54 protein-coding genes and 1 riboswitch (2 of these 55 cut by a window edge) are annotated in these 57,671 nt (G+C 39.8%); of the genes, 11 read left to right on the top strand and 43 right to left on the bottom strand.

The features are described from left to right. A protein-coding gene (locus PQ460_RS16820; RefSeq protein WP_274170522.1) for a LysR family transcriptional regulator crosses the window boundary here: on the bottom strand, positions 1-802 show its 5' portion. Its footprint begins 74 nt before the window's first position; the window shows 802 of its 876 coding nt (coding positions 1-802); it begins with the start codon at positions 800-802; its stop codon lies off the left edge, out of view. 217 nt (positions 803-1,019) lie between these two features. On the opposite strand from PQ460_RS16820, the gene PQ460_RS16825 reads away from it, so the two are divergent. The 4 genes from PQ460_RS16825 (at position 1,020) to PQ460_RS16840 (ending at position 6,134) form a co-directional block, all read left to right on the top strand. Then, the gene (locus tag PQ460_RS16825) at positions 1,020-2,003 is read left to right on the top strand and encodes an ABC transporter ATP-binding protein (protein ID WP_274170523.1); all 984 of its coding nucleotides are present in this window, start codon (positions 1,020-1,022) and stop codon (positions 2,001-2,003) included. Positions 2,004-2,080: 77 nt separating this feature from the next. Next, entirely contained in the window at positions 2,081-3,115 is a 1,035-nt protein-coding gene (locus tag PQ460_RS16830) for an ABC transporter substrate-binding protein (protein ID WP_273615471.1), read from the top strand. A gap of 14 nt (positions 3,116-3,129) precedes the next feature. Beyond that, entirely contained in the window at positions 3,130-4,815 is a 1,686-nt protein-coding gene (locus PQ460_RS16835) for an ABC transporter permease (protein ID WP_274170524.1), read from the top strand. Beyond that, on the top strand, positions 4,815-6,134 hold the full coding sequence (locus PQ460_RS16840) for an MBL fold metallo-hydrolase (protein WP_274170525.1): 1,320 nt from the start codon (positions 4,815-4,817) through the stop codon (positions 6,132-6,134). Before PQ460_RS16835 ends, PQ460_RS16840 begins: the two co-directional genes overlap by 1 nt. Before the next feature lie 178 nt (positions 6,135-6,312). On the opposite strand, the gene PQ460_RS16845 is transcribed toward PQ460_RS16840, so the two are convergent. Both PQ460_RS16845 and PQ460_RS16850 read right to left on the bottom strand, forming a co-directional pair. Then, entirely contained in the window at positions 6,313-6,561 is a 249-nt protein-coding gene (locus PQ460_RS16845; protein ID WP_069326918.1) for a type B 50S ribosomal protein L31, read from the bottom strand. A gap of 115 nt (positions 6,562-6,676) precedes the next feature. Beyond that, on the bottom strand, positions 6,677-7,732 hold the full coding sequence (locus PQ460_RS16850; RefSeq protein ID WP_274170526.1) for a globin-coupled sensor protein: 1,056 nt from the start codon (positions 7,730-7,732) through the stop codon (positions 6,677-6,679). A gap of 269 nt (positions 7,733-8,001) precedes the next feature. On the opposite strand from PQ460_RS16850, the gene PQ460_RS16855 reads away from it, so the two are divergent. Further along, a complete protein-coding gene (locus tag PQ460_RS16855; protein WP_274170527.1) occupies positions 8,002-8,721 on the top strand; it encodes a DUF2161 domain-containing phosphodiesterase in 720 nt (239 codons plus the stop codon). Here the strand turns inward: PQ460_RS16855 and PQ460_RS16860 are convergent. Next, entirely contained in the window at positions 8,718-9,935 is a 1,218-nt protein-coding gene (locus tag PQ460_RS16860) for an aminotransferase-like domain-containing protein (RefSeq protein WP_273615466.1), read from the bottom strand. The genes PQ460_RS16855 and PQ460_RS16860 overlap by 4 nt on opposite strands. 48 nt (positions 9,936-9,983) lie before the next feature. Then, entirely contained in the window at positions 9,984-10,703 is a 720-nt protein-coding gene (locus PQ460_RS16865; protein ID WP_274170528.1) for a response regulator, read from the bottom strand. Positions 10,704-10,951: 248 nt separating this feature from the next. Between PQ460_RS16865 and PQ460_RS16870 the strand changes: the two genes are divergently transcribed. Next, the gene (locus PQ460_RS16870) at positions 10,952-11,359 is read left to right on the top strand and encodes a hypothetical protein (RefSeq protein ID WP_443147166.1); all 408 of its coding nucleotides are present in this window, start codon (positions 10,952-10,954) and stop codon (positions 11,357-11,359) included. Further along, positions 11,356-12,423 (top strand): phosphodiester glycosidase family protein, encoded by a 1,068-nt coding sequence (locus tag PQ460_RS16875; RefSeq protein WP_274170529.1) that lies wholly within the window; start codon positions 11,356-11,358, stop codon positions 12,421-12,423. Before PQ460_RS16870 ends, PQ460_RS16875 begins: the two co-directional genes overlap by 4 nt. Before the next feature lie 135 nt (positions 12,424-12,558). On the opposite strand, the gene PQ460_RS16880 is transcribed toward PQ460_RS16875, so the two are convergent. The 15 genes from PQ460_RS16880 to PQ460_RS16950 form a co-directional block, all read right to left on the bottom strand. Continuing rightward, a complete protein-coding gene (locus PQ460_RS16880; protein WP_069326911.1) occupies positions 12,559-12,813 on the bottom strand; it encodes an AbrB/MazE/SpoVT family DNA-binding domain-containing protein in 255 nt (84 codons plus the stop codon). A gap of 196 nt (positions 12,814-13,009) precedes the next feature. Further along, a complete protein-coding gene (gene trmL / locus PQ460_RS16885) occupies positions 13,010-13,474 on the bottom strand; it encodes a tRNA (uridine(34)/cytosine(34)/5-carboxymethylaminomethyluridine(34)-2'-O)-methyltransferase TrmL (RefSeq protein WP_204824902.1) in 465 nt (154 codons plus the stop codon). 139 nt (positions 13,475-13,613) lie between these two features. Then, entirely contained in the window at positions 13,614-14,702 is a 1,089-nt protein-coding gene (gene serC / locus PQ460_RS16890; protein WP_274170530.1) for a 3-phosphoserine/phosphohydroxythreonine transaminase, read from the bottom strand. A gap of 476 nt (positions 14,703-15,178) precedes the next feature. Continuing rightward, positions 15,179-16,603, bottom strand: coding sequence for a type I glutamate--ammonia ligase (gene glnA / locus PQ460_RS16895; protein ID WP_274170531.1), 1,425 nt, complete (start codon positions 16,601-16,603; stop codon positions 15,179-15,181). A gap of 386 nt (positions 16,604-16,989) precedes the next feature. After that, positions 16,990-18,054: a 3-deoxy-7-phosphoheptulonate synthase gene (aroF, locus tag PQ460_RS16900; protein ID WP_274170532.1), complete on the bottom strand. Its 1,065-nt coding sequence runs from the start codon at positions 18,052-18,054 to the stop codon at positions 16,990-16,992. A gap of 289 nt (positions 18,055-18,343) precedes the next feature. After that, positions 18,344-19,318: a 4-hydroxy-3-methylbut-2-enyl diphosphate reductase gene (locus tag PQ460_RS16905; protein ID WP_273615460.1), complete on the bottom strand. Its 975-nt coding sequence runs from the start codon at positions 19,316-19,318 to the stop codon at positions 18,344-18,346. A 142-nt stretch (positions 19,319-19,460) separates the two neighbouring features. Beyond that, the gene (locus PQ460_RS16910; RefSeq protein WP_274170533.1) at positions 19,461-20,972 is read right to left on the bottom strand and encodes a sensor histidine kinase; all 1,512 of its coding nucleotides are present in this window, start codon (positions 20,970-20,972) and stop codon (positions 19,461-19,463) included. A 20-nt stretch (positions 20,973-20,992) separates the two neighbouring features. After that, complete coding sequence (locus PQ460_RS16915; protein WP_273615458.1) at positions 20,993-21,682, bottom strand: response regulator transcription factor; 690 nt, start codon at positions 21,680-21,682, stop codon at positions 20,993-20,995. A gap of 204 nt (positions 21,683-21,886) precedes the next feature. Then, a complete protein-coding gene (locus PQ460_RS16920; protein WP_274170534.1) occupies positions 21,887-23,542 on the bottom strand; it encodes a S1C family serine protease in 1,656 nt (551 codons plus the stop codon). 187 nt (positions 23,543-23,729) lie between these two features. Beyond that, complete coding sequence (locus tag PQ460_RS16925) at positions 23,730-24,389, bottom strand: response regulator (RefSeq protein WP_274170535.1); 660 nt, start codon at positions 24,387-24,389, stop codon at positions 23,730-23,732. Continuing rightward, positions 24,358-25,428 carry a sensor histidine kinase gene (locus PQ460_RS16930; protein WP_273615455.1) on the bottom strand — a complete coding sequence of 357 codons (1,071 nt, stop codon included), beginning with the start codon at positions 25,426-25,428 and terminating at the stop codon, positions 24,358-24,360. The genes PQ460_RS16925 and PQ460_RS16930 overlap by 32 nt, the downstream gene beginning before the upstream one ends. Before the next feature lie 3 nt (positions 25,429-25,431). Then, positions 25,432-26,520 carry a cell wall-active antibiotics response protein LiaF gene (liaF, locus tag PQ460_RS16935; RefSeq protein ID WP_274170536.1) on the bottom strand — a complete coding sequence of 363 codons (1,089 nt, stop codon included), beginning with the start codon at positions 26,518-26,520 and terminating at the stop codon, positions 25,432-25,434. A gap of 188 nt (positions 26,521-26,708) precedes the next feature. Beyond that, on the bottom strand, positions 26,709-28,649 hold the full coding sequence (thrS, locus tag PQ460_RS16940) for a threonine--tRNA ligase (RefSeq protein ID WP_273615453.1): 1,941 nt from the start codon (positions 28,647-28,649) through the stop codon (positions 26,709-26,711). A gap of 432 nt (positions 28,650-29,081) precedes the next feature. Then, positions 29,082-29,627, bottom strand: a complete 546-nt coding sequence (gene yfcE / locus PQ460_RS16945; protein WP_273615452.1) for a phosphodiesterase — start codon at positions 29,625-29,627, stop codon at positions 29,082-29,084. A 134-nt stretch (positions 29,628-29,761) separates the two neighbouring features. Further along, positions 29,762-30,682 (bottom strand): LysR family transcriptional regulator, encoded by a 921-nt coding sequence (locus tag PQ460_RS16950; protein ID WP_337993937.1) that lies wholly within the window; start codon positions 30,680-30,682, stop codon positions 29,762-29,764. A 108-nt stretch (positions 30,683-30,790) separates the two neighbouring features. On the opposite strand from PQ460_RS16950, the gene PQ460_RS16955 reads away from it, so the two are divergent. Continuing rightward, positions 30,791-31,123: an antibiotic biosynthesis monooxygenase family protein gene (locus PQ460_RS16955; protein ID WP_273615451.1), complete on the top strand. Its 333-nt coding sequence runs from the start codon at positions 30,791-30,793 to the stop codon at positions 31,121-31,123. Between the two features lie 193 nt (positions 31,124-31,316). Further along, positions 31,317-32,285, top strand: a complete 969-nt coding sequence (locus PQ460_RS16960; protein ID WP_274170537.1) for an NAD(P)H-dependent flavin oxidoreductase — start codon at positions 31,317-31,319, stop codon at positions 32,283-32,285. A 115-nt stretch (positions 32,286-32,400) separates the two neighbouring features. On the opposite strand, the gene mqnC is transcribed toward PQ460_RS16960, so the two are convergent. The 5 genes from mqnC to metA form a co-directional block, all read right to left on the bottom strand. Next, positions 32,401-33,537 (bottom strand): cyclic dehypoxanthinyl futalosine synthase, encoded by a 1,137-nt coding sequence (mqnC, locus tag PQ460_RS16965; protein WP_204825060.1) that lies wholly within the window; start codon positions 33,535-33,537, stop codon positions 32,401-32,403. 477 nt (positions 33,538-34,014) lie between these two features. Then, positions 34,015-34,101 carry a putative holin-like toxin gene (locus PQ460_RS16970; RefSeq protein WP_273616264.1) on the bottom strand — a complete coding sequence of 29 codons (87 nt, stop codon included), beginning with the start codon at positions 34,099-34,101 and terminating at the stop codon, positions 34,015-34,017. A 98-nt stretch (positions 34,102-34,199) separates the two neighbouring features. Continuing rightward, on the bottom strand, positions 34,200-35,366 hold the full coding sequence (locus PQ460_RS16975) for a trans-sulfuration enzyme family protein (protein ID WP_273615449.1): 1,167 nt from the start codon (positions 35,364-35,366) through the stop codon (positions 34,200-34,202). 6 nt (positions 35,367-35,372) lie between these two features. Continuing rightward, the gene (locus tag PQ460_RS16980; protein WP_274170538.1) at positions 35,373-36,563 is read right to left on the bottom strand and encodes an aminotransferase class I/II-fold pyridoxal phosphate-dependent enzyme; all 1,191 of its coding nucleotides are present in this window, start codon (positions 36,561-36,563) and stop codon (positions 35,373-35,375) included. A 47-nt stretch (positions 36,564-36,610) separates the two neighbouring features. Beyond that, on the bottom strand, positions 36,611-37,552 hold the full coding sequence (metA, locus tag PQ460_RS16985; RefSeq protein WP_273615447.1) for a homoserine O-acetyltransferase MetA: 942 nt from the start codon (positions 37,550-37,552) through the stop codon (positions 36,611-36,613). A 137-nt stretch (positions 37,553-37,689) separates the two neighbouring features. Further along, positions 37,690-37,823, bottom strand: a riboswitch (SAM riboswitch). Positions 37,824-38,288: 465 nt separating this feature from the next. On the opposite strand from metA, the gene corA reads away from it, so the two are divergent. Then, on the top strand, positions 38,289-39,224 hold the full coding sequence (gene corA, locus PQ460_RS16990; RefSeq protein WP_204825064.1) for a magnesium/cobalt transporter CorA: 936 nt from the start codon (positions 38,289-38,291) through the stop codon (positions 39,222-39,224). A gap of 236 nt (positions 39,225-39,460) precedes the next feature. On the opposite strand, the gene PQ460_RS16995 is transcribed toward corA, so the two are convergent. The 15 genes from PQ460_RS16995 to PQ460_RS17065 all read right to left on the bottom strand — a co-directional run bounded on the left by PQ460_RS16995 (position 39,461) and on the right by PQ460_RS17065 (position 52,919). After that, positions 39,461-42,244 (bottom strand): HAD-IA family hydrolase, encoded by a 2,784-nt coding sequence (locus PQ460_RS16995; RefSeq protein ID WP_274170539.1) that lies wholly within the window; start codon positions 42,242-42,244, stop codon positions 39,461-39,463. A gap of 241 nt (positions 42,245-42,485) precedes the next feature. Then, positions 42,486-42,950, bottom strand: a complete 465-nt coding sequence (locus tag PQ460_RS17000; RefSeq protein ID WP_204825066.1) for a disulfide oxidoreductase — start codon at positions 42,948-42,950, stop codon at positions 42,486-42,488. 4 nt (positions 42,951-42,954) lie between these two features. Then, entirely contained in the window at positions 42,955-43,698 is a 744-nt protein-coding gene (locus PQ460_RS17005) for a DsbA family protein (RefSeq protein WP_274170540.1), read from the bottom strand. Continuing rightward, on the bottom strand, positions 43,688-44,590 hold the full coding sequence (locus PQ460_RS17010) for an ROK family protein (RefSeq protein ID WP_274170541.1): 903 nt from the start codon (positions 44,588-44,590) through the stop codon (positions 43,688-43,690). The genes PQ460_RS17005 and PQ460_RS17010 overlap by 11 nt, the downstream gene beginning before the upstream one ends. Positions 44,591-44,714: 124 nt before the next feature. Then, positions 44,715-45,800, bottom strand: coding sequence for a phosphodiester glycosidase family protein (locus PQ460_RS17015; RefSeq protein ID WP_274170542.1), 1,086 nt, complete (start codon positions 45,798-45,800; stop codon positions 44,715-44,717). Then, positions 45,801-46,679 (bottom strand): 5'-3' exonuclease, encoded by an 879-nt coding sequence (locus PQ460_RS17020; RefSeq protein ID WP_274170543.1) that lies wholly within the window; start codon positions 46,677-46,679, stop codon positions 45,801-45,803. A gap of 148 nt (positions 46,680-46,827) precedes the next feature. Beyond that, positions 46,828-47,271: a GNAT family N-acetyltransferase gene (locus PQ460_RS17025; RefSeq protein WP_274170544.1), complete on the bottom strand. Its 444-nt coding sequence runs from the start codon at positions 47,269-47,271 to the stop codon at positions 46,828-46,830. A gap of 100 nt (positions 47,272-47,371) precedes the next feature. Beyond that, on the bottom strand, positions 47,372-47,806 hold the full coding sequence (locus PQ460_RS17030) for a hypothetical protein (protein ID WP_274170545.1): 435 nt from the start codon (positions 47,804-47,806) through the stop codon (positions 47,372-47,374). Between the two features lie 210 nt (positions 47,807-48,016). Then, positions 48,017-48,379, bottom strand: coding sequence for an arsenate reductase family protein (locus PQ460_RS17035; protein ID WP_273615439.1), 363 nt, complete (start codon positions 48,377-48,379; stop codon positions 48,017-48,019). A gap of 70 nt (positions 48,380-48,449) precedes the next feature. After that, complete coding sequence (locus PQ460_RS17040) at positions 48,450-49,361, bottom strand: RluA family pseudouridine synthase (protein WP_274172955.1); 912 nt, start codon at positions 49,359-49,361, stop codon at positions 48,450-48,452. Positions 49,362-49,445: 84 nt separating this feature from the next. Next, positions 49,446-50,012 (bottom strand): cob(I)yrinic acid a,c-diamide adenosyltransferase, encoded by a 567-nt coding sequence (locus tag PQ460_RS17045; RefSeq protein WP_273615438.1) that lies wholly within the window; start codon positions 50,010-50,012, stop codon positions 49,446-49,448. A gap of 30 nt (positions 50,013-50,042) precedes the next feature. Beyond that, the gene (locus tag PQ460_RS17050; RefSeq protein ID WP_273615437.1) at positions 50,043-50,588 is read right to left on the bottom strand and encodes a hypothetical protein; all 546 of its coding nucleotides are present in this window, start codon (positions 50,586-50,588) and stop codon (positions 50,043-50,045) included. 165 nt (positions 50,589-50,753) lie between these two features. Further along, positions 50,754-50,963: an aspartyl-phosphate phosphatase Spo0E family protein gene (locus PQ460_RS17055; RefSeq protein WP_273616262.1), complete on the bottom strand. Its 210-nt coding sequence runs from the start codon at positions 50,961-50,963 to the stop codon at positions 50,754-50,756. 162 nt (positions 50,964-51,125) lie between these two features. After that, positions 51,126-52,328 carry an aminotransferase class I/II-fold pyridoxal phosphate-dependent enzyme gene (locus PQ460_RS17060; protein ID WP_204825077.1) on the bottom strand — a complete coding sequence of 401 codons (1,203 nt, stop codon included), beginning with the start codon at positions 52,326-52,328 and terminating at the stop codon, positions 51,126-51,128. A 90-nt stretch (positions 52,329-52,418) separates the two neighbouring features. After that, entirely contained in the window at positions 52,419-52,919 is a 501-nt protein-coding gene (locus tag PQ460_RS17065; protein ID WP_069327277.1) for an Lrp/AsnC family transcriptional regulator, read from the bottom strand. 203 nt (positions 52,920-53,122) lie between these two features. Between PQ460_RS17065 and PQ460_RS17070 the strand changes: the two genes are divergently transcribed. After that, positions 53,123-54,373: an NAD(P)/FAD-dependent oxidoreductase gene (locus PQ460_RS17070; RefSeq protein ID WP_273615435.1), complete on the top strand. Its 1,251-nt coding sequence runs from the start codon at positions 53,123-53,125 to the stop codon at positions 54,371-54,373. A gap of 117 nt (positions 54,374-54,490) precedes the next feature. Here the strand turns inward: PQ460_RS17070 and PQ460_RS17075 are convergent, their stop codons facing one another. The 3 genes from PQ460_RS17075 to PQ460_RS17085 form a co-directional block, all read right to left on the bottom strand. Then, positions 54,491-55,111 carry a hypothetical protein gene (locus tag PQ460_RS17075; RefSeq protein ID WP_274170546.1) on the bottom strand — a complete coding sequence of 207 codons (621 nt, stop codon included), beginning with the start codon at positions 55,109-55,111 and terminating at the stop codon, positions 54,491-54,493. A 42-nt stretch (positions 55,112-55,153) separates the two neighbouring features. Further along, complete coding sequence (locus PQ460_RS17080; protein ID WP_204825671.1) at positions 55,154-55,552, bottom strand: DUF350 domain-containing protein; 399 nt, start codon at positions 55,550-55,552, stop codon at positions 55,154-55,156. A 108-nt stretch (positions 55,553-55,660) separates the two neighbouring features. Further along, positions 55,661-57,671 carry the 3' portion of an endonuclease MutS2 gene (locus PQ460_RS17085; protein WP_274170547.1) on the bottom strand. It continues 362 nt past the right edge of the window, so the window shows 2,011 of its 2,373 coding nt (coding positions 363-2,373); its start codon lies beyond the right edge, outside the window — the gene reads right to left on this strand; the stop codon is at positions 55,661-55,663.

The raw sequence follows: 57,671 nt of genomic DNA on the forward strand, positions 1-57,671 counted from the left end.
AACGATGAAAAGGTGTATTCGGTAATGGTCGCATATGAAGTAGACCTTGTTGCACTTCTTCTTCCACTGCCATTTTAGACAAAAACGAAACATATTCGCCTAACATCACCGACTTCTTAATCGCTTCCGGTGAATCCAACTCCATATACTGCTCTGACCATACCCCTACACTACTCATCCAACGATCACTTAATTGGCGGGTACTTGATTCACTTCCATGCAAAACAAATCGACTTTGCCGTAGCGTATCTATATGCAACTCTTCATAGTCTGCTAACGGATGATTCGGTGCAAAAATAGCAACCATTTCATCTTCATCTACTAATCCTTTTACCAATGAAGGATGTTCAAAAGGTTCTGTTAGCATAATGCCCAGATCGATTTCATGATTGATCAACATTTCACGAATTACAGGTGAGGGCTTAACCGCAATCGAAATACTGACACCTGGGTAAGCGCGACTGAACTCATTAATAATAGAAGGTAATAAATAAGTAGCCGGTACATAACTCGCTCCGATACGCAGATTGCCACGTTCCAAAGCGCCAAATTCTTGTACCACTCTTCTAGATTCTGCCGCTAGAGCATTAATTTTGATCGCATAATGAAGTAATGCCTTGCCTGGTTCTTTGAGCATCACTTTGCCACCTCTAGATTCGAACAAAGCAACGCCCATTTCTTTCTCCAAGCTTTTCATATGAAATGTAACTGTAGGTTGCTTGAGCCCTAACTCATCTGCAACTGCTGTGATTTTGTGATGACGATCCAATAATTCTACGATTTGTAATTTGATCAAATTCATTGATGAACCCCCTGTAACTGCTTTTCTTTCACCGTACCATAGAAACATTCGATGATTGTCAAAAGGAACACACTAAAAACTTAATGTTGCGTTTACATTCCCCACATACCCCGTGCAAATTGAGCAGATATACTACGTATAGAAAGTAGTTCAGGGCAGCAATGATACATCTTTATGTATGCTCATGAACAAGCGTCAAAGATAGGTGGAATACACAATGACAGCATTAACGATTCAAGGCATCAGCAAATCTTTTGAGGGTGTACAAGCTTTACAAGCGACTGATCTGGTAATCGCTTCTGGCAAATTCACCACATTACTAGGACCTTCTGGTTGTGGCAAAACGACATTGTTACGCATGATCGCCGGACTAGAGACACCGGATCAAGGAGAATTACGAATAGCAAACGATATTCTGTATTCTTCCAAGCAACGTAAAAATGTACCTCCACATCGCCGGGGATTCGGGATGGTCTTTCAAGAGTTTGCGCTATGGCCTCATTTAACGGTTTTTGAAAATGTAGCTTTCAGTCTACGAGCTTCCGGTCAGAAAAAAGATATTCAAGCACGTGTGCTCACAGCACTGGAACAAGTTCGTTTGCAAGGGATGGAACAACGCTATCCGCATCAACTTTCTGGTGGACAACAACAACGTGTCGCTTTTGCTAGAGCGATCGTGATGCAACCCCGATTGATTTTATTCGATGAACCGCTCAGTGCATTGGATGCGATTTTGCGTGATGAAATGCGAACCGAATTAATGAATCTGGTACAGCAATTAGGTGTTACTGCTCTCTATGTGACTCATGATCAGACAGAAGCGATGGCAATGTCAGATGAAATTATTGTGATGCAGTCAGGATCTATTTTACAGCGTGGAACACCAGAGCAAATTTATCGACAGCCTTCTCATCCATTTGTCGCTCGCTTTATTGGTCATTCCAACTGGATTGATAACGGTCATCAGATGGTTCGCCCTGAGCATATCCGCTGGTACAGCAATCATTCTCCTGACGAACATATACATATCGGAATGATCAAGCAGGTCAGTTATATGGGCGATCGTTATGAGATTCTATTGGATATGGGCGAAGAACGTCTATGGACAGCGTATCAAGATGAACGCATGACTGTTGGTGAATCGGTCACTATTTATATTTCTGCACACCATGTGCATACATTGAATCCCGTCCCTGTCTAACCGATGATCTTGATCCCCTTTTATACGCTAGACTTTTAATTCAAATATGGATTCAACCACTTTAGGAGGAATAAATAATGAAATGGAATCAATTATGGCAAAAAGGAAGTTTACTTGCTCTAACAGCAATCTTAGGGACTACGCTTGCAGGTTGTAGCACTTCTACAGGCGCATCCGGTTCAGCACAATCACCTACCAAAGATGCGGGTACACTTGTTGTCTATAGTGCAGGCCCTGAAGGATTAGCCAAAAAAATTCAAGCAGGTTTTGAAGCCAAAACAGGTATCAAAGTAGAAATGTTTCAGGGCACTACAGGTAAGATTCTTTCTCGTATGGAAGCTGAAAAAGCAAATCCTGTAGTTGATGTAGTTGTACTTGCTTCTCTTCCCTCGATGCAAGCTTTAGCCAAACAAGATATGACGCTTGCTTATCCAGAAGCAGTGAATCACGATAAATTGGTCAAAGACTGGTCAGATACAGATGGCAAATATTTTAGCTACAGTGCATCTGCATTAGGTATTGTATATAACACCAAACAAGTAACGACTCCACCGACATCATGGGCAGACCTAGCGAAGCCTGAATGGAAAGACAAAGTCAATATTCCTGATCCTTCATTATCTGGTTCTGCACTTGATTTTATTACCGGTTATTTAAGTGCAGAAGGTGATAAAGGTTGGTCATTATTTGAACAGTATAAGCAAAATGGGGTTGCAATCGCAGGAGCCAATCAAGAAGCGCTTGATCCTGTTATCACTGGTGCCAAATCAGCTGTAGCCGCTGGTGTCGATTATATGGCGTACAAAGCCAAAGCAGATGGCGAACCTGTTGATATCGTCTATCCAAAAGAAGGCACAGTCATCAGCCCTCGTCCAGCAGCCATTATCAAAACAAGCCAACATGCCGATCAAGCCAAACAATTTATTGATTATCTGCTGTCAGATGAAGCACAACAAATGGTAACCAGTGCTTATCTATTGCCAGGTAGAACCGATATTACGGCTGACAATCGTACGAACCTGAACGACATTCCAACATACCCTGTGAAATGGGACTGGATGGGCGAACACAGCGAAGAAACAACAACCAAATTTACGAACCTATACAAATAAGTGGTGATCCTATGATGAAAACAAAGACCAACCAAACTTTATTCTCCTATCAAAAAATCAGTACGGCTGCGGCATTTTTGCTGCTCGCCGTACTAATTCTATTTCCGCTTCTGATGATTTTCCGAACAGCGATTGAACAAAACGGTGTGATTGATCTTATGGCTCCTTTACGTCTGCTCGGTCAAAGTGATCTTACGTCGGTCATGCTCAGTACATTATGGCTAGGCTGTTGCGTTATTATCGCAACGACTGTTCTAGCTCTTCCTTTAGCTTGGATGATGGCCAAAACAGCGATCGGTAGACAACGCTGGTTAGATGTTGTTTTTTTAATTCCTTTTATGACTCCACCTTATATCGGTTCAATGGGTTGGATGTTATTTATGCAAAAGAACGGTTATATGGAGCAATTACTTCCTGCTTCAGCAACTATCACACCTGCTTTTTTCAGCTTTGGCGGGATGGTGATGATTATGAGTCTGCATCTATTTCCATTTCTATATCTTATTCTTCGCAATACGTTAGAACAGATTGGCGGAAGCACAGAAGAAGCTGCTTCTGTACATGGTGCTTCATTTAGCTATCGATTCCGTCGCATTATTTTACCATTGCTATTATCCAGTTATGCGATGGGTGCATTATTGATTTTTGTTAAAACGATTGCTGAATTTGGTACACCTGCTACATTTGGGCGCAAAATTGGCTTTTATGTGATGACCTCTGAGATTCATAAATATATCTCTAGCTGGCCGATAGATTTTGGTAAAGCAACTTCACTGGCTTCTTTGCTGTTAACAGCTTGCTTATTGATGTGGTATATCCAGAGTATATTAAGCAGTCGCTATTCTTATCGCTTAACAGGTGGTAAAGGAGTACGAAGTAAAAAGTATTCGTTACGAGGCTGGAGCGGTATTATCTGCTGGTTGTATATCGGAATATTGCTGATTACATCTATCGGGATTCCTTACTTTTCTGTGATTACAGCATCTTTATTACGCTTGCGCGGAACAGGGCTTGCGATGGGTAACTTTACATTACAGCATTATAGCGACTTATTAAGCTGGGGTTCTGAAAGTATGGAAGCACTGATTAATAGCTTTACACTTTCACTTGTAGCAGCGACTATTGCTGTACTGATCGGTACATTTCTAGCGCTGAAAGTAGGATATGGCAAACGATGGTCACAAAAATGGATCGATCTTTTTAGCTTAATGCCTAATACCGTACCCGGTATTGTTATTGTGGTGGGATTGATCTTATTCTGGAATTCTCCATGGATGCCCATCCCTCTTTACAATTCATACGGTATGGTTGTACTAACGTATATTATTTTATTTTTGCCGTACACTTTACAATATGTCAAAGCCAATAACGGGCAGATTGATCCTATTTTATTACAAGCCGGTGCGATTTCTGGTGGTCGTCCATTGTATGTATTCCGCCGGATTTTACTGCCACTACTGATTCCGGGTATGATCGCAGGTTGGACAATGACCTTTACGATTGCGAATCGCGAGTTGGTGGCTTCCCTGTTAATTTTGCCACCATCTATGCAGACTTCGGCAACTTATATTTTCGCTCAATTTGAACAAGGTGCTGTCTCAATGGGTATGGCGATGGCTGTAGTTTCAGTAGGGATTACGACAATCTTGCTACTGATGTTACAGACACTACCTGCTTATCGGAAGCAGCAATTATCATGATGGAACTTACTATACTTGGTGGCGCAGGTGAACATGGTCGATCCAGCTACCTACTCCAACAGGGGGAGCAGAGTCTATTGCTGGATTATGGTGTCAAAAAAGAAGGTGACGGACAATATCCAATCACACCTGATATCGATGAAATGGTCGCCAGTTTGCAAACTGTTTTTTTGTCTCACGCTCATGAAGATCATTGTATCGCTCTGCCTTTATTGTATAAGCATGGTTATACCGGCGAGGTCTGGACAACCCGGGCAACGGTTGGACAATTACCTGCTTATTTTGAAGCATGGAAAAGGTATACCGATCACCGCTCGGCAATACGTCCGTACGATGACGAAGATCAACAACGCATCCAATTCCGTTATTTAGAAGATATTGTCCCACCGGGGAGCTGGAGCCCTTTGTTGCCTCATCTTGATGTATGTTGGGGACGAGCAGGTCATTTACCGGGTTCGATCTGGCTGGCACTGTGCTGGCATGATAAGTATATTTTCTTTTCAGGAGATTATACGTCTGAATCACAGTTGTTAGCCGCAGATCGTCCACTACACCAGACACGATTAATTTCGAAAACGCAAACAATTCCGGGGATCATACCTGATCTGGATATAGCGATCATAGATGCTGCATATGGCGTTGATCCTGATCATCAAGATAATAAGCTAACTCAACTAAAAAGGCATATCGATGAGACGCTCCGGCAACAAGGAGCAGTTATGCTTCCTGTTCCTGTGTATGGACGAGGGCAAGAATTGATATTGTGGGCAAGTGAAGAGTATCCTGATACGCCATTGCTCGTGGAAGCGGGCTTACTAAATAATTTGCGTTCTTTCACTACAGATACCTACTGGCTTCATGCTCAAGCATGCGCACGAATAGAACGTTTGCTACAACATCCGTATTTGTATGTGATGGATGATGAACAATCTCGTAATGAACTGCCTGCGCAATACACATCGTTTATTTTATTTACCGATGATGGAATGATGCAATCGGTCAAAGCTCAACAACATTACGAACGAATCGCTCACAATGAACATAATGCGGTGATTTTTACAGGTCATCTGGCTCATGGGTGCTTTGGACGCAGGTTGTTGCTTGATACCGAGCGAGAAGGGTGTAAAGTCTATTACGTACGCTACAAAGTCCATCAAGGGCTACCTGATGTAAGGCGTATGCTACTCGATCTCAAAAGCCCACCTGCTCTACTCGTGCATGCTACCAAGTCACGTACCGATGGACTTGCATTACGATTAGAACAAGAAGGCTTTCACCGGATACATTCTTTACTCCCACAAGACAAAATACAATTTTGAGTAACAGCGATGATCATGGGAAGGGCTATGCTTGAACATGATCATCGAATATCATCTTGTATTAAAAAGGCAACAAAAAAAGCGTACCATATTCATATCCTAGGATACGAACAGGTACGCTTTTTATGACGGTTCAAAACAGTTCGAAAACGTTTTGAAATTTCGCTCAACTTACGTCTTAGTTTTTCAAGCCGTATTTTTTGTTGAACTTGTCTACGCGGCCACCGATGTCTGCGTTTCTTTGTTTACCAGTGTAAAACGGGTGAGAAGCAGAACTAGTATCAACGCGAATCACTTGATAAGTGTTGCCATCTTCCCATTCCATAGTTTCGCCGGAAGTTTTAGTTGTTCCACTCAGGAACTTATATCCGCAACTTGGATCAAGAAAAATAGCTTGTTGGAATTTAGGATGTCCTTCTTTTTTCATGAGTATCACCTTCGTTCATAAAATTAATCGCACTTTTCTTATTATACACCGTTATATCGAAATGTCAAAGAACTTATGTTTTTTATTTGCAATTAATTTTAAGTCTTTTTCAAGATCATTTAGGGTTCGCATGCGTCCCTACTACAACTGTGGAATCTGTAGTCTCTGTATGTTGTAATTGTTCTAATTCATAAGCTACTTGTTGGATCATATCTGCAAAAGCCGCCAATTCTTGAGAACGTCCTGCTTGATGGCGTGACCATTCTACATTTTTACCAAATTCAGATTGCACTTGATCAAGCTTGGTCATAATCACTTTCAAAGTCATACTGATATCTTGTAATGCATTCTGAGACGATCCTGCTAACTTTCTTACTTCCTGCGCTACAATACTGAATCCTCTACCATATTCACCAGCATGAGCCGCTTCAATCGAAGCATTAAGACCTAATAGATGGGTCTGTTCAGAAATCTCACGCATAACTGTACCCACTTTGCTGATTTCTTTGACCTCATGACCTAACTCGTCCATCTGTTGTAGTGAACTTTCTTGGGACTGCGCCATTTGATCTGCTGATTGTGAGATCACTCTTGCATTATCATTTAATTTGACGATCATTTCGCTCATCTGATTTACCGCTTCGGTTACAGCTGTTAACATATGTTGCTTTTGATTCGCCATTTCTTGAATACGATACTGCTCTCTTTCACCGTAAGCTTCAAGCACCAGTTGCGAATCTAGATTGAACATTTTGGTCAGAGCATGTAGTACTTTTATCCATTGATCTGGCAATTCGCGCTCTAATACAACCGTTGCAATATTGGTATAGGTCATATAAGTCCCTAGATAATAATCAGAATTAAGCCCTATTCGTGAATGAATACGACCAATCTTTAACCTTTGCTCAATAAAGGATTCATCTATCGTTCCAGATGCTAATGAAATCCAATAATCACGCTGTGTTTGTTTGAGACGATCTATCGTAGAACCGGCTTGCTGAATAATATCATGTAATACCGGATATTGCTCTATATGATTGTAGAATTGATCAACAACCTCATCGACCACTTTCACAAATAAATCATAATGTTGATGCAGTAATTGCAAGTCAGCTTCTTTCAAGCCAATATATTGAAGTTGTTGCTGTCGTTGTGCAGATACTTCGATCATGCTTGATATCCCCTCTTTCTCTCTCATACATACACATAGATTTATTCGTATTTTACCTTTTATTGTAAAATATAGCCAATTGAAAGTGTTAGTTGTATCTTTATGTATAACATTAATGAACAATCGATTTGCAAACATACTATTATTCGATCTCTTCTGCTTCATCACTTCTATGTTATTATCCTGCTATGCTATACTTTCGAACATAACACTGAATATAAGTACTATGACATAGATACAAGATATACCTATCTAAAGGAGAGAATATCGTGGCTGTACAACGAGAAACCGAACTGTATCTTCCGATCAAACAATTTTTCACTGCTCAGGGGTATGATATCAAAAGTGAGGTTAAACATTGCGATCTAGTAGGCATACGAGAACAAGATCATGAACCCCTTATTATCGAAATCAAAAAAACATTCAATATTGCACTACTGCTTCAAGGTATCGAACGGCTGAAGCTCAGTTCCAATGTATATCTGGCTGTAGAAAAAAATCGCGCCAAAAAAGGAGCTCATAATCAGCGTTGGCGTGAGATTACTGAACTATGTCAGCGCCTAGGATTAGGATTGATTGTAGTGACGTTGTACAAAACAAAAGCTCCATTTGTAGAAATATTATGTAGTCCAATAGTGTCTTCCAAGCCTGCCAAATCAGTACGTCGCGGTAGTCGCAAACAACGACTGTTACAAGAAATTGCCGAACGTAGCGGTGATTACAATCTAGGTGGCAGTACAGGAACTCCTCTGATTACCGCTTATCGCGAAAAAGCGCTGCGCATCGCTTCTGCGTTTGGTACTGACCTTTACTTATCTCCACGACAATTACGGGAACGAAGTGGTGTCGGTAGTACAGCAGCGATTATGCAGCGCAACTATTATGGTTGGTTTGAACGTGTAGCACGAGGTAGTTATCAATTGACTCCAGCAGGTATACGGGCTCTACAACAATATGCTCATGTGATCGAGAATCAGAAGTTGCTTTAACTGCGCAGTTCAGCAATACACTCCGAAATAAGATTCATTCCTAATAACAGCTCATCCCGTCCAGGATGGGTAAAGTTAAGACGAATCGCACTGTTACCTTCATCGCTTGCATAACATCGTGCTCCTGGCAAAAAGGAGACACCTTTAGACATAGCATGTGTAAGTAACTCTTCTCCATCTAACTGATCCGGCAAAACAGCCCACAAAAACATACCGCCTGAAGGAACATCCACCTGGGTTCCTTGCCAGTTGGGACGTTTGAGCAATTCTAGCATTAATTTAATACGAATCTCATATTCGCGATTGAGCATTGTAATATGATTATCCCAATTGAAGCGAGGCGATTGTAATAGACGCAATAAAATCGCCTGATTCATCGAACTGGATTGCCAATCTGCTGTTTGCTTGGCAGCTGACATCACTTCAATCAAACGTTGATCTCCTGCTGCCCAACCTACGCGCAATGCAGGAGCGATAGTTTTGCTAAATGAACCAATATACAGAACATGATTCCCACCTTGCTCCCGATCCAATTGAAACAGACTCGGATAACGACGGCGAAAAGAACGAACCGACTCCAGTCCATAACGCAAATCTCCATACGAATCGTCTTCAGCGATTAACAATTCATATCGCTTACAGAGCTCTAGAATAGCTTTTCGACGCTCCAAGCTCCATACTCTTCCTGTAGGATTCGCAAAGCTTGGTGAAGCGCACAGTAGCTTAGGACCATATGCTACAATAAGTCGCTCCAGATCTTCTGGAATCATTCCTTCTTCATCACAATCTACATGAAGTACATTTGCTCCTTGTAATCGAAGCACTTGCAGACACCCTGGCGAAGCCGGAGATTCTACCAGTACTGTATCTTCTCGATCGACATAAATACGCACTAACAAATCGATCGTTTGCTGACTGCCTGATGTTAACAAAATATCTTCAGGATCTACATTCAATTTCTGATCGATTTGCCAGCGCGTGTTCAGCCATTTCCGTAAAGCTAATGAACCTGCGGCTTCTCCATACTGAAGAACAAGAGGCCCTGCTGAGAATACAGCACCAGCAGCTTCTCCTAATTGTGCCAGCGGAAATAGTTCTTCTGCTGGTAATTCTTCAGCTAATGAAATCCATGATTCACGACGCTGCCTGTTATCAATCGACCTGACCGAAAATGAAGGCATATGACTCACACTTGCTGCAAAAGAAAATTCCACCGCTCCAGCCTCCTGTACGATGCTTTTTCAAGATCATACACCTGAACTTTAATCCAGAGCAACCTCTTTTACTGGAACAATACTTTCAGGTGGTGCAATTATGCTGGTCATAGGTGCATTATTAAAAGAAGCTGTATGCGAATACAACGTATATTTTTCGATAGCTTGAGCCCGGCTGTTTACACCAAGTTTATGATAAATTTTGCGTAAATAATTATCAACAGAACGTCGGCTCACACGGATCATATAAGCGATCTTATCGTATGTAAACCCCTGTGTAATTTGAATCATAATCGTGTGTTCGATTTTGGAAAGATCAAAATAACCATCGGTAGGAATTTCAGCAGGAATAGGAACTACTCCTTGATGAAGCCATGACAGAGGAATAACCGTTGATCCTTGACGCAGACTACTGATCAGATGTAACAATTGAGCTGGCGAAGATTCTTTCGATAACATGCCACTGGCACCCATACTCATGAGTCCTGCAAATAAGGATAAATGATTGTCGCTGGTAAGCACAATCACATGGCTATCTTTACTCGCTTGCTTAACTTGACGCAAATAAGATTGAACTGATCCTTCAGGTAACGCATCATCAAGCAAAATGAGGTTAGGTTGAACACTTGCTACTAAAGCGACTCCATCTTTTACAGAACTGGCAGTTCCGATAACACTCAAATTGGCTGTCTCTTCTAGTATCATTTTTGTTCCAAGCATCAGCGCCGGATGATTATCAATAATGATAACCTTCCAAATGTCTTCCATTTTGATACTTCCCCCTTTATCAACAGCTATTAGTTACTGCTTATTAACATATATCTTGATATCGGCATCTTTCACTAGATTTTTAACGTTTTTTGGATATTTGTGGATATGATCTTATGCGAGAATTGGATAATAGAAGAATGATATTGGAAGAATATAGAATCTTATCTGGTAAGATAGACTGGCTATATCGGACATGTTAAAATGGATTTTGGTCAAAAATAAAAGCTTTATCGAGGTGAGTGAATATGCAGTCAAAAGCAGAGTCTTCTTCCCGAACAACGATGCGACATCAGACAAACAAAGGGTCCTCTGCCAAATGGTTTTTAGTGTTTTGGATATTGATTATTGGACTGGGTGCAACGATCGCCTACTTATATAGCAATCATATGAAACAACAGATGATCGCGTCGATCAAAGCAGATACAGAACGGCAAATCGCTGTATTGCAACATGATTATGAGACTCGATTAAATGATATGTCTAAAGAAATGACCGCTTTGCAAAGTAAAGTCGATTCTTTTAATGAATTGCTTACATTTACGAAAGACAATGCCAGTAGCAAAACCGATAATAGCAACAAATTGTATACCCAACTCAATGAAGTGCAAAAGCAACTCAATACACTACAAAAGAAAATGGATTTGTTAAAATGACGATGCGTGTTAAAAAAATCAATCGTTTGTTGATGTTAGCGACAGCACCTTTTGCTGGAATGTTATTTATATTGGTATTTCAATCGAATCAGGTTGCCGTTCCTTTAGATATCCAAAAATATGCGCCAGTTAGTCAACTTAGCGATCAATCAGAACAGATTCTTACCCATCTGGATCAAGCTGAAAAAGTAGCTGTACAGACATCGTCATCGATTGAGCGCACAACCAAGTTATACAATCAGACCACATCGACGATGTCTCGTATTGTACAGACGGCTTCTACTCAAGCGAATAAGCCTGAACAAATTTACAATAAACGAATCACGTCCAAATTAGGAGCGGCTTCAGAGAAAGTAAATAGCAATCGAATCCATATTGAACTATACCGTCTGAATCCGGGCACGTACAAAGCATATGCTATGAAAATCAAACTAAAAGAACCTTCTGCTATGAATATGACACTGGGTAAAGATTCATTTGGCGGATCTGAAACGACACTGACTGCTGTTCAGCGATCAGGGGCAATAGCAGGTATTAATGCTGGAGGATTTGCAGATGGAGGAGGCAAGCGCTATCCACTCAGTACCACTGTACTCAATGGAAAATATCTAAATGGATTTCAATCGACATTCAAAGATTTATTTTTTGTTGGGATGAATAAGTCAGGGCAATTGATCGGTGGCAAATTTACAAGTAAAGCTAATCTGGATGCTTTAGATCCTTCATTTGGTGCTTCTTTTGTACCGGTATTGATTCAAAATGGAAAAAAAGTACCGATTCCTGCGAAATGGAAAGCTTCGCCTTTGCGTGCACCACGAACAGTGATTGGTAAATACAAAGATGATCAAATTATTGTTATCGTGGCAGATGGATACAATGAAAATGGTAGTTCTGGTGCAACTCTAGTCGAATTGCAAAACAAGTTATACGAAATGGGCGTTGTTGATGCTTATAATTTAGATGGCGGTGGCTCAACTTCGCTTATTTTGAATGGACGTGTAATCAATCATCCTTCCGATGGAAGTTTGCGTCCTGTTCCAACTCATTTTTTATTTTTCAAATAAGTATATGTACACCTATTATAGATAACATAAAAATAACCTTCCAACACAATACCGTGCTGAAAGGTTATTTTTATTTCGCATTTTATCAAGATAATCTAACTATCTTAAAATTTAAAATGTTACTTATTTACTAAATTAAGCATTTTTAGGAATTAAATTCATTTCTTCCATACATTGAGCACATACATAACGCTCTTTGAATTCCCCTACTTCTTCCATTGATCCGCAAAATACGCATTTCGGACGATATCTTTCTAAAATGATATGATCCCCCTGTACTAAAATTTCTACAGGATCTCCTTCATTCATTTGATATCTTTTGCGCAAAGACTTTGGTAACACGATTCTTCCAAGTTGATCGACTTTACGTACAACGCCTGCTGGTTTCATACTAATACACACCTCACTAATATTTATACTTTGCTGATTGAAGCAGTAGAGAAATGAAGTCATTATAAAATTTGGAATATCAGCTATATATTCACTGAATTTTAGTACTTCCTTTTATTTCTCCACTTACTTCTTGAATCCTGCTAACTTTTATTATTTCCTACTAAAATTACGATACAGAGTCAATTCATACCAATTAATCTAAATGTAAAAAGTTAAGTTGGCGTAATGCTTCATATACGATAATGGCTGCTGAATTTGAAAGGTTCAGTGAACGCACATCATCTGACATTGGCAGACGCATAGCTGTATCTGCATTTGCTGCAATTAATTCAGGTGGTAATCCTTTAGTTTCTTTACCAAATACGAGAAAATCACCATCTTGAAATTGAAAATCAGAATATCTATTTTTCACTTTAGTTGTTGCAAAGAAAAAACGGTGATCTGAGTAGGTCTTTTGAACCTCTTCGAAAGAATCATGATATTCAATATTGACGGCATGCCAGTAATCGAGACCTGCTCTTTTCAATGTAGAATCGTCCGTTTTGAAGCCTAAAGGACGGACAAGATGCAGATGCGTTCCTGTAGCTGCGCATGTTCTAGCAATATTGCCGGTGTTTGCCGGGATCTCAGGTTCAACGAGTACAATGTGTAGTGCCATAGGTTTATTTCCACCTTTTATATAGTTCTTTTTGATTATAACCGATTTCGGTAAAATGCGACAGCTTTTGACAAAAATAATTGGAAATTTTTTTTAAAAAAGCCTTCCCAGAGGGGAAGGCTGTCATTCCTTAGTACATTCAGCCATTTTTGCTCTGAAATTCCTTCATAAACTCAACCAGAGCATTGCAGCTTTCATAAGGAACAGCGTTATAAATCGAAGCACGTAGACCGCCTACGCTACGGTGACCTTTCAAGCCTATAAATCCAGCTTCTTCCGAAGCTTTGACAAATGCTTTTTCTAATTCTTCAGATGCTAGACGGAATGTAACGTTCATGATCGAACGACTTTCAAGTTCAGCCGCCCCTTTATAAAAACCATTACTGTTATCAATCGCATCATAGATTAAAGTAGCTTTGGCTTCATTTTCACGCTGAATACCTTCAAGTCCGCCCTTTTCTTCAATCCATTTTAAAACTTCATTTACCATATATATCGAAAAAGCAGGCGGTGTATTGTATAGCGAATTATTTTTAGCATGCGTGCTATAACGGAATATCGATGGAATATGCTTAGGCGATTCGGTAATGAGTTCTTCTTTTGCAATAATGACGGTTACTCCAGAAGGTCCCAAATTCTTTTGCGCGCCTGCATAGACCATATCAAGCTTACTCATATCTAATGGACGACTCAAAATATCACTCGACATATCTACCACTAAAGGAATATTTCCTGTATCAGGAAACTTACTAAATTGTACGCCTTCAATCGTTTCATTGGAAGTGATATGCACATAAGCTGTATTTGCAGGTAGATCCAATTGACTTAGATCAGGTAGCTTCATATACTTATCTTCTTCCGAGGAAGCGACAACCGTTGTGTCTCCTACTAACTTCGCTTCGCTTAACGCTTTGCTTGCCCAGCTTCCTGTAGCTACAAAACCTGCTGTCTTGCCTTCAGACAGTAGATTCATTGGAATCATAGCAAATTGAGTGCTAGCGCCTCCTTGTAAAAATAACACCTTGTAACCTTCCGGGTTGCCTAACAACGACAACAGACGATCCTGAGCTTCGCTATGTACCTTTTCATATACTGCGCCACGATGTGACATTTCCATAATAGACATTCCTGTATTTTGATAATCCACAAATTCTTTTTGTGCACGCTCTAATACTTCTAAAGGCAATGCAGCAGGTCCAGCATTAAAATTGTATGCTCTTTTTGTCATGTTGTTCTCCACCCTTTCAATTTCAACATTCCACTTTTTGTTTCGCCAGATCACTTTCCATTTCTGTAAGCACACTTATAGTGCCAAGTGCTTATAGTGCCAAGCGCTTAAGCAGTAAGATATTTTGCTTTGCAAAAATCATTTCTCATTTTACTCGTCGCACTTATACTGCCAAGTGCTTAGATAGTAAGATATTTTGCTACGCAAAAATCACTTCTCATTTTACTCGTCGCGCTTATAGTACCAAGCGCTTAGATGTTAGGTTTGTGCTAAATGATTATCGCTATGATATCAGCTATTTTAGGGGTGATCAAGTGTCTTTTGTCACTTGCTATCTAACATAATGCGATATCTTGTGAACAAAATAAAATGTAATCGTTTTATTTTTCTACTCATATAAAAATCCTCCGGACATGATGTTCCGGAGGATTCTGATTACTTGATCTCTACGATCTAGTGTGTGAGATAAGTAATAATTAGCAATCGTAGTACAAGCTGAATTCGTGTGGATGTACGCGAATTGCAACATCTTTCGCTTCTGCACGTTTGAATGAAATGTAGTTTTGGATAAAGTCTGCTGTAAATACATCACCTTCAAGCAAGAAGTCGAAATCTTTTTCCAATTCATCCAAAGCTTCTTCCAAAGATGCTGGAACACTACGGATACCTACTTTATCTTCTTCAGGCAATTCATAAATATTTTTGTCAAAAGGACCATATCCTAATTCACGAGGATCCATTTTTTTCTTGATACCATCAAGACCAGCCATCAACATTGCAGAGAATGCAAGGTAAGGATTAGCTGTAGAATCCGGTGTACGGAATTCGATACGACAACCTTTAGGTGTTACAGAAGCAATCGGAATACGAACTGCTGCTGAACGGTTACCTTTCGAGAACACCAAGTTAACTGGAGCTTCATAACCAGGAACAAGACGTTTGAAAGAGTTCGTGCTTGGGTTAGTCAATGCGATCAATGCTGGAGCATGATACAAGATACCGCCCAAGTAATGTAATGCCATTTCACTCAAGTTCGCATAAGCACCTTTTTCGTAGAACAAAGGCGTATCACCATCAAAGATAGATTGGTGAACGTGCATACCGCTACCGTTATCACCGAATAAAGGTTTAGGCATAAACGTTGCTGTTTTGCCATATTGTTGTGCTGTGTTATGCACGATATATTTGTATTTCATTAAGTTATCAGCTGTTAATTTCAAAGTGTCAAAACGGAAGTTGATCTCTGCTTGTCCAGCAGTAGCTACTTCATGGTGATGACGCTCAATGCGAAGTCCTGCTTCTTCAAGCAAGCGACACATTTCGCTACGAATATCCTGTTGAGAATCGACAGGAGCTACTGGAACATATCCGCCTTTTTTACGGATTTTGAAACCAAGGTTGCCGCCATCTTCTTTGCGGTTTGTGTTCCAGAATGCTTCGTTAGAATCAACGGAGTAAGAGGATACATTCACATCGCTTTGGTAACGTACATCATCAAAGATAAAGAACTCGGACTCAGGAGCAAAAAATGCTGCTGTTCCTACACCGCTTGTTTGCAGATATTCTTCCGCTTTCTCTGCAATACCGCGCGGATCACGTTCATAACGCTCGCCGTCCGGGGTGAAGATATTGCACATAATGTTCAACGTTGGATGAGCAGTAAAAGCGTCGATAAATACGGACTCCGGATCTGGCATCATCACCATATCAGACTCCTCAATACCGCGGAACCCAGGAATTGAAGAACCGTCAAACGCAACACCATTTACAAAAGTATCCTCATCCACTTCACTAGCTGGCAAAGAGATATGGTGAGCACGACCAGACAAATCCACAAAACGAAAATCAAACCACTCAATGTTGTTTTCTTGTGCAAGCTTCAATACGTTTTCTACCGCCATTTGTACTTTCCTCCCCAAATTTCCGAACATTACACTCTTTTTCGATGTCGAATGTTCATTCTCTCGATTTTTTTTCTGTCGTCATTATAAATCGTAAAACCTTACATCGTCAATAGCCTTTTTACATATCTCTAAAATTTATGTAAGATATGCTTACACTCATAGCTTACCAAAAAAGAAAACAGCTCGTCAATCCGTCAATTAAAAATCGGATAGAGTGAGCTGTTTTTTTAAACCTTACATGATTTTCTAAAATACTAATATATTCCAGCTATACCTAACATGAAAATTAGACAAGCTATGCAGAAATAGTTTTTGTTTTTGTACAGACGTGTCCCTATTCAAATCAACTCAATTTTAAATAATATTCGGTTAATTTAAATATACTACACTTGGACAGAGGATTCAAAAAACGCTGCTGGTGCTTTGGCAGTGCTGAACGTTTTGCCAATAATAGGCGACAATTGTTCCAGATCACGCAGTAATTTAGCAAATTGATCCGGGAATAACGATTGTACACCATCACCAGTCATCGAATTATCAGGATCTGTATGCATTTCGATAATAAGACCGTCTGCTCCAGCAGCTACTGACGCTTTGGTCATAGGCTCTACCAGTTCGCGACGTCCTGTACCATGACTTGGATCAGAAATGACAGGTAGATGGCTCAATTGTTGCAATACAGGAATAGCCGATAGATCAAGCGTGTTACGAGTGTATGTCTCAAACGTACGGATACCACGCTCACATAGCATTACATTAGGATTGCCACCTGCCAGAATGTATTCTGCTGCATTCAAAAATTCATCATATGTTGAACTGAATCCACGTTTAAGTAACACAGGCTTTTTGCTTTCTCCTAATTTGCGCAATAAATCAAAGTTCTGCATATTACGTGTACCGACTTGCAAAATATCAGCGTATTCGCCACAGATATCTACATATTCCGGTGTCATTACTTCTGTAATCGTTAGCAGTCCATGTTTCTTCCCTGCTTCTGCCATCATAATTAGTCCTTCCACACCTACACCCTGAAAGCTGTAAGGACCTGTACGTGGCTTAAATGCTCCACCGCGTAATACTTGTCCGCCAGCAGCTTTGACCAGACGAGCAATCTCATCAATCTGTTCTGCTGATTCCACTGCACAAGGACCGCCCATAACGACTAACTCGCCACCACCGATCGATACATCGCCTATTTGGATCACCGTATTCTCAGGATGGAAATCACGACTCGCTAATTTGTAGGATTTGGAAATTTTCATCACTTTCTCTACGCCTTTCATCTGCTGTAAATGCTCCATCAAGCGAGGTTCGGCTGTTCCAATAAGACCTATAACCGTATGATCTGCTCCCCGAGAAATATGGGCTTGTAAGCCTGCTTGTTCTATAACAGTAGTAATCTCTTTTACTTGCTCCTGCGGTGTTTGGTTCGATACGATAACGATCATTTGTAATCTCCCTCTCTGTATGTGTTGATGATGATATTAAAATAGATAGCTGACTATATAAAATGATTTGTATATATGATATTTATTATATTTTTACATCATCACTTAGACGCTTGTTCGCTTTTAAGCTTTTAATCACTAAAGTAAATATACAGCACTCTGTTAGACATGTCAAGCTGTGTCATAGTACAAAATCTTGTACGCATAGTATAAAGAATATAAAAAGAAAAAGTGCCTTTCCCATCAAGGGTTAGACACTTTAAATACATCATTTCGTGGACAATGTCCATCAGTGACGGACAGGTTGATTGGTTGTTCTACCTTTTTTCTCACGCACAGGAGGTAATAAACGTTTAGGATCTACTGTTCTTACCATTTCCCATGTGGATTCATCATCATTATCGTATTTTTCTAAATAGTTAATGACTTCTTTGGTAATTGGAGTTGGTGTAGACGCACCAGCCGTAACAGCTACTCTACTTTTGCCAACTAACCATTCACGTTTAAGCTCTGTAAGATCAGAGATACGGTAAGCCGTAACACCTGCGATTTCTTCGGATACCTGTGCTAGACGATTAGAGTTGTTACTACGCGGATCACCTACAACGATGACAAGCTCTGCTTGACCTGCTTGTTCTGCTACCGCTTCTTGACGAACCTGTGTCGCTAGACAAATCTCGTTGTGCACTTCTGCTCCCGGGAATTTCTCTAGAAGTTTCTTCATAATTAAGCGAATATCCCATTGGCTCATTGTGGTCTGATTCGTAATTACAATCTTGCCTGCTGGAATCTCCAATTGATCGATCTCTTCTTCTTTTTCTATCAAATATACTTGATCCGGTGCAACACCAATCGCACCTTCAGGTTCAGGATGACCTTTTTTACCGATATAAATGATCTGATAACCTTCGCTTGCTTTATCCTTGATAAGATCATGCGTACGCGTTACATCAGGACATGTCGCATCTACAGTCGTTAATCCTTTTTCACGAGCCAGACGGCGCACTTCAGGAGACACACCATGAGCGGTAAAAATAACCGTTCCACTTTCGACTTGCTCAAGAATTTCTACACGATTCGGTCCATCTAATGTAATAATACCTTGATCTTCAAATGATTGAGTGACATGACTGTTATGCACAATCATACCGAGTATATAAATAGGCCGTGGTAAGTCAAGGTTCTTGGCAGCTTGCTGAGCAAGCACCATAGCATCTACTACACCATAACAATACCCACGCGGCGCAATCTTTACAATTTCCATGAAGGGGTACACCTGCTTTCTAGGGTTGGCTTATCTTACGAAAGAAGCAATATCAACTTCATTATAACCCATTTGATAGGGCGCAGGAAAGGAAAGTAGCAAACCTAGCTTCAAAAAGTGACTATTGTTTGCTACTTGTTGTCTATTCTGGTTTTTTGGTATCAGAAATCTCGTTTTCAGGTTCGGCTTCAAATACAGGATCGATTTTATTTTCGACCGGTACAGCCGCTAATGGAAGCCAGATTACAAATGTTGTTCCTTTGCCTTTAGCGGTAACTACTTCTACAGAACCTGCATGCTCATCGATAATCCATTTGGCTATCGATAATCCCAAGCCTGTACCCGGCGTTACACCGCGCGATTCATCGGCTCGATAAAATCGCTCAAAAATATGAGGTACTTCTTCTTGATCCATACCGATCCCTGTATCACTGATTCGAATCCCAATCTGATTTTGATACAATACGGTATCTAGAGATACTGTACCCTCTTTGGTATATTTAAAAGCATTCTCAATAAAAATAAACAACATTTGTTGTAGATAATCTTTGTTACCATAAATATGATAGTCGTCTAACGCCACAGTATTGGCTGGTTGCCATGTTGCTTTGTGCGGGATAAATTGGGCACGTCTCATCACATCATCCAGAAGAGCACCCGCAGGCAAGCTCTCCATCACGATCGTCTGCCCTGCATCGGCGCGAGCTAACGAAAGCATATCATTAACCAGGCGACTCATTCGTTTGGATTCATCTGCAATATCGTTAATCGATTCCATCGACAATTGCTTCAGACTTTCTTCATCTAAATGAGGAGCTTCATGAGGTTTTTTGTTCCAAGCTTTTTGCAATAAATCGACATTACCACGAATGGTGGTCAGTGGAGTACGTAATTCATGCGAAGCATCAGATACAAAGCGACGCTGAGCAGCATAGGCTTCTGCTAGGTCTTTATAAAATACTTCGGTTCTGCCTAACATTCCATTAACCGTACTAATCAACTGCCCGATTTCATCATGAGGTCCATCGTAATCGATTCGTACACTAAGATCTTTTCCTTTTTGGATCTGACTCGCCGCATCAATAACCTTTTCGATAGGAGCCATAGATTTGCGCGCTAGAAATAAACCTAATGTAAACGCAATAAATAATGTAGCTAATGATCCTACAATCAAAGTCACACGAAGATCATCAAATAACTGGCGAGCATCGGTCATATCTGCTGCTACTATGATGACACCCACTATAGTTATATGATTATTAATCTGACCGGGTATCCCATCATAAGCAACCAAATAAGTACGATCATTATATTGAATTTGTTTTAATTCATTAGGTATTTTATTCGCAGGAGGTGCTTGTAGAAAAGAGCCATTAATGTTGTTATTAATCCCATTAACATAATTTTTAATTTTCACTCGAAAACCAGCATTTGTTAAACGATCATGATCTTTCGGTGATAAAAAAATATCGACTTGCTTATCATTTAAGGTAACCACAGTCGTGTCTGTTTTGCTAATCTGATCGATCAGACGATTCTGCAAATCTTGATACGTATTAAAATAAACAAATCCATAAATCGCTATACTAAAAAGCATCAAAGTCACTGCCAGTATCCCCGAATACCATACCGTCAGTCTTAAACGTATTGACATACTGTCAGCTCCTTCATTCTCTAGCTGTTATTTCTTAAAATATAGCCAGCACCGCGGATCGTCTGAATCAGACGTTTGCCACCATGTTCTTCTGTTTTTTGACGAAGCATCGCAATATATACTTCAAGTACGTTTGATTCTCCGCTATAGTCATAACCCCAGATTTTATCCATAATCAAATCTCTTGATAAGACACGTTTCGGATTTTGCATAAATAAATGTAACAATTCAAATTCTTTCGCTGTTAATTCGAGTCTTTGCCCATCTCGTGTGACTTCACGCGCATCAGGATCTATCGTTAAGTCTTCAAATGCTAGACGTGTACTTGTAGAAGCTTCGGATTCAGGTTTGCGTCGTAACAATGCTCTAACCCGTGCCAACATTTCTTCTAGCGCAAATGGTTTGACAAGATAATCGTCTGCTCCAGCATCCAAGCCTTTTACACGGTTCTCTACTTCATCTTTTGCTGTTAACATCAAAATAGGCACAGAACTACCAGCTTCACGTACACGACGACAGACTTCAAATCCATCCACCTGTGGCATCATCACATCTAATACCATTAGTGCAGGATCATTTTCTAGCATCTGTTTTAATCCTTCTGCTCCATTAGAAGCAGTCAATACTTCATATCCTTCAAACGCTAATCCACGACGTAACATCGAAATAATTTTTTCATCATCATCAATAATTAAAATAGTTGCTCTCATCGGTCTTACCCCTTTACTATGTCTTTTTTAGTAAACATTATGATTGTTATTTCTTCTATTGTAACAATGAATAGTTATTTGTCGATACAGTCATAAGAAAGGCGGAAAGGTATGCCCTTTCCGCCTTTCTGTATCACTTATGATCTTGTAGTTGATCTATCATATACTCAGTACAACTAAGCATACTCATTTCGTAACTTTCTATTATTGACCTGTACCGCCTGTACTTGGAGAAGTCGTATCAAAGTCATTGCGATTACCAATCGTTACTTTAAGATCCATCGTTTTGCCATTACGAATCACATTCAGTGTAGCCGAATCGCCAACTTTTAGTTTTTGAATAGCTGCGACTAGATCCTGACTGTTTGTATATTTTGTACCGTTGATTCCTGTAATTACGTCATAAGAACGTAGATCAGCTTGATAAGCAGGAGATCTGTACAATACTTCTGTAACTACAGAACCTTCTGTAGTATCAATACCCAACTGTTTGGATACTTCAGCTGTCAATGACATAAGAGAAGCACCGATAAATGGAACAGGTGTTGTTGGGATTTTCTCACCTTTTTTCAGTTGATCCACTACATTTAAAATCACATTAGAAGGAATCGCAAATCCAATCCCTTGTGCATCTTCACTAACCGCTGTATTCATACCGATAACTTGTCCATTCATATTAAGCAATGGACCACCGGAGTTACCAGGGTTGATAGAAGCATCAGTTTGCAATAAATGAGTGTAATCTGTAGATTGTCCATTGGATGCATCAGATGCTGTAATGCTACGTTCTTTAGCACTTAACACCCCTGCTGTTACAGTATGGTCAAATCCTTGAGGATTACCGATCGCTACTAACCAGCTTCCGATCGCCACATTATCAGAGTTACCTAGAGTCACAGATGGGAACGTTTCTCCAGATTTAGGTTCGATTTTTAGTACAGCAAGGTCAAGATCTGTACTTTTACCCATTAATTTAGCAGTGTACGGTGTTTTGTTGTTTTCAAGAGTTACTTGAATTACATCTGCTTCACCGACTACATGCGCATTCGTTAAAATATATCCAGATTTATCAAAAATAAATCCAGATCCAATACCGAGTGGAGTAAGAGAACCGGAAGAACCGCCACTGCTATCTCCGCCATTGCCTCCACCTTCATTACTCCCTCCGCCTTGATCACCGAAGAAGAAACGATAAGCTGGATCATTGTAAGGATTGTTTCCGCCGCTAGCTGCACCGGATTTGGACAACGTTTCAATTTTTACAACAGCAGGGCTGGCACTTTTTGCTACTTCAGCTACATCTGCTGATCCAGCAGGCAATGCTGCTTGCGTTACAGAATTATCTGTTGTAACAGCAGAAGCAGGAGCGATATTGGTTGTCGTGGTTGATTCTGACTCTGGGGTAAATAGATTAGCACGATCTGCACCAAACATCCCTGCTGTCATAATCAACATCCCTGCTAATATAGAAGCAATAACTGTTTTGGCAGAAGTTTTAGGTCTGTTGTATTGAAATTGACTGGTTTTGCGGTTGCCATTGTTATCATCATGATTTCCATTTAGAGAATCAATATGATCTGTACGTGGCGGTGGAGTTGCATTCGTTGGATACACTGGACGACTAGATTGCGATGGAGTCATTTCCATTTTTCTAGTTTCCTGAGCAGGTTCTTGTCGAACTTCCTCTCCATCTTTATCTTTGCTTAGTGATTGGAAAGGACCATATGAGTAATAATGCGATTGGTCTGATGAAGAATCATTATTTGAGTTCGATTCATTGGTATTACGGTTTGCTGTATCATTGTTTTGGCCATCAGGATTGAAGCCATTATTCAAATCATTTTTGTTCTTTTCGTCCATTGAAGTCAACCTCCCAAGGTTCCCATGATATTAAAATAACCGGATGTGTTATTTGCTACATCCTTATATTCGCTTATTAACCTTAATCTCACCTTAAAAACAATTAAAAAGAAAATAAATCCTAGATGAGTAAGTTAATATACCATAAGTTTAGGAAATGTTATCAATTTTTGTATATGTGAGTACACTAATGTTGACTGACCCAACCTTTGCGATGAGCATAAATAGCCAGTTGCGTCCGATCCTCTAATTCGCATTTCATCAACAAATTACTGACATGTGTTTTGACTGTTTTGATACTTATATGTAATTCTTCAGCAATTTCTTTGTTACTCATGCCTTCTGCAATCAACATCAAAACTTCACGTTCACGAACGGTCAATTGAGAAGCTTCATTTTGTACAGTACTGCGTTGACGAATTCCTCTAGTAAGCGCTTGAGAAATATCACCGGTCATCACAGGCATACCCCGGCTTGCTCCTTGCAGTGCATAGATTAATTCTTCAGCAGATACTGTTTTTAAAATATAACTGACCGCCCCTGCTTCAATCGCTTCTACCACCAGCTCGTCTTCCAAAAAGCTAGTTAAGATCACAATTTTCATCTGTGGATAATTCTCTAATACCAGACGGGTAGCTTCAACACCGTTCATGACAGGCATCATCATATCCATCAAAATTAAATCAGGCATCTCGTGTTCATTACTTTGTTCTAACCAATCAAGCACTTCTCTACCGTTAGCCGCTTCGGCAATAATATGAAATTGCTCTTCTAGCATTAGATATGTTTTGAGACCCATTCGCACCATATCATGATCATCCGCTAACAGAATTTTTATTTTCTCCATCATGATTCTCCTCTTCTTCATGAATATCGAATTTGGGAATATGGATACGTATTGTTGTTCCAGCACCAGGTCGACTAATCACTTCTGCTTGTCCGCCTAACTTTTCAGCTCGTTCTGACATAATCGTTAATCCATACGACCCTTGCTTATGCATCGAGCTATTGAATCCTTTACCATCATCGCTAATATGCAGAGCTACATGATGGCGATCTTCTTGTAAAGACAGACTTACAATCGTGGCATCTGCATGTTTGATAATATTAGCAAGCGCTTCTTGTACAATAAGAAAAAGCTGACGTTCTTTTGCTTCCGTCAGTCGCCCTGTCAATTCAATATCTTGCATTCCTTTAAGCCCATTGTGACGACAATAATCTGGAAACCAGAATTCTAATGCTTCTGCTAAAGAACGTCCTTCCAGTTCTAAAGGTCGAAGTTGTGTAATCAATGCTCGCATTTGTTTTTGCGCTAATTGCGACATTTGAATCACTTGATCCATAACGATTTTGGCTTGTTGTTCATTTTTTTCTAACATTTTCGGTAACGATGAAGCAGACATATGAATAGCAAATAATTGCTGACTGACTGAATCATGTAGATCACGAGCCATCCGTCGTCGTTCTTCCAATACCGCTCGTTCGGTCTCAATCGCGCGCTCCATGACTTCTTTTTCACCCAATTGCTGTAAAATTCGCATTTTTCGTTCAACTGTACTCATCATCGTATTGAACTGTTCATGCACCCGGTTAAATGATTCATCTTCTGTAGGTTCCATTCGTATACTAAAATTTCCTTTACCTACTTGAGCCATTTTTAAATGAACATAATCAATCCGGCGCTGAACACGTTGACCTGCTATATAACCTGCTGCCATACAGATCAGAATAATACCTGCAATATAATAGTACCAAACATAGGGTACACTGAGTATAATGTACCCTTGTCTGATCGCTAGAAAAATAATAATAACGGTCAATAATCCACCTGTTGTGAAAAAGCCGATTAATTCCCATTTGATATTTTTAAACCATTTTGTTCGCATCCATTAACCCACCCGACTAATCTGAATATCACCGATAAAAGCATTGACTACAAGTTCTATTTGCTTGCCTGCTTCTTCATATCCGATCGTTTCACCATCCATATGACTCATCATACCTTCGCGCTCACGTCCAAGAATATTCATATCACCGATAAATGAATTGCCTTGCGCTTTGATGCCTACTTCAATTCCACTTGGAATATAGACTTTCACATCACCGATAAAAGCAGAAATTTCGATACGGGTTACACCATAAGCAATCTGTGCTTTGGTTAAGTCTAACATGGTATCACCAATAAAATGAGAAATATTCATCGGTTTGAGTTCAAAATAATCTTTACCAATATGCACATCACCGATAAAACCAGATTTGGTTTCTACTGAAGGATCATAATCGTAATCATAATCATAACCGCATTTTTTGCGATGATGCTTTTTCCAGTCATGACGATGCTGTTTCCATTGTTCACGATGTGCATCTTTATTTTGATTTTTGTAATAAGAACGAATATCTTCTTTATTTAAATTAATTTTGGTACGAAACGATTGCTGATCTGTACCATACGTAGAACGTGGCGATTCCGAAGATGACGAAGAACGCTCTACAAATTCTTTAGTGTAATCTGTTGAATGCACCGGTTTGCCTTTACGCTCCATTTCTTGTTCAAACCAATCATCTAATGGAGATGCAGGCGGTGGTGGTGGCGGAGCAGAATAATCTTCATTCAATGGTGGTTGTTGTTTAGAAGACTTTTTCGGTTGACGTCGATTGAAGATCAAATGCAATCCACCTAATACCAGTAGCAATGGCATCATCATTTTGACTGCATCGATTAACGAATAATCAATCATCCCTATATTTCTACCTAAAAAGTAAACACCTAGAACGGTCATAATCCAACCACCGATATCACGTTTACATTTAAAAAGTAATTCGTTTAATCCTATTTCTAATAAAATCAGCGGCCATAACAATGAAATCACATCGCCGATGCCCCAATCGATCAAATTCATTCTATTTAACATAAATACGACGCCAATTCCGATTAAGCCTATACCCCAGAATGTTTTGCGGAATAAATGTCTATTCATTCTCGTTCCTCGCTTTCTGTACTTCTATATATGTAGTGTACTCATAATTAGAACAGAACAATAGTGGCATCAGAATGAACTTCGTATCCGTCTATAGACGGAGAAAAGCCCTAATCAGTAAATCATACCTGAATTAGGGCTAGTGTAACAGCTTATAAATGATAACGAAATAGTTAGCTATACGTTATTTAAAAAATAGTACGATCTGCGATTTGATCACGTAACATTTTGATCGTTTCTTCGACAGACATCATACCGATATCGCCTTCGCCGCGTTTACGAACAGACACCGAATCAGCGTTCATTTCGTTCTCACCGACAACGAACATATACGGAATTTTTTCCAATTGTGCTTCACGAATTTTGTAACCTAATTTCTCGTTACGTAGATCGGATTCTACCGTTACTCCGCTACGACGAAGATCGTCTTCTACTTTGCGGGCATATTCTTCAAATGCACCGGATACTGGAATGACTTTAGCTTGTACAGGAGCCAACCATAATGGCAATGCACCAACAAAGTTTTCCAATAAAAATGCTGTAAAGCGTTCCATTGTACCCAAAATACCACGGTGAATAACAACCGGACGATGTTTTTGTCCATCTTCGCCGATATATTCTAATTCAAAGCGCTCTGGCAATAAGAAGTCCAATTGTACAGTAGACAATGTTTCTTCTTTACCTAATGCTGTACGAATCTGTACGTCTAGCTTCGGACCGTAGAATGCTGCTTCGCCTTCTGCTTCATAGAAAGGCATATCCAGACCTTCAACAACTTCACGTAACATGCGTTGCGAATTTTCCCACATTTCATCGTTAGGGAAATATTTCTCTGTATCTGCAGGATCACGATAAGACAGACGGAAGCGGTAATCGGTAATACCGAAATCTTTGTATACTTCCATAATCAATTCGATAACACGTGCAAATTCTTGCTTGATCTGATCTGGACGTACGAATAAGTGAGCATCATTTAGCGTCATCGCACGTACACGATGTAGACCTGTTAATGCACCCGACATTTCGTAGCGATGTTGCATACCCAATTCTGCAATACGAATCGGCAGATCACGATAGCTACGTAGATCACTTTTATACACCATCATATGATGCGGACAGTTCATTGGACGAAGCACTAATTCTTCATTATCCAATACCATTTTCGGGAACATATCATCCTGGTAATGTTCCCAGTGACCAGATGTTTTGTACAAATCTACGTTACCTAATACTGGTGTGTATACATGGCTATAACCCAATTTTTCTTCCAAATCTACGATATAGCGTTCCAATGTACGACGCAATTTTGCACCATTTGGCAACCAGATCGGTAGACCTTGACCGACAAGTGGAGAAAATGTAAACACTTGTAGTTCTTTACCTAACTTACGGTGATCACGTTTTTTAGCTTCTTCTAAGAAATGAAGATGTTGCTCTAGTTCTGGCTTTTTGTTAAAAGCTGTTCCGTAGATACGTTGCAACATTTTGTTTTTGCTATCTCCGCGCCAGTAAGCACCTGCTACACTTAGCAATTTAAATACTTTTAATTTAGAAGTAGATGGTACATGTGGTCCACGACATAAATCAAAAAACTCGCCTTGATCATAAATTGTGATTACACTATCTTCTGGCAAAGCTTCGATCAATTCGATCTTGTACGGATCTTCCAGTTCACGGAAAATGTTAAGTGCTTCTTCACGACTCACTTCACGACGTGTAATCGGTAGATTTTCAGAAACAATACGTTCCATTTCTTTTTCAATCTTTTGCAAATCTTCTGGATTCAAAGGATGTTCCAAATCCATATCATAATAGAAACCATCTTCAATCACAGGGCCGATTCCCAATTTTACTTCATTTTGACCAAATAAACGTTTTACAGCTTGTGCAAGTAAATGCGCTGTACTATGACGAATCACTTCTACGCCTTCCGCGCTATCAGGAGTAACAATTTCGACTAATGCTTTGTCATGGAGTGGTGTATTTAAGTCGACTACGATACCATCCAATTTCCCTGCTACTGCACTTTTGAACAAACTTTTACTGATTGAATTGGCTACATCTCCAATTGTACTGCCTGCTTCATACTCACGGACAGAACCGTCCGGTAAGCTAATCTGAATCGCCATATTATTTCCTCCTTAGTAATATACATCTATTGGTGTATCTGCATGCACTGTTATCAACTGTTTTATTCGTAATTATTACAATTAAAAACAGCAAAAAGCACCCATCCCGCAAGGGACGAGTGCTGTGTATGTACCCGTGGTTCCACCCTGATTCGATCTGTTCGTAGAATAAGCTTCTTTTTGGCAGATCCTTCATTCGACATCTGATAACGGGGATGATCCGATAAAATATAATACCGAAACGACATACAGATTCGGATTCAACTTTATAGCTCTAAAGGGGTAAGATTATAGCTGTCACAGGAAGGAATTGCAGCGTCTTACTTTCCTTCTCTCTGTACAGGACTATCACTATAACTCATATCTTTATCGATGCTTTGTCCATTTAGATGATACATTGCTTCATCATTATAAAAGTGTATCGGTCAAGCGTCAAGAGAATGAGATCGATTTGATCATATTGTCATCAAAGTCTTTCACTGTAAATGTACCATGTTCCAAAATACCGTATGAATTAGGATAGTCTTCTTTCGGTAAAGCGACAGAACCTGGATTAAGCACATAGATATGGTCTTGCAGATCAGCTACAGGTACATGAGTATGCCCTTGAATAAATACATCTCCTGGTTGTAACAACGGTAGATTATCAATACTGTATCCATGACCATGCGTAACATAGATGCGCATCCCTTCATGATACAACATGATATAGTCTGCCATCATCGGAAATTCAAGTAACATTTGATCCACTTCAGAATCACAATTTCCTCGTACAGCGATAATTTTGTTTTTATATAAATTTAATGTATTCGCGACTTCAGACGGATTATATTCTTCCGGTAATGGATTACGTGGGCCATGATACATATAATCCCCTAAAAAAATCAATTGATCCGGTTGCTCAATCTCAGCTTTTTCCAACACTCGTCTTAACCAGTGCAACGATCCATGTATATCAGAAATAAACATTAATTTCATAACATCTAAAGCTCCTTCAACAAATAGGTTATTCTAGCTTTTATGCCAGTGAAAAAAGATGTGCTAACGTAAATGCACTTATATATTATATCACTAACTTCGATATAACCCTATTATCAACCTAACAGCTGTTATTACAGTAATTGATTGGATATAGCCACATCAGCTATCGGGTACTGATCTACAAAAGATTGAATACAGTCGATAAATTTCTGTGCCGCAGGTGACATCGTTTTGAACGAAGTTGCAGCAATTCCAATCGTTCGATGATGTGCTCCAGCCAGTGGTCGCAAACACAAATCTTCTGTATACATGGAGTGCAAAATCATTTCAGGTAACATACTAATGCCCAGACCATGCTTCACCATCGCTATAATGGCATGATCATCTTCTAACCGATATTTGATTGTCGGAGTCATATGGGCTTGATTCCAAATCATTTGTACATCGGTATCACAACCTGCTACTGGCATCACAAACGGTTCATCTACAATCTGCTCAAGCTCAATATAATCGTATTGGTGCAAAGGATGATGTGCAGGTAATACACATAACATTTGATCTTGATACAAAGGAATAGATTGTAGTGTTGAAGATACCGGTAAGTTCACAAATCCCAAATCTGCATGACCTTCCACAATCCAATTCTCTATCTCATCATAATTACCATCTAGTAATTGAATATCAATATGAGGATACTGTTCTTGAAATTGTTGCATAATCTGTGGCAACCACTGAATCGATACACTTGAAAATGTGCCTAAAGTGACTGTACCTGTCTCTAATCCTTTAATAGCATCGACTTCGATCAGCAGTTGATCATTGATTTGCAACAGTTCGTTTATCTTTTTCAATATTCGTTCTCCACTATCCGTCAGACGAATCCCTGATCGATTACGAATTAACAATTTCAATCCCAATTCATTTTCCAATCCAGATATCGCGTGGCTTACCGCAGATTGAGTAAGATTAAGCGATTGTGCTGTTTTGGTCAGACTTCCTAACTTCACGACTGTACTAAAAATCTGATATTTATGAAGATGTATACGATCCACCTCTTTTATACTTGAAAATAATTCATACTTATTATTATAAACATTCATTTTATTTATGCGAATAGGCTAGATATACTTAACTCAAAGTGAAGTGAAAGGATGACGAATATGAATCTATTATCCAATCGTTTTGAAGTACCTTATTATGCAGTGATTTTCACCAGCCAACGAACGACAGGTGATCAAGGGTATGGGCAAATGGCAGATCAGATGGAATCGATGGGACGAGATCAAGCCGGATTTCTAGGAATCGAAAGTTATCGTGAATCTTCAGGAGCAGGTGTGACGATCTCTTATTGGAAAACACTTGAAGATATTCGTCATTGGAAAAGTAATCCTGCTCATCAGATTGCTCAAGATAAAGGAAAACAAACATGGTATCAATCGTATTCGGTGAAAATATGCAAAGTAGAACGTGCTTACGATTTTGAAAATATGTAAGAATATTCTCCTTCCTATCTAAAAGTACAAAATGATGTACTATGTTCATTAAAATTGCCTTCTTTGCAAATAAAATGTTCAAACGTATGATGGTTTTGGAACCACTCTATCGACTAGAGTGGACTAATTACACTTCATAGTAATGCATAGCTATACGTTATGTACTATTTGATAAGATGGAAGGATGAATATAATGAGTAATCGGGTAGCCAATATTCTTGGAATTGAAAAGCCTATTATACAAGGCCCTATGAGCTGGATTACAAATGCTGAATTTGTAGCGGCTGTCAGTAACGCAGGAGGTTTGGGGATTCTTGGTCCTAATGCCGGTCAAACGACTGTTACTGTTTCGCCAGAGGAAACCGCAGAACGGATGCGCCGTGAGATTCGCAAAACTAAAGCACTCACAGATAAGCCATTTGGAACAACTGTTATTGTGGATGGCGATTTGAAATACACCTGGCCTATTTTGGAAATTATTATTGAAGAAGATGTCAAAACGGTTCTTCTGAATGGGGCTGAAGGAACACTTACAGAAAAGATTGTAATTCCTCTAAAAGAAGCGAATATTAAAATTATTTATCGTCCTTTGAATCCAACTTTAGAAGATGCCAGAGCTGCTCAAGCTATGGGTGTAGATATCTATGTCGTAACAGGATTCGATGAAGGTGGTACTTTACCAACAAGTATTATTGGTACATTTACAATCACGCCTATGATTGTCGATGTACTAGATATTCCAGTCGTCTCTGCTGGTGGAATTGGTGATGCTCGCGGGGTTGCAAGTGCTTTTGCTTTAGGGGCAGAAGGTGTCTTTTTGGGAAGTCGGTTTATTCCTACGTTTGAAAATCCAGCAGCAGAATCGGTTAAGCAAAAAATCGTAGATGCTTCTGCTTCTGATTTGTTGTTGTACCGCACTTTGCCTGCTTATTATCGTTCACTCCCTACACCACTTGTTGAGAAATTAGTAGACATGGATCAACAAGGAGCATCTCGTGAAGAAATTGCTCAAGCTGCTGGTGGTGCTGGTGCTATACGTATCGGTATGCTTGAAGGCAACGGCGAAGGTGGTATTATCACTGTAGGAACGGGCATTACACCTATTACCAAAATCCAAACTGTACAAGAAGTCGTAGATGAATTAGCAACAGGTATCCGCTAAGCCTGTCACTTTAATAACAATATTCTATTTTCATTTTGGCATCCTAATAAGCAATAAAAAAAGCTCAACGATCATTATAAACTGATCGTTGAGCTTTTTTATGATTACATACGGATTAGTTCTGCATAATAAAGTCATGAGCGACTTTTTGCGTTTCATCGTTAAATACTTTGAGAATATTATATTTGGTATCCCGTTGAGCAGGAATTTTGCCTGCTTCACGAATAATTTGCAAGGTTTGCTCAATATTTACTTTGTGCGTTGTACCTGCCGCAGATACTACGTTTTCTTCCATCATCGTACTACCAAAGTCATCACAACCGTAATGAAGAGACATTTTACCTACTTCTGGTCCCATCGTTACCCATGAGGATTGGAAATGCTTGATATTATCAAGTACGATTCGACTGATGGCTACATTTTTTAGATATTGTTCTGGTGTTTGCTTTTCAGCTTTCATATTGGTGTTATCCGGTTGGAATGTCCACGAAATAAAAGCAAGGAAACCTTCAGAATCATAGCCATTACGGATACATTCATCTTGTGCTTCACGTACACGCAATAAATGAAGCGCACGTTCTTCCATCGATTCACCGAATCCGATAACCATTGTCGCTGTGGTGTTCATGCCTACTTTGTGAGCTGTCTGCATAACGTCCATCCAATCACGCCAAGAACCTTTCAAACGACTGATTTTACGACGAGTACGATCATCTAGAATCTCTCCACCACCACCTGGCAATGAATCAAGTCCAGCTTCATGAATTGCACGTACTGTATCTTCCAAAGACATACCAGAGATTTCTTTCATTTTCATAATCTCAGCAGGCGAGAAAGAGTGCATGGTGATATTAGGGAAATTCTTTTTAATCTTTTTCAAAAGATCGGTATAGTATTCAAAAGGAAGATTGGGATTTACTCCACCTTGCATCAAAATTTCAGTTCCGTTTACATCTTCGGTTTCCTGAATTTTTTGCAAAATGACCTCATCCGATAACACATAACCTTCTTTTGAATTCGGACTACGATAGAAAGCACAAAAACGACAAAATACGTCGCAGACATTCGTATAGTTAACATTACGCCCAATCACAAACGTTGTAATTGGATCTGGATTTTTGCGTAACATTAATTGATTGGCTACATGTCCCATTTTCTCGATCTCATCGGACTCATATAGCATAATAGTTTCTTCTAAATCTAAGCGTTCGCCCCGTTCGGCTTTTTCCAAGATACGGTTTACCGCGCTCATATTGCAGCCTCCCTTATCCTATTCAGACATCTTACTGGTGTCTGAAGGTGAATTTGAGCATTGTCCTATATATAACCCATTTAGGCACAAAATGCATATCTAAAAATTGAAATAATGACAACACATTCATCGTACCATATTTCACAAATGAAAAATAGTCGTTGACTGTGACAGGAAGGTGATATTTTGTAATAATAATTATACATATCGTATCAACTAAATGCTGATTGGATAAGGGAATTTAGCGATTTTATCATTTGAAAATAATTTATTTTCATTTTAGAATATGATGTAGTATGAGTATATACAACATTATATTGTGAATTAGATACTTGTCGCTTTTTAGATGTTTGCTATAAAAAAGCAGAAAAGATGCGTCAACATCTTTTCTGCTTGGCAACAGTCTGCTTTAAGAGCAGTCGGCAACTCAGGTGGATCTAATTTATTGAAATAGACCGAACCCTTGCTACAGGCGGTCTATTTCTTTTTGTTTTGGTTCATAGCTACTATAATCGTTACAACCAAACCCAGTATCGAAACAATAAGGATACCAAATTGGATCATTAACGTTTAATTCTACTTGTTATCATACATAAAAGAGGTATACCCTATTTTAAAAGGTATACCGCTTTTTTTCACACTTTTAATTTCTATATTCAAGACTAATCTTGCAAAGCTTGTTCCAGATCAGCAATCAGGTCATCAATATCTTCTAAGCCTACAGAAAAACGCAACAATCCATCGGTAATTCCACGTTCTTTACGTACGCCTTCACCCATAGCGGCATGAGACATTGTGGCTGGATACGATAAAATACTTTCGACTGCTCCTAGACTTACAGCCACTAAAGGCAATTGCACTCGATCCAATACTTTTTTGGCACGCTGTCCTGAACCAACATCAAAGGAAAGCACAGAACCTGCACCTGACGATTGAGCCGCATGAATGGTGGCTCCTGGATGATTGGCTAATCCCGGATAATATAATGCTGTAATATCATCACGTTGACTCAGCCAGTCTGCTAATTTGGCAGTACTTTTTTCAGAATGATTCATTCTAGCTGCAAGAGTCTTCATTCCCCGAATAAGTAACCAGCAATCTTGAGGGCCAAGTACCGTTCCCAGTCCATTTTGTAAATGCTTGAGTTGAGCACCAATCTCAGGGGTACGTGCAACCGCTAATCCTGCCAGTACATCACTATGTCCACCTAGAAATTTGGTCGCACTGTGCAACACAATATCGACGCCCATTTCGATCGGACGCTGATAATAAGGAGTCATAAACGTATTATCTACCATAGTAAGTAGATGATGTTCTTTCGCCCAAGCGGTCACTGCGCCGATATCTGTAATTTTGAGCGTTGGATTCGATGGTGTCTCCATATAGACAGCTCTTGTATTGGAACGAAGCGCATTTTTCACTTGATCCAGATCGGTCATATCTACAAAGCTAATCTCGATATTCATTCGATTCAATACAGTAGTCAGAAAACGATATGTACCACCGTACACATCTTCAGTCACGATCACATGATCACCTGCGGATAGAATCAGAAAGGCAGTAGAAATCGCCGCCATTCCTGAAGCAAAAGCATATCCTGAAGCTCCGCCTTCTAACAAAGCAATATAATCTTCTAACGCTTGACGGGTTGGATTGCCTGAACGACTATAATCATGAAGTGGTGGATTCGAGATATCTTCTTGATGAAAAGTAGACGCTTGATAGATCGGCACACTGGATGCACCTGTTGTTTTGTCGATTTCAGCACCAAAGTGAATCAGTTTGGTATCTATTTTGCGTGAAGCTTGACGATCTGAAGAATAAGTCATTATCGATCACGCTCCTTCTACTTCAAGGCGTGCTACTTCCAGCGCTTGATCAAGATCAGCGATCAGATCATCAATATGCTCAATCCCTACAGAAAAGCGCAATAGACGATCATCCACACCAATCGCTTCACGAATTTCAGTTGGAATATCTGCATGTGTCTGTACCGTTGGGTACGTCATTAACGATTCAACGCCACCTAGACTTTCAGCAAAAGCAATCAATTGAATACTACGCAAAATCGGTTCAATATAACGCGCATCTTTCACTTTAAACGAAAAGATACCTGTATTTCCGCTAGATTGGCGATTTTGGACATCATATCCCGGATGATCCGGTAGTGCAGGATAGAACACTTCTGCAATCTGCGGATGATCTACTAAATGCTTCGCCATTGCTGTAGCATTATATTCATGACGCTCCATCCGCAATGCCAATGTTTTCATTCCACGCATTAATTGATACGAATCGGTTGGGGACAATACGGCTCCGATAGAATTGTGCAGAAAAGCCATTTCAGCGGATAATTCTTCCCCTTTGGTCATAATCAATCCTGCTAACACATCATTATGTCCACCTAGATATTTGGTAGCACTGTGAATCACAATATCTGCTCCCAGTTCGATCGGACGCTGGAAAAAAGGAGTCAACAGCGTATTATCAACAATCGTCAGCAACTGATGGCTTTTTGCCCAAGTAGCTACAGCTTTGATATCGGTAACCATCATTAACGGATTAGTTGGCGTCTCGATAAATACAGCTTTGGTATTTGGTTGAACTATTTTTTCTAACGCTTCTAGATCATTGGTATCTACATAAGAAGCAGTTACTCCAAATTTGGATAAAATACGCTCCAACAGACGGTATGTGCCACCATACAGATCAAGCGATACGATCAGATGATCTCCCTGACCGAAAAGCGCAAAAATGGTCTGTAAAGCAGCCATACCGGAACTACAGGCAAATCCTGCATCTGCTGATTCTAATGCTGCCGCCGCTTGTTCTAGTACAGCGCGAGTTGGATTGGTTGTACGAATATAATCAAAGCCTGTACTTTTACCAAGAGCGGGATGACGGAAGGCAGTTGATTGATAAATCGGAAAATTAACTGCCCCTGTTACCGGTTCATTAATCGAACCGATCTGTGCCAATTTGCTTTCAATGTTAAGAGTTCGTTCGCTTGAATGATGATCCGTCATACTATAATTCCTCCTCTGAAATAACAATCGATTGGGTTGATCTCAAATTAGATACAGTAATTACCTGCTTCAGCTTTGGCACTTTCCAAATCATATGGTGTTTCTTGGTATACATAATAGTTTAGCCAGTTGGAAAATAATAAGTTGGCATGAGCACGCCATGTAGAAGGTGGTGTGCGCGATGGATCATTATTAGGAAAATAATTTTTGGGCGGTGCGACATCCATTCCTTTAGCGATATCACGTTCATATTCCCATTTCAGTGACAATGGATCATATTCAGAATGCCCTGTTACAAAAATCTGACTGCCATCTTTGGTAGCGGCTAGATATACTCCTGCTTCTTCCGATTCTGATAAAATTTCCAGTTCAGGAATCTTGGCAATATCTTCATGACGTACTTCGGTATGACGGGAATGAGGCGCAAAGTACAACTCATCAAATCCTCGTAACAATTTTACATTTTCTTTATTTAATGTATGTGGGAATACACCAAAACACTTTTCAGGCAAATCGACTTTGGGAACACCGAAATGATGGTAAAGCCCTGCTTGTGAAGCCCAACAGATATGCATGGTTGAAGTGACATTCTTTTTACTCCAATCAAAAATCCCTTGAATCTCTTCCCAATAGTTCACATCTTCAAAGTCCATTGTTTCTACAGGAGCGCCTGTCACAACCAGACCATCAAAGCGCAGATGTTTGACTTCTTCAAATGTTTTATAAAATAAGTTCAAATATTCAGTCGATGTATTTTTGGAAGTATGGGATTGTGCATGTAGCAAATAGATATCAATTTGAAGCGGGCTATTTCCGAGTAAGCGTAGTAACTGCGTTTCGGTTGTTTCTTTAGTAGGCATCAAGTTCAATATAGCAATTCGCAATGGACGAATATCCTGTTGAAATGCTTGGCTATCATCCATTACGAAAATATTTTCTCCAGTTAATACTTCTTTGGCAGGTAAGCTATCCGGAATCTTAATTGGCATGTTCGTTCACTCCTTGGATGTGTGTATTTCTTATCATTTCAGGAGAAAGGTTCATTATAAGTATATACAAAAATGACCTTTCTCCTGATACTTGAGAAAGGTCATTTGCGATATGTTCGCGTATATAATAGACGCCTCTCTCATCTGTCAGCAGATATTAAGTCTAGAATGATACATCAACTTATATCTCTGCAAGAATTAGCACCGTGCGGTTATACCGCCGGTTGCCGGGTTTCATCGGGCTAGTCCCTCCACCTGCTCTTGATAAGATTTGCTTATTCAATTTAAAATAACATGTTTTGATACTTTTCTTATACCATAATTTATACTATTCTACGGTCTGCCGTCAAGTGCTGTGAAAAATGTATTAGATTGAACCGATAAATAAGTTGTTGGTAACTATATTGGTTGATTTCAAAAGAGGTTTCTTATTTAAGCTTGAAAGGCTTCCACGACCACGGTATACTTAACAAGTATTTGACGTTTTTTCATAGTTTTCATAAATATCTAAATCACAAAGAGGTGAATTTCAAAATGGAAGGCGACCCGAGGCCCAGTTGGCAGCAGGACGGATGGACAAATTGCAGGAAACAAACGACAACCATAGGGCACTGGAGTAACGCGCCATTATTGAAAAATCTTCTCCGTTTTTCATAAATTATAGCGAAGCTTTGTAAACAAGTGTGCGGTTGCCGCTTCTTTCCCTGCTCATTTCATAATAAAGGAGTAGAACACAATGAAAGTTCGGCACGTCAATGCTGGAGCATTTACTCCAGTAGAAAATATTACCGACACACTGGTAGCACCTGAAGAAGGATTTTATTGGATCGACGCAGATTTGGAAGATTTGATCGAATTACAACCACTTTTTATGCTTCATGATCTGGCTGTAGAAGATTGTTTGAGTGAGGAAGAACAGCGTCCTAAGATCGAAATTTATGAAAGTCATTATTTTATTGTAGTCAACAGTATTCGTTTTGATAACGAAGAGATTTTTTTGCGCGCCTTGAATATTTTTCTAGGACGGCATTATATTATTACAGTGACCAAGCAGAAAATTAATGAATTGCGTGTTCTCAAACCGATTTTATGGGAAGAAGAAGTGAGTCGCGCTGATAAATTCATGTATTTGTTAATTGACCTTGTCGTTGATAATTACTTCGCTGTCGGTGACCGGATCGAAGATCAGATCGAACTACTGGAAGAAAATATATTGATGCATACCAAAAAATCGCATTTGAACGAAATTATCGGTTTGCGTGGCGAAATTTTGTGGCTCAAACGTGTATTGGGACCTCAGCGTGAAGTCATCAATACATTGAATAAAAAAGACCTCCGTTTGATCGATGATCAATTGCAAAAATATTTCAGTGACGTGTACGAGAATGCGGTAAAAGTATCTGAGATGTTTGATACATTCCGCGATCTGATGGGTAACTTACGAGAAGCTTATCAGTCCAGTATCTCTAATCGTGCGAATGAAATCATGCGTGTATTTACAGCGATCACAACGATATTTATGCCGTTGACTGTAATTACAGGTATTTATGGAATGAACTTTGAAGATATGCCTGAATTGCATTGGCGTTTCGGTTATCCACTGGTAATCGGGATTATGATTACGCTAGGTTTGACTATGTTTTTCACTTTCCGCAAAAAAGATTGGATCTGAAAAGATTAAAGCTGCCCTTATTCATCGTCAATTGATGAACAAGGACAGCTTTTTTGATTTCACTTGGTCGCGCTTATACTGCCAAGCGCTGATGGTAAGATATTTTGCTAAGCAAAAATCACTTTCTTATTTTACGGGTCGCGCTTGTGGTGCCAAGCGCTTAATGTAAGATATTTTGCTGATGCAAAAATCATTTTTTTATTTCACTGGTCGCGCTTATGGTGCCAAGCGCTTAATCAAGGAAGTTGCATCCAGCGGATCATGGTTTCTAGGTTTAGTCCATCTAAGCCGGGTACTGTAAAGTGTGCACTATCGATTCGGGTTAGTGAACTTACAGCGATCGTTTTCATCCCGATTTGACGGGCAGATTGGATCGATTCGGTAGAATCTTCAATAACCATCGTGTGATAAGGATGAATATTGACTGCGTTAGCTGCTTTGATAAATATTTCAGGATCAGGCTTACTGAACTCTACATCATCTGATGTAATGATGCGGTTGAAATATTGTCGTACTCCCAATTTTTCTACCACTTCTTCTGCATCACTACGGTGAGATGCCAAAACAACAGCGATATTATGATCGGCAAAATGTTGTAGTAAATCTTCTACACCTGGCAACAATTCTGCGGATTCAATCGTTTCTGATTCTTCATCAATAACCGGAATAACTACACCTTCCAAGCCGAATACTATTGCACACAGATCACGATTGTTTGCTTCAAGTGGCTGTGTCATTGCAACTACATATTCTTGTCCATAATGTTCTATCGTTAACGGTTCTCCGCGAACAAGACTGTATGTTGTTTTGTTGCCTTCTACATTTACATTGACAAGGCGATCTTGAAATTGTACCCGGAACGAGTACTCTGTCCAGCTTGGCGGTAATTTCGGTTCAAAGTGTAATCGACCGTCATATTGACGCATACCTGCAAATCCACCAATAATCGTTAACCAGCTACCTGCCATTGATGCAGCATGGATACCGTCTTTGACATTACCATGAATATCATCCAGATCCATACGTGCCGATTCGATAAAGAAGTTATACGCATGATCCATATTACCAAGCTCTGCTGCAATAATCGCATGAATCGCTGCTGACAACGAAGAATCATGTGTTGTTAATGGCTCATAATAGGCATAGTTTTTGACTTTTTCTAGCTTGGTAAATTTCTCACCTAGCAAATAAAATGCCAGAATCAGATCCGCTTGCTTGATCACTTGCTGACGATAAATGACCAATGGATGGTAATGCAGCAGTAATGGATAATTTTCAGCCGGCGTATTGTCAAAATCCCATACGCCTTTATCCAGAAACGAATCATCCTGACCGATCAATCCATTTTGGCGATGAATATAGATTTCATCCGCAGCACGTGCCCAATCTGCAATTTCTTCTTCGGTTAGTCCCATAACACTGTGCATCGCTAGATAAGAATCTGGAGTTAATTCTTCCCACTGTGTTAATTCATGTACAGTAAATTCTAATGCATCTTTGACCATAATATTAGTATACGTATTGTTGTTTACAATCGCTGTATATTCATCAGGGCCAGTCACTCCATTAATACAGAATCCTTTACCTGTAATCCAATTCCCTACAGATAAGAAGAATCTTGAAATCTCGATTAACATCTCCAGACCTTTACTCTGCAAAAAGTCTTGATCGCCTGTTGCTTCTACGTATTGAATAATCGCATGAGCTACATCGGCATTGATATGAAATTGAGCCGTTCCTCCTGGATAATAAGCAGAGGCTTCTTCTCCGTTGATCGTACGCCATGGGAATAGAGCACCTTCTGCTGCCATTTCTACTGCACGCTCTCTTGCTTTGGGCAGTGTGTAATAACGATACTCTAACAGACGCAAGGCTAACTCGGGCTTGGTATACAAGAAGAATGGCAACATATATGTCTCTGTATCCCAGAAATAATGTCCTTCATACCCTTCGCCTGTGATTCCTTTCGCACTAATATTCGTTTTGCCATCACGACCGACCGATTGGAATAATTGATACGCATTGTATCGTAATCCCTGTTGTAACAGTTCATCGCCTTCTACATTCACATCTGCAATTTCCCAGAATTCATCTAGATATTCTTTTTGTTTTATCGTTAAAGCATCCCAGCCATTTGCTTTGACTTCTTTTAACGTAGACTGAGCCAAAATTAGCAAGTGATCTACTTCATAATCTTTTGAAGAATAATAAACAATAGATTTATCCAATGTAACCGATTGTCCTTCGTCCACTTGCATAGTAAATGCTTTCGCAATACGCTCATCTTCTTGAATCGTTGATAACGTATAGTCATAATTTAACGTATGCTCTGCGCCACACAATAAATGAAATTCTGTTTCGGTCGTACGTTGCTCTAGAGCCATAAACTTATTTTCTTCATACGACTGAACCGTATGTAATACTTGTCCTCCAAAAGCTGACCCTGCTCGTGGATCGTCTGCTGATATTTCATTAGTCACTTTACCATTTAAGGCAGAGATCAATTTAATTTCTCCTGTAAAATTAACAGGCTTCACCGTATAGCGAACCATAGCTACATGCTTATTATCAAACGAAATTAAGCGCTGTGTATCGACTTGCACTTGTTTACCTGTGCCACTTTCCCATACGACATGACGCGATAAAATCCCATGTTGCATATCCAAAATACGTTCGTATTCTATCACACGACCGCTTAATAAATTAAATTGTTCGCCATCAATAAATAACTCAATAATTTTACTGTCCGTTACATTTAACATCGTCTGACGCTTACGGGCATAACCAAAAGCTTCTTCTCCATACGTAATATCTGCTGAATCGTAAAATCCATTCAAATACGTACCATTCAGTGCATTAATACCTGCACCTTCTAATCCTTCTTCAAAATGACCACGCATTCCCAAATATCCATTAGCAACCGTAAAAATAGTTTCTCCTCTACGATTGTGGATAGGGTCAAACGAAGATTCTCGAATCGACCACGGCTCTACTTCATATATTGAATTGCCTTCTCTCATTCGACATTCCTCCACTTTTATCTAGTTATTGAACAGTATTCTCTTACTATAGTTAACCGTTAAACGTACTCATTACATCAAATAGATCAAAATTGATTCAAAATAGACGTTTTTTTCAAGTCCTACTGTTCATACGTCAGGTTCATATATTTCTATCGTTGGATTATAAAAAAAGTCTTCTTTTCAACAATAAATGCTAAAAAGAAGACATGGTACTGATATCAATCAACGGTATGATTACTTATTCTGTTTCTTCATCTTCATAAGCGATAGCATCTGCTGCGCGACTACCTCTCCACAATAACAAAGCGATCAAGATAAACGCGATCAATGCCATAAAAGGAATCGTGATAAAACCAAACCATTCAAAATAAGGCTTATTGCAAGGAACCCCTGTTGTACATGGTAAAATTCTGCTCAAAGCTGGAATATGTTGCTCTGCATAATGGTAAATCGCTACACATGCACCAAGAATAACGAGTGGCATCGAATATCTGACAATACGTCGATCATTATGATAAGCAGCGATACCGAGCAAAATCACCTGTGGATACATAAAAATACGCTGATACCAGCATAATTTACAAGGCTCTAGCAACATTACATCACTCAAATACAGACTTCCACCAGTAGCTACAATAGCGACTATCCATGCTAGAAATAAATAGTATCGTGCTAAAAAAGATGGAGACGATTCTGTATTCATCGTATTAGCCCTCCGCTCCGGCTTCTGTTTTGGCTTTCTCAATTGCTGCTTTGAGTGCAGTATAATCGCCTAGATCGCCTGTATATTCTACTCCGTTAATATAGATCGATGGCGTGCCTGGAAGATTTAATTCTTTGCCTTTATCGTATTGAGCTTGTACTTGTTTGGCATACGTTTTGTTTTCGATATCTTGACGAAGCTTGGTGGTATCAATAGACGCATCTGCTTTTTTAGCTAAATTAACAAGAAAATCGGTAGTTGCCCATTCTGTATTTTCATCGCCTTGATTAGTATAAATAGCGTCAAAATATTTCCAGAACGCATCATTGTTTTGGTGATACACAGACTCTACAGCCAAAGCTGCTGTTGTAGAATCAGGTCCCAAAAACGGAAAGTTCATAAAGTACATAGCGGCTGTGCCATTAGAAATATAATCTTTTTGAATCTGTGGCACAATAATTTCATTGAACTGCTTACAAATCGGGCATTTGAAATCGCCAAATTCTACAATTTTGACAGGAGCTGTAGTTTCGCCTTTGACAGGAAGCTGATTGTAATCAAACGTAGTCGCTTCAGCTGTTTTGTTGTTCGGTACAAAAATAATAAGTAGAACAATCACTGCAATAACAGCTACAGTTCCAATGATAAGATTACGCATTAACTTCTTTTGACGTAATGCTTCTTTTTGTTTGTATTCTTGTTGTTGCTGTCTTTTGATGGCTGGATTTACTTTTTTCTTATTCGCCATTGGTTGCACCTTTTTCTCCAGACCATGCTAGATCTGCTAACGCAAGTGCTCCGCATAATCCAGCATTATCACCCAATTGTGGAGGGACGATAAATTGGTCAATTTGTTCATTTAAGCTAGGATGCTGTACATAACCAGCTAAAAGCTTTTGTAATTTTTCACGAATTAGCGGGAACAATTGCTCTTGCTTCATCACGCCGCCACCCATCACAATTTTTTGTGGGGATAGAATCAATACATAGTTCATTAATGCTTGCGCCAGATAGTAAGCTTCCATTTCCCATGCAGGATGTTCTGGAGTTAGCTCAGAACCTTTAACTTGCCAGCGTCGTTCAATCGCAGGGCCAGCTGCTACACCTTCCAGACAATCGCCATGATAAGGACAGAATCCTTCAAAATGATCATCAGGATGACGACGAACCAAAATATGTCCCATTTCTGGATGAGATAGTCCATGTAGCATTTTACCATCGACTACTGCTCCAGCACCAATACCTGTACCTACCGTAATATAAATACAGCTCGCTAATCCTTGCGCTGCTCCCCATTTGTGTTCGCCTAAAGCCGCACCATTCACATCGGTATCAAAACCGATCGGTACATCAAAATGTTCTTTCATATGTCCTACAATATTGTATTGTCCCCAGTGTGGCTTGGGTGTAGTCGTTATGTATCCATAAGTTGGACTGCCTTTAATCGGATCAATCGGTCCAAAAGAACCTATCCCGATTGCTTCAACCCCTTTACCTTCAAAAAAGGAAATTACATTTTTCATCGTAATCTCAGGCGTTTCGGTTGGGAAACTTACTCTTTCTAAAATTTCTCCATCCTCTGTACCGATCCCACATACAAATTTAGTACCGCCTGCTTCAATAGCCCCTAATTTTTTCATAAATGATAGTTCTCCTTTGAGTTATCCTGTATGGACAGATTAGTATTCTCCTAGATTAGTGCAGAGATGCTCCATATTTGATCATATATGATATTGAAGTCGAGATGATGTCGACACTACTGCATTATGAACCGCTTGCACCAAAAATTAACGTATTGCTTAATAAGCGTCCGGGTGCAGTAAGCATACGTCCATTTGCATACATTCCCGATGAAGCGCCTCCATCTAAATTCATCGCTTGTTTAGCGCCAAGCTTTTGCATAATAGCTGCCCATTGTTTCATGGTTGCTCCTGGAACAGTCGCAATCATCACCGAACCATCTGCCATTATTGCAATCCCACTACGTGCACCAGCAGCAGTCAAAATTTTGGGATCTTGGAATCCTTCTGCTTCTGCATTTAGAGCGATTTTGCTGTCTTTCACTAATCTTGGGCCTGCACCTACCGCAGTCACGACTTGTTGCCATGGAATATCTTTCCCATTGATATCCTGGTAAGCGATATTCATGTTGACAGTAGCACCTACCGTAAAGCGATCAGCCGCGTATTTCTGATCTCCTGTATAAACAAGCACATATCCATTAGATGGAATTTTGGTTTTATTGTTGTTTCCTTTATGCGTTACTTTGTTATTCACCACAGTAACTGCAATTCCACCTGTGAAGCCTGTATTGGTACCTCGATCAGACGTGTAGATAACAGATGTACTAGAAGCACCGGGAAGACGATTGACCCAGATAGCGTACCAGCTAGACGATTTGCCTGTTGTTGATTGTACTGTTCCTGTGACAGACAATCGCAACGAATCCATCAACGCTGTACCATTTGCCAAAAATCCTATCGTTGTGCCATATCTGCCCAAATGCGCGATACGACCGTTCTTAATTAACGTACCGTAAGGATCAGGCGCACCGCCATAAGCTTCAAAAAAAGCGCCATTAATAGCTGCTTGAGCACCATAATGTTTGACGATAGAAGATAAAGAAGCAGTCTGACCGACTTGTTGATTAGCTAGTCCTACGTCTGTTTTGGTTCCTTTGGGAATACGAACAGTCTGTACAGTAAATGTTCGTCCAGCAGCAGACACTTTCTGCGTTGCAGCTTTGATTCCTGACCCTGCTGCTACCGCTGAAGAACCAGCAGTAGGTAGCAAGCACAGAATCATTACTATAGACAATATAGCGATCATTAAGCGCGATAATGTTTTCATTTAAAATACACCTACGCCTAACATAGAACAAAGACTTTTGATCTCTAGTTCTTCAAATTTCGTTAGAATGATATCATCTTCCAAAAGCAAAAGACTGGCATCTAGCGAACAGACGACAGGTACTTCACGATGAATCGCCGCCAAGCGATGAGACATATGAAGCATATCGAGATCATTTTCAATTTTTGTACGAATCGAAGGTGTTAATTGATCTAAATTTTCCAAAATTCCTGCGATTGTTCCATACTCTTTGACCAGCTTAATCGCTGTTTTTTCACCGATTCCTTTGACTCCTGGATAGTTGTCACTAGCATCGCCCATCAAAGCTTTCATATCAATAATCTGAGCAGGTGTTAATTCCTTTTCTTCCATTAGTGACTCAGGCGTATACACTTTGTAATTACCATAGCCTTTTTTCATAATAATCACGCTAGTCCGTTCATCCACTAGCTGTAACATATCATGATCTCCTGTCAAAATCAGAACTTCCATATCTGCTTCCAGCTCACGTGAAATGGTACCGATACAATCATCGGCTTCATAACCAGGTGCACTTAGATTAGGAATCCCCATACTTTCAGTTACTTCCAAAATCAAATCAAATTGCGGAATCAAATCATCCGGTGCAGCCGAACGATTTCCTTTGTAAGCAGCAAATTCTTCGGTACGAAACGTTTTGCTACTAACATCCCAACAACAAGCGATATGAGTAGGATTATACAGTTGTACAGCGTCCCATAGATAACGTACAAACCCGTAAATCGCATTCGTAGGAATCCCTGACTTTGTGCGACGAATATAACCGGATTGTGCTGTTGCATAATAAGCTCGGAATAACAGTGCCATTCCATCGACTAACATTATTTTTTGATCTTTCATTATCTTCACTTCTACCTTCTCTCTTCAATACAGATGAATCCAATCTGAGTATATCATACCGAATTTCTGCGACACTGTACAAGTATTCACAAGACTTTAAATTTTCTGCCTATTCTATATTGGGTTCTTTATTTTCATACTAATTTATTTATATCGTGCGACTCATAAAGATATCCACTTCATCTTCAGAATCAAGCTCAAATCCAAAACGTTCGTAAAGTCTTCGTGCCGGGCTACCTTGTAGCACATTGAGATGAACGACTTTCCCTTGCAGATGAGGTTGAGCTAACAATTGATGAAGTGTCTGACTGCCTATGCCTTGACCTTGAACATCAGGGTACATATAAAAGTGCTCTAAAATGTAACCCTCCTGTTCTGGCTTTAAAGCAACGCAACCTGCTATCTTTCCTTCCACTTCGATCAACCATGTATAACTCGGATCAAAAGCATTACGAAAGCGCTGACGAACCTTATGCTCATCAAATCGACCCAGACGCGTAAGATCTTCTTGCAGAACCATCGCCCGTAATTCAGCCAATTGCTCTCTATGTATAGATGATGCTTGAACCAGATTAAGTTGTGATTGGTGCATAATCTCCATCCTTTAATCATTTATATTTATAAAAATCGCTCTATACCTGAGATGATCATGATCCATGTTCAGATATAAAGCGACTCCAATATATTATATATTATTGTTTTTTGATTTTGTACGTAAATTCCCATACGGCTTCATTACCAGAATAACGCCCTCTATTTTCGGTCACTGTGACCAATACTTTAACTGTTGAACCTTTGCTAGAGATTGAAGAGACATTTACTGTTTTGGTATTTTCGCCTTCGTCGGGAATTTTATCTTCTTCTACAACATAGCCATGCAATTTGATACTTCCCTTCGAATCTACACTTACATTCATACTTTTGCCTTCATTGATTGCTTTACCAGCTACTTCTGCTGCAATAGACCACTCATTGCCTACATGATCATTCGATACTAATCGTGCTTGTTCAAAAGTCACTTTGTACGTAGACGATGCAGCATACACAGGCGTAGATGCACTACTACTGAACAAAATTGCACTTCCTAACAAAAGAATCGCCGATGCTTTCGACCATACTTTATTCATACCCTTTTTCCCCCATTTTTGTAATTATAAATCACTCATATTATCGTTTCTTTTGCAGATAATGTAAATAAATAATTGTCTAGTGACTAGCTGTGTTGAATCATATAAATAGCAGTAAACATAAAAAAGCCTTTTGTCTGGCAAATATCTGCTCAGCAAAAGACTTTTGGACATACTCTTTAGGTGGATCGCTATATTATTCTTTCTACTTTATGCTTTCCATGCTTCTTCATACATCGATTCTTTGAATCCTACTGTCACTTTATCCCCATCTGTTACAATCGGACGTTTAATCAATTTACCATTTTCAGATAACAATTGTAGTTGTTCTTGAGCATCCATAGATGGTAATTTTTCTTTTAGATTCTGACTTTTATAGACTTCACCGCTGGTATTGAAAAATTTCTTCAATTCCAGTTCGCTATGTTCAACCAATTCACGTAATTGCTCTGCGGTAGGTGGAGATTCTACAATATGAATTAAGTTCAATTCATGACCTTCTGCACGTAACCATTTGATTGCATTCCGACATGTACTGCATTGTGGGTATTGATATACTGTTAATTTACTCATTGGCTTACATTCTCCTTTAATACTGGATTAAAAAATGATTTTATTGACATGAGAATATTCCACTTCACCATCAAGCTTCCCGTCCTCGTAATTCTGCATCCAGTATTGCTAAATCTTCAGGTAATGGTGCGTGAAAAAGCATCTTTTCACCTGTAACTGGATGTACAAAACCTAGCTCAACAGCGTGTAACGCTTGTCTGCCTGCAAGTTGATCCAGTTGAGCGATAGAGCTAGAAGGATCTATATTATTGTCTGGTCGCGCATAACCATATAACCGATCGCCAACCAATGGACAACCGATATGCTTCATATGTACCCGAATCTGATGGGTACGTCCGGTCTCTAATTCCAGTTCAACTAATGATACATCACGCTCTGGAAAAGATTCTAACACTTGATAACGGGTAGCTGCTGGATATCCATCCGGTGTGACTACTCGCATATGAGGCTCAACTAGATCACGATCAATCGCTCCTTCGATGCGATCTTGCCGTATCGCCGGAATATGATGCACATAGGCATGATATCTTTTCTTTACTGTATTCTGCATCATTTGTTCTGAAATATGTTGATGTACATACGGATTTTTGGCGATAGCCAGCACACCCGATGTATCTTGATCTAATCGATGCACCGGACGGAAGCGGAACTTCTCTCCGCGCTCTTGCCAGTAATGAACTACTCCATTTGCCAGTGTATCGGTGTAATGTCCACTCGTAGGATGCACGATAATGCCTGCTTGTTTGTTAACGATCAATAGATGCTGATCTTCATAGATCACGTCGATCTGCTGGGCTTGTGGCAAAATATCATCGGATTGTTCCCGTTCCATCCGAATCTCTAACAGATCGCCTGCTTGCACTTTGACGCTTACATATACATGTTGACCGTTCAGCATTACTCCTTGCTCTGTCATTTTAAGACGTGAAAGCAATTTGCGTGAAATGCCCATCCGGCGTTGCATAATATTTTTGAGAATCATACCTTCATCTTGCGGTTGGATCGTATACAATATTGGTTCATAATAATCGTTAGTTTCATTTTTAGCATTAATCACAATAGTCCCTCAATCACGTCGAAATACTTTTTGACTGCGAATATATTCGATATCTGTGATGCCTGAACGCACATTCGCTGTACGCGCAATCACAAAAAAATAATCTGAAAGTCGATTTAAGTATTTACGCACATTTATATTAATATCTGTTATTGCACCCAGTGTTACCACTCTTCGTTCAGCGCGACGACATACCGTACGACAGACATGTAGTGAAGCGGCTAAAGGATGACCTCCTGGTAAAATAAAACGTTCTATTGGTGGGTTTTCTGTCTCATACTGATCAATCCATTGTTCCAATTGAACCGCTAATTCAGCATGAACTTTATACTTACTTTCATCTAATTCAACAAAGGCTAGGTCTGCTCCACAATCGAATAATTCATGTTGTATCGCCAGCAATTGCTCCTGAATATCTGCAAAGTGTTCACTATCCGCTATTGCCAACGCTTGACCGACAAAGCTATTTAGCTCATCAATCGTGCCGTATGCTTCCACACGAGCATCGTCTTTGCTGACCCGACCTCCGATCACAGAAGTCTGCCCTTCATCACCTGTACGTGTATAAATATTCATTTGTCCCTCCACATGGATGATAGAACGATATTATTCTGTCATCGCTTTTAAGATTTTGAGCGATTTATTATAATCCGCAAACACAGGAATGGTAGCATACAGATTGTCTGGCGTATATTTGATTTGTTTGAAGATACTCATTTGATCGACAGGAATCGAGAATAGATGCTTTTCTTGTTTATCTACATCTTCTGCGGATGCACTACCCATCGTTACACCGCGAGCATACGTTTTGGAATCAAAATCTTTATCCAACACCATATGCCCCCCATTAATCGAATAAGATTTCATATCGTTTTCTGGCAAAATAATAATATCATCTTGTCGATCGACATATTCTAACGTTAACTTTTCAGCGGAGTAAATCGGTGTTGTATTGACTGTTATTTTCATTGTACTGCCAAGCTTGGTCTGCAAATCTTGTTTGACCTGATCTGCTAATTCTTGTGAAAATCCTTCACTACCCATAATAAAAACAGTCACTTGATTAGGATCTTTCGGTTGATCCCCACCACAAGCTGTCAAAACGAATACCATACTCATGCTTAGTAGTAATCCTTTTATCCACAATTTCACCCAACGTTCCTCCTTCAATTCACTATATCCCATCATACCACAGCTATTTGACGTAAAAAAAGAAGCTCCTTTTTGAGGACCCTCTGTTGATTTCAGGCTATAAATGTTACATCGTATCCGCTATAACAAGATCGATCATATCTCAACATTCTGTTTTGATCTGAGTTACGAATGTTTTTGATGAGAGCGCATATATTCGTTAATTTTGAGGTCAAGCAACATGCTGATTTCAATAACAACTTCTGATGTAAAAGATTGCTCTTCCAAAAATAACTGTTCCATACGCATACGAAGCAAATAAATTTCATCCTCTAGGGAAAGTATCTGTGAAGACTTCTCTGAGGACGTAGACCATACTCCATTACTCTCTGCAATGTTATGTCCACGATATCCCGGCAAATTATATTCAGCGCAATACAAATAATCCCCTCCCTTGAGTCATGATTTCCTGCTTCCAAAGACCCATTATATCACAGGATCATGTAAATGAAAGCAGGAAAATTGTTAATTCAAGGAAAAAAGAAGATTATGTGACAATTATTTTATTTTAGCTACGAATGAACCTATTCTTTCCAATGCTTCACTTAATTGTGCGACAGATGTAGCATACGAACAACGGATAAATCCTTCGCCACCTAACCCGAATACACTACCTGGAACAGCCGCTACTTTTCCTTCCACTAGAAGCTGTTGAGCAAACTCTTCAGAAGTCAGCCCTGTATTCTGAATACTTGGAAAAGCATAAAAAGCGCCTTGAGGTTCATGACATTCCAGACCAATACTGCGGAATCCATCGACAATCAGACGACGACGGCGATTATAGGACTCTACCATCTTATCTTTTTCACCTAATCCATTGGTCAATGCTTCTAAAGCTGCTACTTGGCCCATTACAGGAGCACACATAACGGTATATTGGTGAATTTTGAGCATCGCAGAAATGAGATCACGATGACCACAAGCATACCCCATACGCCAGCCTGTCATCGCAAACGCTTTGGAAAATCCACTGACCAAAATAGTCCGTTCTTGCATACCCGGAACCGATGCGAAGCTGACGTGCTTCGTACCATATGTTAATTCTGCATAAATTTCATCAGAAATCACGATAAGATCATGCTTTTCGACCACTTTAGCAATCGGCAACCAATCTTCATACGTCATAATTGCCCCTGTTGGATTACTTGGATAACAAAGGATCAAAATTTTGGAGCGTGGAGTAATCTGTGCTTCTAAGGCTTCTGCCGTTAATTTAAAATTGTCTTTGGCAAAAGTCTCAATACCAACAGGGATTCCTCCACCAATAGCTGTAATCGGTGAATAAGAGATATAACAAGGTTCAGGGATCAAAATCTCATCTCCCGGTGTAATCAGCGCGCGCAAAGCTAAATCGATCGCTTCGCTACCTCCGACGGTCACCAGAATCTCGTCTTTCGGATCATAGGCAGTTTTGAATTCATTTTCCAAATAACCTGAAATCGCTTCACGAAGTTCAGGCATACCGGCATTAGAAGTATAACGTGTATATCCACGCTCTAATGAATAGACACAAGCTTCACGTACATGCCACGGTGTAATAAAATCGGGTTCCCCTACACCTAGCGTAATAATATCTTTGCTTGCACTCACCAGATCAAAAAACTTACGAATACCCGAAGGCTTAATATCTTGAACTAATGGTGAAAGGTACGAAGTCATCGACTTGGATGATCCGGTCTGTTGTTCATTATTGACAATCATAGCAATCCTCTTCCTTCAGCGCTCTATTCCGTAAGCGCGATTTCTTCTGCTTATATCAAAAAGAGTTGTATATCACAACGAATATTCAGGTTATGGAGAGATAATCAAGCGACGATCATCTTCGTGCTCTTCAAAGATAATGCCATCTTGCTTGTATTTTTTAAGGATAAAGTGAGTTTTGGTAGACAATACCGATTCAATAGGAGATAAACGATCTGAAACGAAGCTTGCTACTTCTTTCAAATTGGTGCCTTCTACTTCAACCAGAAGATCATAAGCACCAGACATCAAATAAACAGATTTTACTTGTGGATACAAATAAATGCGTTCTGCAATACCTTCAAATCCTCTGCCACGTTCCGGTGTAATCTGTACTTCAATTAACGCTGTGACTTTCTCGTCATCGACTTTACTCCAGTTCACTACCGATGTGTACTTCACGATCACATGCTCATCTTCCAATTCACGAATCGCCTGAGTCACTTCTGCTTCATCAACACCTAATAAGGTAGAAAGAAGTTGCGGTGTGCGTCTTGCATCTTCTTTTAACAAATCTAATATTTGTAATTTAAGGTCGCTCAATTCTTTCATAATGTAATAGCCTCCAAGTGCGCAAGATTAATCATAAGTATGACATGAATCGCCCATTTCTGCCAACCCTCTGATTGGATCGTTCTCTGTCAAACGATTATCTGACGACCTGCTTCAAGAGGATAGCAATCAGGTTACTTAATGTTATTACTTAGACAGTCAGCACCGGTAGCCTATTATTATACCTTGAGGAGCGAAATATTATGGATTTGCACACTAACCGTACAGCATGGGACAAAACACTATCTGAATCCGAGACACCGAAATACCAATCATTACAAGAAAATATTGCCTGTGATGTACTTATTATTGGTGGCGGAATGGGCGGAGCTTTGTCTGCGCGCGAACTTGCACATCGAGGCATCAATGTAGTGCTTGTAGAAAAATCAAAAATCGGTCAAGGTAGCTCTGTCGCCAATACCGGTTTACTTCAATATACTAACGATAAAATGATGACTTCTTGCATCAATACATTTGGCGAACAAAATGGCGTATTGTTTTACCGCCTTTGCCAGCAAGCGATGGAGTATCTAATCGACATTGCTCCAACATTACCGATTGATGCTCAATTGATTCCACGCAGTAGTCTATATTATGCAAGTAATCCTGAAGATGTACCTGCTTTGAAAGAAGAATATGACAATCTCAAACGTTTTGGATTTGAAGCTGAATATTGGGATGCAGAAGAAATAGCGAAACGTTTTTCTTTTGAAAAAGCCGGTGGATTGTATACGCATGGCGATGCTGAAGTGAACCCTTATCGCTTTATTCATGCATTGATGGCTGATGCAATGAATCATGGTGCACAATTATATGAAGGTGTAGAAATCACAAGTCATGTTGCTGATGATACAGGCGTTACCTGTTATGCAGGTAATATCGAGATTCGTGCACGTACTGTAATCTATGCTACAGGTTATGCGACTCAAGAAATGAAAAAAGAACGTGGCGCATTTCTAGAAACGACGTATGCGATTATGACGAACCCTGTAGAAAGTTGGGATGGTTGGCATGAGCAAAGCATGGTCTGGGAAACGACACGTCCATACCTGTATATGAGAACGACTGCGGACAATCGAATTGTTGTAGGCGGCTTGGATGAGCCATTTACAGATCCGGAATGGCGCGATGTTCGTATGGTGAAGCAATCTCAAAAGTTGCTAGAAGAAGTACAGACACTATTTCCAAATGTAGGAGAGTTGTCGATTGATTATGCATGGGCAGCGGTATTCGGTTCTAGCCGTGATGGATTGCCTTATATCGGTGGACATCCTGATTATCCTCATAGTTATTTTGTTGAAGGATATGGTGGGAATGGAACAGTCTATAGCGCTATTGCAGCTCAATTGCTAGCAGATACGATTACTGGAATCGAGCGTCCTGAATTAGAACTGTTTGGATTGACTCGTACAACCAAACCTTCTCCTGCAACAGTCGACGATATTGTGGTGTAATCTACAGTAACCGATTTATTGCATAATCATATCATCCTATATTACAAAGCAAAAAGCTCTTACTCTCACCTATTATCAGGTAGAGAATAAGAGCTTTTTATTTATTGTTCGATATGCTTATTGTTCGTTTAAATTAGTAATCTTGTCGATAATCGCTACACGCTCATCTTCACACAGACTTTGATGCACATGGAAGCAACTTGGACATACATATACATTCACTTTAAATGTAGATGGTAAAATCGCTACATTTTTGGCTGTTGCAGGCAAAGGGGTAAATCCAGCTCCACCCATTGCTTGCGTACCTGCAAGCAACATATATTCCTGACAATGTGGACATTGCGGAATCTCTTCTTGCTGATCCAGCAATTGCTCTACATTTTCTTCATACTGCACCATGTTGAAATTCTCATCACCATATTGCTCAATCGTTTTGAGTGAAGATAGACTTGGTTGTGTAAATAGTTCTGCATCGTTCAACAGACTGGTTGCTCGGGAAGCAAAAGATTGTTGCTCTTCTTCAGGTTGAGCAGCAGGTGCTACAGGAGCTCTACGAACTTCAGCAGGTGGCTTCTGTCCGCCTTCCACATATTCCTCATCTTCGTCTTCATCTAAAGCAATATTAAGCGTACGATAACCATTTAATTCATTATGACAGTGCGGGCACAATTCTTCCGGTCCAAATTCGGGGTCCCATACAATCTCACTATCACACCAAGGACATATTGTTGTATCCATGTTGTAATTCCTCTCATCACTCATATTTCAGTTCAATCTTGATTATAAAATAGTTGCCCCTATCACGTACGATAAGGAGATCGATATAATCATAGAGATCAAACCTACAGCTTTGTTATCTGCTGCAATTTCTTCGTCAATTTTAAAAACAGGTGTCAAAAATTCAAATATAAAATAAGCAGCGAGAAGTAAAACAAAACCGATAACCGACCAGCCGAGACTTTCATATACCGTACTATGCGCTTCGATCGAAAACCGCATAATATTACAAATCCCGAAAATCTTACCGCCTGTTGCCATTGCTACCGCTACATTACCGCGTCTTATTTCATCCCAGCATTTATATTTGGCTACCATTTCGAAACACCATAGAAATACGATAAGCTGTAGTACAGCTACCGAGAAAAAACCGATCATCATCCCGACCGGATGTGCAAGCATCGGATCAATATAATCTTTCACGCCACTTCATAGCTCCTTCCGGTACTGAAATCATCTACAGACATTTCTATTCATTACGCATGAACACTGTAATGGTTTCAAGCCGGATTATTTCAGTACAGCTACAGTAACGCCATTGCCGCCTTCATTGTATTCACCGGTACGGAAACTTTTAACATGCTTATGACGACGCAAGAAATCTTGAATCCCTGTTCTTAGCACACCTGTACCTTTACCATGAATAATATAAATCTGCCCCAGGTTTGCTAAAAAAGCTTCATCAAGAAAACGATCCACTTCCATTAATCCTTCTTCTACATTAGCACCACGTAGATCAAGTTCAGAGCGCATATTGTCTTCGCGTGAACGTTTGATCGTGGTAGCTTTCTTCTGTGGCTGTGCGTTGATCGTAGCGGCTGACTGTACTAATTCTAGATCACTTAACGCTACTTTCATTTTCAAAATACCCATCTGTACGACAGCTTCTTTGGTTCCCGATAATTCTACGATATGTCCACGTTGATTCAGACTGTACACCATTACATCATCACCAGGACCAAGTGGTTTGACTTTTTTGGACTCGGTAGAAGAAGCAGATTTCTTCTTCGCACGTTGCCCTGGTGTAGCATCATCCAATTGTTTGCGAGCTGCAATCAACTTGTGATCTTTTACAGAAGCGCCTTCTTCTTGCGCAAGCTGGCGTAATGAACGAATCACTTCATCGGCTTCTTTACGCGCTTTTTCGATAATCTCACGTGCTTCTTCGTCCGCTTTTTCCAGACGTTTATCCCGTTGTTCTTCTAATCTAGCAAGATCACGTTCATAACGACCACGTAATTTCTCCATATCAGAACGCAATGTAGCTGCCGTATTACGATCTTCTTCTGCACTTAGACGATTACTTTCTAGGGAAGCGATCATATTTTCAACACGTTGATCTTCTTCTCCAACTTCGCCACGCGCAACATCAAGAATCTTTTCAGATAGTCCCAAGCGTGAAGCGATAGCGAATGCATTACTACGTCCCGGTACACCTATTAGCAAGCGATACGTAGGGCTTAATGTATTCACATCAAACTCCATACTGGCATTGATCACGCCTTTACGATCATAAGCATAAGCTTTCAGTTCGCTAAAGTGAGTCGTTGCAATCATTCGACAACCTTGTGAATGAATATGCTCCAGAATCGCAATCGCTAACGCTGAACCTTCTGCCGGATCAGTTCCTGCTCCTAATTCATCAAACAACACCAGACTTTTTGGCGTCATTTGCTCTAAAATCGAGATAATATTGGTCATATGACTTGAAAATGTACTTAAATTCTGTTCGATACTTTGCTCATCACCAATATCCGCATAGATCGCATCAAACACACATAATTGACTGCCTTCATCAGCCGGAATAAATAATCCTGACATCGCCATCAGACTAAGCAATCCAACTGTTTTCAATGTAACGGTTTTACCACCGGTATTCGGACCGGTCACAATAATGCTGGTATGTTCATTGCCGAGTTCAAGATCAGTTGGCACTACATGAGCAAGTGGAATCAATGGATGACGCGCTTTTTTCAATTTCAAAAATCCACGATCATTCATCTTCGGCATTGTTGCGTCCATCGAACGAGCTAATTTGGCTTTGGCAAAAATAAAATCAAGGTCTGCCAGAATATCAATATCATAATTCAGCAATTCGACCTGATCCGAGACTTGAGCTGTTAGCTTCTGCAAAATCACTTCAATCTCGCGTTCTTCACGTAGCTTGGCTTCACGTAACTTGTTGTTCATCGCTACAATCGCTTCTGGCTCAATAAATAGTGTCGCACCTGAACCGGACTGATCATGAACAATACCACCGAAGTGAGCACGGTATTCTGCTTTGACCGGAATTACAAAGCGATCACCACGAATCGTTACTAATTGATCTTGTAACATTTTGGCTACACTTTGAGAACGGATCATACTGTCCAGCTTCTCGCGGATACGTACTTCACCTGAACGTAGTTCACGACGTACTGCCGCAAGTTCCGGGCTTGCTGAATCCATCACATGAGCAGAGTCATCAATACAAGCACGAATCGCTTTTTCCAGTGGACGTTGATCAGAGATCAGTTCGACC

The sequence above is a fragment of the Paenibacillus sp. KACC 21273 genome, from assembly GCF_028736095.1.
GTDB lineage: Bacteria > Bacillota > Bacilli > Paenibacillales > Paenibacillaceae > Saccharibacillus > Saccharibacillus kyungheensis.

Bases quoted from the DNA above. Each gene is read 5' to 3' on its own strand.
- PQ460_RS17040 (WP_274172955.1), bottom strand. From the start codon at position 49,361: ATGATTCTCAAAAATATTATGCAACGCCGGATGGGCATTTCACGCAAA.
- PQ460_RS17070 (WP_273615435.1), top strand. From the start codon at position 53,123: ATGGATTTGCACACTAACCGTACAGCATGGGACAAAACACTATCTGAA.
- PQ460_RS16995 (WP_274170539.1), bottom strand. From the start codon at position 42,244: ATGAGAGAAGGCAATTCAATATATGAAGTAGAGCCGTGGTCGATTCGA.
- PQ460_RS16960 (WP_274170537.1), top strand. From the start codon at position 31,317: ATGAGTAATCGGGTAGCCAATATTCTTGGAATTGAAAAGCCTATTATA.
- PQ460_RS17030 (WP_274170545.1), bottom strand. From the start codon at position 47,806: ATGAATAAAGTATGGTCGAAAGCATCGGCGATTCTTTTGTTAGGAAGT.
- thrS (WP_273615453.1), bottom strand. From the start codon at position 28,649: ATGGCGATTCAGATTAGCTTACCGGACGGTTCTGTCCGTGAGTATGAA.
- PQ460_RS17000 (WP_204825066.1), bottom strand. From the start codon at position 42,950: ATGAATACAGAATCGTCTCCATCTTTTTTAGCACGATACTATTTATTT.
- PQ460_RS16880 (WP_069326911.1), bottom strand. From the start codon at position 12,813: ATGAAACCAGCAGGCGTTGTACGTAAAGTCGATCAACTTGGAAGAATC.
- PQ460_RS17035 (WP_273615439.1), bottom strand. From the start codon at position 48,379: ATGAGTAAATTAACAGTATATCAATACCCACAATGCAGTACATGTCGG.
- PQ460_RS17045 (WP_273615438.1), bottom strand. From the start codon at position 50,012: ATGAATATTTATACACGTACAGGTGATGAAGGGCAGACTTCTGTGATC.
- PQ460_RS16915 (WP_273615458.1), bottom strand. From the start codon at position 21,682: ATGAGAGCAACTATTTTAATTATTGATGATGATGAAAAAATTATTTCG.
- PQ460_RS16835 (WP_274170524.1), top strand. From the start codon at position 3,130: ATGAAAACAAAGACCAACCAAACTTTATTCTCCTATCAAAAAATCAGT.
- PQ460_RS17080 (WP_204825671.1), bottom strand. From the start codon at position 55,552: ATGCTTGCACATCCGGTCGGGATGATGATCGGTTTTTTCTCGGTAGCT.
- PQ460_RS17065 (WP_069327277.1), bottom strand. From the start codon at position 52,919: ATGAAAGAATTGAGCGACCTTAAATTACAAATATTAGATTTGTTAAAA.
- liaF (WP_274170536.1), bottom strand. From the start codon at position 26,520: ATGAATAGACATTTATTCCGCAAAACATTCTGGGGTATAGGCTTAATC.
- PQ460_RS16840 (WP_274170525.1), top strand. From the start codon at position 4,815: ATGGAACTTACTATACTTGGTGGCGCAGGTGAACATGGTCGATCCAGC.
- PQ460_RS17075 (WP_274170546.1), bottom strand. From the start codon at position 55,111: ATGGATACAACAATATGTCCTTGGTGTGATAGTGAGATTGTATGGGAC.
- PQ460_RS17025 (WP_274170544.1), bottom strand. From the start codon at position 47,271: ATGCACCAATCACAACTTAATCTGGTTCAAGCATCATCTATACATAGA.
- PQ460_RS16830 (WP_273615471.1), top strand. From the start codon at position 2,081: ATGAAATGGAATCAATTATGGCAAAAAGGAAGTTTACTTGCTCTAACA.
- PQ460_RS16955 (WP_273615451.1), top strand. From the start codon at position 30,791: ATGAATCTATTATCCAATCGTTTTGAAGTACCTTATTATGCAGTGATT.
- PQ460_RS17020 (WP_274170543.1), bottom strand. From the start codon at position 46,679: ATGAAAGATCAAAAAATAATGTTAGTCGATGGAATGGCACTGTTATTC.
- PQ460_RS16825 (WP_274170523.1), top strand. From the start codon at position 1,020: ATGACAGCATTAACGATTCAAGGCATCAGCAAATCTTTTGAGGGTGTA.
- mqnC (WP_204825060.1), bottom strand. From the start codon at position 33,537: ATGAGCGCGGTAAACCGTATCTTGGAAAAAGCCGAACGGGGCGAACGC.
- PQ460_RS16850 (WP_274170526.1), bottom strand. From the start codon at position 7,732: ATGATCGAAGTATCTGCACAACGACAGCAACAACTTCAATATATTGGC.
- corA (WP_204825064.1), top strand. From the start codon at position 38,289: ATGAAAGTTCGGCACGTCAATGCTGGAGCATTTACTCCAGTAGAAAAT.
- PQ460_RS16980 (WP_274170538.1), bottom strand. From the start codon at position 36,563: ATGACGGATCATCATTCAAGCGAACGAACTCTTAACATTGAAAGCAAA.
- PQ460_RS16975 (WP_273615449.1), bottom strand. From the start codon at position 35,366: ATGACTTATTCTTCAGATCGTCAAGCTTCACGCAAAATAGATACCAAA.
- metA (WP_273615447.1), bottom strand. From the start codon at position 37,552: ATGCCAATTAAGATTCCGGATAGCTTACCTGCCAAAGAAGTATTAACT.
- PQ460_RS17005 (WP_274170540.1), bottom strand. From the start codon at position 43,698: ATGGCGAATAAGAAAAAAGTAAATCCAGCCATCAAAAGACAGCAACAA.
- PQ460_RS17015 (WP_274170542.1), bottom strand. From the start codon at position 45,800: ATGAAAACATTATCGCGCTTAATGATCGCTATATTGTCTATAGTAATG.
- PQ460_RS16930 (WP_273615455.1), bottom strand. From the start codon at position 25,428: ATGCGAACAAAATGGTTTAAAAATATCAAATGGGAATTAATCGGCTTT.
- PQ460_RS17010 (WP_274170541.1), bottom strand. From the start codon at position 44,590: ATGAAAAAATTAGGGGCTATTGAAGCAGGCGGTACTAAATTTGTATGT.
- PQ460_RS16970 (WP_273616264.1), bottom strand. From the start codon at position 34,101: ATGATCCAATTTGGTATCCTTATTGTTTCGATACTGGGTTTGGTTGTA.
- PQ460_RS16925 (WP_274170535.1), bottom strand. From the start codon at position 24,389: ATGGAGAAAATAAAAATTCTGTTAGCGGATGATCATGATATGGTGCGA.
- PQ460_RS16905 (WP_273615460.1), bottom strand. From the start codon at position 19,318: ATGGAAATTGTAAAGATTGCGCCGCGTGGGTATTGTTATGGTGTAGTA.
- PQ460_RS16845 (WP_069326918.1), bottom strand. From the start codon at position 6,561: ATGAAAAAAGAAGGACATCCTAAATTCCAACAAGCTATTTTTCTTGAT.
- PQ460_RS16920 (WP_274170534.1), bottom strand. From the start codon at position 23,542: ATGGACGAAAAGAACAAAAATGATTTGAATAATGGCTTCAATCCTGAT.
- PQ460_RS16910 (WP_274170533.1), bottom strand. From the start codon at position 20,972: ATGTCAATACGTTTAAGACTGACGGTATGGTATTCGGGGATACTGGCA.
- PQ460_RS16875 (WP_274170529.1), top strand. From the start codon at position 11,356: ATGACGATGCGTGTTAAAAAAATCAATCGTTTGTTGATGTTAGCGACA.
- yfcE (WP_273615452.1), bottom strand. From the start codon at position 29,627: ATGAAATTAATGTTTATTTCTGATATACATGGATCGTTGCACTGGTTA.
- PQ460_RS16865 (WP_274170528.1), bottom strand. From the start codon at position 10,703: ATGGAAGACATTTGGAAGGTTATCATTATTGATAATCATCCGGCGCTG.
- PQ460_RS17060 (WP_204825077.1), bottom strand. From the start codon at position 52,328: ATGATTGTCAATAATGAACAACAGACCGGATCATCCAAGTCGATGACT.
- glnA (WP_274170531.1), bottom strand. From the start codon at position 16,603: ATGGCGGTAGAAAACGTATTGAAGCTTGCACAAGAAAACAACATTGAG.
- trmL (WP_204824902.1), bottom strand. From the start codon at position 13,474: ATGGCACTACACATTGTACTCGTTGAACCTGAGATCCCGGCAAACACC.
- aroF (WP_274170532.1), bottom strand. From the start codon at position 18,054: ATGATCGTTATCGTATCGAACCAAACACCGCAGGAGCAAGTAAAAGAG.
- PQ460_RS16870 (WP_443147166.1), top strand. From the start codon at position 10,952: ATGCAGTCAAAAGCAGAGTCTTCTTCCCGAACAACGATGCGACATCAG.
- serC (WP_274170530.1), bottom strand. From the start codon at position 14,702: ATGACAAAAAGAGCATACAATTTTAATGCTGGACCTGCTGCATTGCCT.